Below are 57,671 nucleotides of genomic sequence, written 5' to 3'. Positions count from 1 at the left end.
GGTTTGCACACTCCGCGGAACAGAAATACCATAACCGTCATCCCAGATGGAGATAGCCATCGGGATTTGTAGCACACCTGCCGCATTGATAGATTCCCAGAACTGACCTTCTGATGTGCTGGCATCCCCGATTGTTCCGAAAGCCACTTCATTCCCGTTTTTACTCATAGATTGAAGATGGGAAAGATCCGGATTATTCCTGTATAATTTCGAAGCCTGCGCCAGACCTACTAAACGTGGCATCTGTCCTGCAGTACAGGATACGTCAGCTGAAGAGTTCGGTTGCTTTGTCTGATTTTTCCAGGAACCATCGGCATCAATTATTCTTGACCCGAAGTGGTTGTTCATTCCTCTTCCTCCGGTTGAAGGATTACGGTTTATATCAGTATCACCATATAGCTGAGAGAAAAATTCTTCCGGAGTCAGCATGCCTGTAGCCAACATAAACGTTTGGTCACGGTAATAACCCGATCGCCAGTCACCATTCTTAAATGTTTTTGCCATTGCAATCTGGGCGACCTCCTTACCATCACCAAAAATGCCAAAAAAGGCTTTTCCGGTAAGGACCTCCATTCTGCCTGTAGTACTTAAATTACGGCTGACCCAACCAAGTTTGTAATCGTTTAATACCTCTTTTTTGAAATCTTCAAACGAAAGCTCTTCCATATTCCCAAGTGGTGCAATATTGCTTTTAAGTGCCATGCATTTTAAATTATCACAACTTATAATAAACAGTAATTTTGATCAATGAGTTCACTTTGGGGTTAGCGAACCTGTTTATTCATTGTAATAATCCTTAAAACCTTTCATTGTATTACCAGCAAAGATAAATGCCCGGACCTCTTCGTCCTTTGTCTTCATGATCTCATCGCTGGTTCCTTCCCATGCCTTCTTACCCTGGTTGATGAAAATAATCTTTTCACCCAGCTCCAGAACAGAGTTCATATCGTGGGTATTTATAATGGTAACTATATTGTATTCCTTTGTTATTTCCTGTATCAGCTGATCAATAACGATCGATGTCTTCGGATCAAGTCCGGAATTCGGTTCATCGCAAAACAAATACTTTGGATTTAAGGCAATGGCCCTGGCGATAGCCACCCTTTTCTGCATTCCGCCACTGATTTCTGCCGGCAACAACTTATGAGCCCCCTGAATATTCACCCTGTCAAGACAAAAATCTACCCTGTCCTGTTTCTCCTTTACAGTCATGTTTGTAAACATTTCAAGGGGAAACCGTACATTGTCTTCAACGCTCATGGAATCGAACAGTGCAGATCCCTGAAACAACATCCCCATTTCGCGTCGGACTGCTTTCTTTTCTTTACTCCCGGGTTTTAAAGCTGAAAAACAGCGTCCGTCCATCAGTATTCTACCTTCGTCTATGGCATGAAGTCCTACAATACTTTTCAGCAAAACCGTTTTACCGGAACCACTTTGCCCGATAATCAGGTTGGTTACTCCCGGTTCAAATACCGCCGATACATTTTTCAGTACTTGATTACCGTCAAAGCTTTTTGATACATTCTTTACTTCTATCATCCCAGCAACATTTGAGTGAGTAAAACATTAAAAAGCAACACCGTCACTGTGCTGTGAACAACTGCTTTTGTACTGGACTTTCCAACATCCAGCGCTCCACCGTTGGTGAAATAACCGTAATAAGCTGAAATGGAAACAATGATAAATGCAAAAAAGAGCGATTTTATAAGCGAATAAACAATGTAATACGGAATAAAATAGTATTGGATCCCAAATAAATAATCAGTTGATGTTACTGCACCTGATAGTGTAACACCTCCCAGATAGCCACCTGCAACTCCCAGAACCATGCTTAAAAGTACCAGAAACGGAATGATAATAACAAAAGCAACTAGCTTTGGCAGTATAAGGTAATTGGCAGAATTTATCCCCATAATATCCAGTGCATCAATCTGCTCCGTCACTCGCATGGTTCCAATCTCCGATGCTACGTTAGATCCAACTTTCCCCGCAAGGATCAATGATACAATGGTAGATGAAAATTCGAGTAATAATGTATCCCTTGTAACCAGCCCCACAGAATATCTTGGTAAAAGCGGATTTTCCATGTTATAAGCCGTCTGGATGGCAATAACGGCACCTATAAATACTGATATTATAGCTACAATACCGGCAGACTGAACTCCCAGCTTCTGAAACTCAATGATCGTATTTTTCACAAAGGCTCTGTGTTTGTCGGGCTTGGATAAAACTTTTCCCATTAACGTACCGTATCGGCCAAGGTGTTCGAAAAAATTCATTCTTACTGATTTTGTACAAAAATATAAAAACTATTTGAAGTAGACTGTCGTAATTTCCCACCTAATATTTCCGCCCTACCAAAATTAATTAATAACTTTCGGGTCTCACTTTATAACTTTATGAATATACGATCAATGTTTTACAACAAAAAGAATTTAAACATTTTAATATGAAGAACATAACCATACTGACTTTTTTATTGCTGACATTCACGGTGTCCGCGCAACAAAATGACTGGGAAAATCCTGATGTCATTTCAATTAATGCGGAAAAAGCACACGCTACCTTTCTTGCATATCCGAACTCCGACCTTTCACAGAAGGATTGTCCATCTCTGAATCCGGATTATATCAACCTGAATGGCACCTGGAAATTCAGTTTTGCAGATCGCATTGCTGACAGTCCGGAAGATTTCTACCAGGAAAACTATGATGTTTCAAAATGGGATGACATTCCTGTACCGGGAAACTGGGAGATGTTTGGTTACGGATTTGCCAATTATGTAAATGCAGGATATCCATTTCCAAAAAATCCACCGTTTATCGACAAAAACTACAACCCTACGGGATCGTATGTCAGAGTGTTTGACATCCCTGAGGATTGGGACAGGAAAGAGATATTCCTGACGTTTGGAGCTGTAAGCTCTGCTTACTATGTCTGGATCAACGGTGAAAAAGTGGGCTATGCACAGGATTCCAAGCTTCCTTCTGAGTTTAGAATTACGGATTATGTAAAACCCGGGAAGAATAAACTGGCTGTAAGAGTTTTTAAATGGAGTGATGGCAGCTACCTTGAAGATCAGGATTTCTGGCGCCTTGCGGGCATACAGCGTGATGTTTACCTGACTGCCAGACCACAGGTTTATATCCGTGATTTTTTCGCCAAACCTGGACTCGATGCGCAATATACAAATGGTATATTCTTCCTTGATGTTGACGTTGATAACCTGCAGAGACGTTCGGCTTACCGGTATAAGCTGTCTTATGAAGTTATGGACGCAAATGGGATCAGTGTACTTGAAGGAGAAAAAGACGTTACCGTTAAGCGGAAACAATCAATCACAACAACATTTAACGGCACTGTTAAGAATGTGAAGCAATGGTCCGCAGAAATTCCTAACCTTTATACGTTGAATATTGTTCTTAAAAACCCTAAAAGTGAAGTTCTGGAAGCTGTCAGTACAAAAATCGGCTTCAGAACCAGTGAAATTAAAGGCGGACAACTGCTTGTGAACGGGAAACCTATTCTCCTGAAAGGTGTCAACAGGCATGAGCATGACATGGTCTACGGGCATGTGGTGGATAAAGAAACCATGATAAAAGATATTCAGTTGATGAAGGAAAATAACTTTAATGCTGTCCGTACGTCCCACTACCCTAACGATCCGCTATGGTATAAACTGTGTGATAAATATGGCATTTATTTGTACGATGAGGCAGACCTGGAAACGCATGGTTTTGGCTATGACCCCAAATACACACTTGCTACCAAACCGGAATGGGAAAAGGCTCATATTGCCCGCAACATAAACATGGTGGAACGCGATAAGAACCACCCTTCTGTTATTGTGTGGAGTATGGGAAATGAAGCCGGAACAGGCATGAACTTTTTGAATGCCTACAAAGCCATAAAAAAACGAGATATGTCCCGTCCGGTTCATTATGAAAGAGCAGAAAAACAAACCGACATCAAAGAACGCCATACCGATATTCATGGCGACATGTACGCCGGTATCAGATATGTAAAGGAAAGATATACCGGAAATGATCCGGAACGGCCATTTATCTGGTGTGAATATTCGCATGCCATGGGCAACAGTAATGGAAACTTCCAGGAATACTGGGATCTGGTGGAATCGGAACCACAGATCCAAGGTGGTTTTATCTGGGACTGGGTGGACCAGGGCATTGTTAAAAAAACAGCTACAGGAGAAACATTTTTTGGTTATGGTGGCGATTTTGAGCCGGAAGGAACAAAAAACGATGGTAACTTTTGTCTGAACGGCGTGGTTAATCCCGACAGAATTCCGCATCCTGCACTGCATGAAATTAAAAAAGTGTATCAGAATATTGGATTCAAAGCAGTTAATCTGAAGCAGGGAGAGATAGAGATTACGAATAAGTTTTTCTTCACGTCCCTTGCCCCGTTCGTTTATCACTGGGAACTGAAAGGAAACGGGAAGCTTGTACTTCAGGGAAACCTGGCCGGTTTAAACATCAGGCCCCAGGAGTCGAGAACCGTGAATCTCAATCTAAGTAATTTTAAACCTGAACCGGGCGTGGAATACTTTTTAACCATTGAGGCGATGACCGGTCAGACATCGGATCTTATTCCTCTGATCCATACCGTTGCAACTGAACAGTTCAGGTATCCTGAATACATTGAACCGAAACCGGTGGAAAGGCCGATGCGCAAACTGACAATTACAACAGACGATAAAAAAATCAGTGTTGCAGGTCTTAACTTTTCTGTTGGTTTCTGCAGAACACATGGCGTGATCAGCTCATATATTGTAAATCAGACACAGTTGGTTAAAGAACCGCTCGAGCCTGATTTCTGGCGAGCTCCCACGGATAATGACTTCGGAAACCGAATGCCACGAAGATGCAAAATCTGGAAGGATGTCACCACAGATCTCAAAGCTACCGATGTGTATTCCAAACAGGTTTCTGATGATGAAGTAATTGTATATGCACATTTCCAGCTGGACAGTATCGATGGGTTTATCCATATGGAATATGATATTAAGGGCGATGGTTCAGTTCACGTTTCATACGCCTTTAAAGCACGCAAGGAAAAACTGCCGGAGATTCCGAGAATCGGCATGACCATGCAACTGCCTGCAGAATTTGATAACCTGAGTTATTTTGGACGTGGCCCGTGGGAAAACTATGTCGACCGTAACACTGCAGCCTTTGTGGATCTTTACCATTCAAAAGTGGCTGACCAGTACTGGCCATATATCCGTCCACAGGAAAACGGATATAAAACGGATACGCGCTGGGTGAAACTGATCAACCACGATGGGATTGGCGTATGCATAAAAGGTGATGAGCCTATCGGGTTTAGTGCCCTGAATAATACGGTTGAAGATTTTGATGCCGGAATGCGTAAGGCACAGCGTCATACCACGGACATAAAGCCACAAGACCTGGTGGAACTGAGAATAGATAAATTTCAAATGGGTGTTGGCGGTGACAACAGCTGGGGAGCCAAACCTCATCCGCAATATATGCGGTATGCCGGGGAACAGTACGAATACGGATTTACGATTTATCCGGTAAGATAAGAACATAAAAAAAGCGGGCAGTGCCCGCTTTTTTTACATATCTAAAACATCTAATATATTTATATCCAGTAAACGAGATACCGTAATTATTTCCTTCATGGTCATGTTTCCTGAAACACTGAGAATTAATTGTTCATCATCTTCCAGCGCCATTACAATCAGATCCTTAATGCGATCCGTCTTTTTATCTTCCAGGATATAAACCGTAAGGCTTTCTCCATCATCCACCATTTTAACAATCTGTTCGTAGTTCTTGTCCCTGATCTCATTTTTCAGTTTCTTCATGTCATCATCAGGAATAAGCTTATCATCTTCACCGCCAATCAGGATCATCTCGTTAAAATTATTGATGAGATTTTCCGGATTAAAATCCGAATAATTTTCCTTTAACTTTTGCCCGAACTTCAGTTCAAACATTTTTTTACTCATATACATCATATTCATATCCGAGTTGTCTTCATACTTTTCGTACAGCGTTCTTACAGGAGATTTAAACTGCTGTGCCACTGTGGTCTGGGATAAGAGCAATACTGATATCGTCACCAGTAAAAGTCCAATGTGTTTTGTCTTCATAACTGTTTGTTTTGTTGTTTATACTTTTTCATTTTTGCATTTAACCGGTTTACCATATCATCCTTATTCATTTCTTCAATTTTCTGATTCAGTTTATTAATCTGGTTAATCCTGGTGTCAAACCTGAATGTCTCTGATGGTGGTGTAAACTCCATATTGCTAACCATGGTCTGAAAAGTTTTGAGTTGCCTGTCCTGCTTCCCTGAGGGATTGAAAATCAGAAACATTGCAACAATCGCTGCGGCCACAGATGCATAATATACGATCCGCCTCACCCTCACTGTTTTATCAGATTTCATATTTATCTGAATGCTGTTACCTTGTTCAGTAAGTGCCTGCCTTTCACTTTGGATGGCAGCCTTATATAGTTCGTCAGGATTTTTCTGTGCGCTCATAACTATAAATTTTAGTCAGTTCCTCCTTTATCATGTTCCTGGCCCGACTCAGAATAACGCGAACATTATTTGTTTTCAGACCGGTCAAATCCACAACCTCAGCTGTGTTCATCATACATACATCCACCAGGTAAATCACTTCCCTGTAATTTCCAGGAAGATTATCAATAGCGCTCCTGAAGTGCATGGACAGTTCCTGCTTTTCAAAGGTATTCTCAGAGAACGTTTCATACTCCACGGAAAACTGCAAGTCCATTGTCCGTTTAATTTTTCGAAGGGCATCAATACTTAACGATCTTGCACTGCTGTAGAAATAGTAACGGCATGTCTCCTTTTTAATGGAATCCCTTTTACGCCATAGTTTGAGATAAAGTTCCTGAAGCACATCTTCAGCCTCTTCCCGGTTTTTTATCAATCCGAATATATAGCCAAACAGCGCCGCTTTATGTTCCAGAAAATGTGTATTGAATTCCTTAGTTCTCAAAAAAATCGCTTTTAAATAAGATACGTTCCAGAAAAAAAAACATTACAGTGCAAGGTATTATTTTTTGCAGTTTTTATTCTGCTGTGCAACTTTTTATCTAATTATGCGTCGTTAATACAGCATATACTGATGAATTTAGATGATGAAACACTATCTTTGGGTGTTAATAATCATATTAACCTAATAATAAAACCCTAATGAACAGGATTTTAATATTGCTATTCTTACTCCCACTCCCACTCTTCAGTCAAAAAGTCAATATAGGCGGTACCATCTCTGACAAAAGCTCTGGGGAACAGCTTATACAGGCTAATGTGTACATCCGGGCTTTGCAGCAAGGAACCGTTACAAACTATTACGGGTTTTACAGCATCAGTGTTGAAGCCGGTAAAGATGTGGAAATCGAATATTCTTATATTGGTTATGAACCGGTTAAGCTGAGTTTGAACCTTAAAAAGGATACAATCATTAATATTGAGCTCAGTCAATCTTTAACCCTTAAGGAAATCACCGTAATGGACCGTTCTCCCCAGCAAACGGTGGAGACTTCACAGATGAGTACGGTATCCTTGAATCCCAAACAGGTAAAGTCCATGCCGGTTTTATTCGGAGAGGTAGATGTATTAAAAACATTACAGATGATGCCCGGTGTTGCAGGAGGAACCGAAGGGACTGCAGGGATTTATGTTCGTGGCGGTGGTCCTGATCAAAACCTGTTTTTGCTGGATGGTGTTCCGGTATATAACGTCAGTCATGCCCTTGGAATATTTTCGGTATTCAACGCAGATGCCATAAAAAGCGTGGACCTCGTAAAAGGAGGCTTTCCTGCACGCTATGGCAGCCGTTTATCTTCGGTAGTTGATATAAGAATGAAAGAAGGAGACCTGTATAATTATCACGGAGAAGCGACACTGGGTTTAATCTCTTCCAAAATCTTATTGGAGGGACCAATCAGCAAAGGCAAAACATCCTTCCTCTTTGCTGCCCGGCGAACTTATATTGATGCTGTTGCAGCGCCATTCATTCAACTTTCTAATACAGACCCAAACGTCGATATTAATCTCGATCTTTATTTTTATGACATCAATGCCAAAATCAATCATAAATTCTCTGACCATGACCGTCTGTTTTTAAGTGTCTATAACGGTCGGGATGTGCTGGGTCTTGGGGTCACCGACAAATACAGCTACTCCAATTACGAAGACCGGGACGGAACACAAACCTTAATTACTTACGACAACGAAAACACCATTGGTTTCAGGTTTTTCTGGGGAAACCTTACCTCGGCACTACGCTGGAACCATGTTTTCAACAGTAAGCTGTTCTCTAATACAACACTCACCTATACCAAATACCAGTTTCAGACTAGTCTTGGTTTCGACTATAAAAGTAAAGTAACCGGAGAGGAAGAAGAATCGGAAAGTTTTGATCTGTCCTATTACTCCAACATAAGGGACTTTGGGATCAAACAGGACTTTGATTTTATTCCGACGCGTAAACAGTATATTCGAATGGGAGGATGGTACACTTATCATACCTATACGCCTGGAACATCTGCATTAAATTATAATTCATCCGGTCAAGGTTCACTGCTCGACACCACACTGGGATTTGTCAATATTCCTGCTTTTGAAGTGGCACTGTATGCCGAAGATAACATCGAATTTTCAAACCGGCTAAAAGCTAATATCGGTGTGCATTATTCTGGTTTTAACAAAGGGAAAACCTACTATCAGTCCGTTCAACCCAGAGCATCACTGAGATATAAACTGGATAAAAATATATCAGTTAAAGCCTCGTTTGCGCAAATGACGCAGTACCTTAATCTGTTGGCCAATTCCATCGGTAATTTACCGACTGATTTATGGGTTCCCGCTACAGAAAATATCAAACCACAGGAATCCTGGCAGGCGGCACTGGGAGGAGCTCTGGCTATAAACGATGTGTATGAGATTACACTCGAAGGCTATTATAAAAAGATGGACAACCTGGTTTCCTATAAAGAGGGAGAATCCTTCTTTCTTATAGAAACAAACTGGGAAGACAAAGTGACACAGGGAAGTGGCGAAGCCTATGGCATGGAGCTGTTTTTTCAGAAAACACAGGGCAAACTAACTGGTTGGTTAGGATACACACTGGCATGGAGTGATCGGTATTTTAAGGATCTTAACAACGGGATGCCTTATCCATTCAAGTATGACAGACGCCACGACCTGTCTGTTGTCGGTAATTATAAATTAAACGATAGCTGGGAGATTTCAGCCAATGTGCAGTTGAATTCAGGAAATTCATTTACACTTTATGATCAGAAAATGCCTTTACTTAACAGTCCTGACACCAAACAGTACTGGAATAATTACTATGTATATGGCCCCGATGACGGGAATATCCCGTTTTTTGTGGATGACAATTACTTTTTTGAGTCTAAAAACAGCTACAAAATGCCATTTTACAAACGGGTTGACCTGGGTATAACTTATATAAAAGAAATGACCAGAACCACTCATAAATTCAATCTTAGTGTTTATAATGTAACGGCAGCTAAAAATCCTACTTTTATGTTTCCCGGAACACGGTGGGATCAAAATCTGATGCAGGATTTATTCGTGGTCCGTCAGTTCAGTCTGTTACCCTTCCCTTTGCCAACACTAAGTTATACTATTAAATTTTAGATCATGAAGTCAATATTAAGAATATATCTGGTTTTAGTACTGATCATCATTAGCTCATCATGCAGCAAAGTTGTGGAAGATTTTCCATTACAGGTACATGAACCTCAGATCGTTATCAACGGAATGGCACAGTCTGACTCTGTTTTCAGCTTTATGATTGCCAGAACTGCTATGCGGAATAACCTGAATATGGAATGGTCCAGAGTTACTCCAACAGAACTGGAGCTGCTCCAAAACGGAAGCAATGTAAATGTGAGATACAGTAGTGATTCCAATCTGTTTGTTGCCGATAATATTCACGTTAAACCTTTGGATAAATTTGACATTAATGTATCCGTAAACGGACTGGAAACTGCTCAGGCTGATTTGACTGTTCCTGATTCCACGTCTTTTTCCGTTGAAAATATAAAAATCACAAAAGAAGAATCAGGAACTCCCTGCTATGACTGTCCACCGGATTATGTTGAGACAATCATATACAACATAAGTTTATCCGTACTTCTGGATGATGCTCCGGCAACAGATAATTTCTACAGCATCAAAATAGAAAGAGCTTCATATACTTACATTATGGACGATGGAGAATATAAATACACCAATGATTTCCCTCCGCCTGACCCCGAAAATTATGTTTCAGTAGATAGTATTCTCGTGTTCAACCCGGTAGAGATTAGTTCCTGGGATGGCATATATGAGTTTAAAAACGATTACGGACTTTACACTAATACAGATATCACGGAAGAAACCGGTGGAAATATTCTCTATTTTAAAGATCAGCTGCTGCCGGGACTAAAGAACCAAATTTCCTTCAGTTCAGATAATTTTTATTTCTATACCGATGTTGATATTCTGAATTTAAGAATTACACTGACTTCTTATACCAAAGATATGTTTTATTATCTCAGGTCTCTGGCATCGTATAACAGTTATTATGATTTTCCGCTTTCTGAACCAATATACATTTATACAAACATTAAAAACGGTCGTGGAATTTTTGGTGCTGCCAGCCAGACAAGCCGAAGTTTAACGATAAAACCAGACTAAATAAACAACATAATTCCAGACTACAAAAGCAGATTTCCTGATAGATATTACGCGTGAAACCAGCTGAGAAAGGCTATTCAACAGTCCTTAACAGAAGTAACGGTTTTTTACATTTTTTACATTCAACTTTTTAAATATTTATCCTACCTTTGTTCCCCATTCATGAATATTCAAATATTTAATAACTACATATTTAAATAATAACTATGAGTAACAAAAGAGTTTACACTTTCGGAAACGGCCAGGCTGAAGGAAAGGCCGACATGAAAAACCTCCTGGGAGGAAAAGGTGCCAACCTTGCCGAAATGAACCTCATTGGGGTTCCGGTACCTCCGGGATTTACTATCACAGCAGACGTATGTACTGAATACAATCAACTGGGAGAGGAAAAAGTGGTTGAATTGCTTAAATCAGATGTGGAAGCCGCTATTGCCAACATTGAAAATCTTATGGGCACCAAATTCGGCGACAAAGAAAACCCATGTCTTGTTTCTGTTCGTTCTGGCGCGAGAGTTTCAATGCCAGGTATGATGGATACCGTTTTGAATCTTGGACTGAACGATGCTGCCGTTGAAGGTATTGCAAAAAAATCAGGTAATGAAAGATTTGCATGGGACTCATACCGCAGATTTGTTCAGATGTATGGCGATGTGGTATTAGGCATGAAACCTGAGAGCAAAGAAGATATTGATCCTTTCGAAGCCATCATGGAAGAGGTTAAAGAAGCCAAAGGTGTTGAACTGGATACTGAACTTGAAGTTGCTGATCTGAAAGAGCTGGTTAAGAAATTTAAGGCAGCCGTTAAAAAACAGACAGGCCACGATTTTCCTGAAGATGCATACGATCAGCTTTGGGGAGCTGTGATGGCTGTATTTGACAGCTGGAACAACGAACGTGCCATTTACTACCGTCGTCTGAACCGTATTCCTGATGAGTGGGGAACAGCTGTTAATGTTCAGGCCATGGTATTTGGAAACATGGGTAAAAACTCAGGTACAGGTGTTGCTTTTACGCGTGATGCCGGAACAGGTGAGGACATTTTCAATGGTGAATACCTGATTGATGCTCAGGGTGAAGATGTGGTTGCAGGTGTTCGTACACCTCAGCAAATTACACTCGAAGGTTCACGCCGTTGGGCAAAGTTAGCCAATGTAACTGAAGAAGTTCGTAAAGAGAAATATCCGTCACTGGAAGAGGCTATGCCTGAAGTGGCTCAGGAATTGTTCGATGTGGAAACAAAACTGGAAAACTATTTCAGCGATATGCAGGACCTTGAATTCACCATTCAGGACAGAAAACTCTGGCTGCTCCAAACCCGTAACGGTAAGCGTACAGGTGCTGCCATGGTTAAAATCGCTGTTGACATGCTCGAAAGTGGTATGATTGACGAAAAAACAGCTTTGTTACGTCAGGAACCACAAAAACTTGATGAATTACTGCATCCTGTTTTTGATAAAAAAGCTGAAGCTTCTGCCAGTGTTATGGCAAAAGGTTTACCGGCCTCTCCGGGAGCTGCCACAGGACAGATTGTGTTCTTTGCTGATGAAGCAAAAAAATATGACAATACCATTCTGGTTCGTATTGAAACTTCACCGGAAGACCTTGAAGGAATGAACATTGCCAAAGGAATCTTAACAGCCCGTGGTGGTATGACATCGCATGCAGCTGTAGTTGCTCGTGGAATGGGTAAATGCTGTGTGTCAGGTGCCGGATCAATTAAAATTGATTATAAAAACAGAACCATCACCATGGAAGGTAAAACCTTTAAAGAAGGTGACTGGATTTCATTGAACGGATCAACTGGTGTGGTATACGAAGGACGTGTTGCTACAATGGAACCCGAACTGAGCGGTGATTTTGCTAAAATCATGGACCTTTCTGACAAGTTTACAAGAATGAATGTCAGAACAAATGCTGATTCTCCCAAAGACGCTACTGTAGCTCGCAGGTTTGGTGCTACCGGTATTGGTCTTTGCCGTACAGAACATATGTTCTTCGAAGGTGAACGTATTAAGGCCATGCGCGAAATGATTCTTGCCAACGATGTTGCGGGAAGAGAAAAAGCATTGGAAAAATTACTTCCTATTCAAAGAAGTGACTTCGAAGGAATATTTGAAGCGATGGCCGGTTTTGGAGTAACGGTTCGTCTGCTTGATCCGCCTTTGCATGAATTTGTTCCTCATCAGCTGGCTACGCAAAAAGAACTGGCTCAGGAAATGGGCGTAAGTCTTGATTATGTAAAAAACAAAGTGGCCGAACTGGAAGAATTCAACCCTATGTTAGGTCACCGTGGCTGCCGTCTCGGAAATACCTATCCAGAAATTACTGTAATGCAGGCACGTGCTATTATTGAAGCTGCTGTGAATCTGAAGCAAAAAGGCGTGGATGCGCGTCCTGAAATCATGGTGCCTTTAGTGGGAACACTAAAAGAACTTGAACTGCAGTACGACATTATACATGCAACAGCTGAAAAAGTGTTCGCTGAAAAAGGTACTAAGGTTGACTATTTGGTAGGTACAATGATAGAGGTTCCGAGAGCTGCTGTCACTGCCGACCAGATTGCGACCAAAGCACAGTTCTTCTCATTCGGCACGAATGACTTAACTCAGATGACTTTCGGTTATTCCCGTGATGATGCCGGGAAATTCCTGCCGGTATATATTCAAAAAGGCATCCTGAAAAACGATCCTTTTGAAGTACTTGATCAGGAAGGTGTTGGTCAGCTGGTGAAACTGGGCGTTGAAAAAGGTCGTGGTACCAATCCAAAACTCAAAGTCGGAATTTGTGGTGAACACGGTGGTGAGCCAAGTTCAGTAGAATTCTGCAACTCTGTTGGAATGGATTATGTAAGCTGTTCACCTTACAGGGTACCTATTGCCAGGTTAGCTGCTGCTCAGGCCGCTATAAAACAGGCATAGTTATAAAAATTTATATCATAAAGGGGGTACTTAAAAAAAGTATCCCTTTTATTTTATATCCATATCAAAACAAAACTTAGGTGAATGTTGTTAGAATTAAAAGACCAGATATTTATCCTTACATGCACTTCACCCAATCCAATCAACCTGGATTAAACGTATGTTGTGTTAGTGTTTCACCTTAACCAATAAACACCAGGCATTTATTATTGTAAATTTCATTTAATTATTTTTTATGGCAATACATTTTAGTCCTGGAAAAAATGATCCCATCAAAGATTTCCTTAACGAAAGGAACTCACTGGAAAACTTTGAAAACCTTAAAGATCTTTTAAGCAATTTATCCTATATAATTTTTATTCTTAACGAAAAAAAGGAAATTGTCTTTTCAAATGAAAAACTTCTGTCGAAGTTTAAGGTTATCAATAACCAAAAAATTGTTGATGGCACTCCGGGAGAAATCTTTGCCTGTATTCATGTAAATCAAGGTCCGGCGGGTTGTGGCTCATCAAAATATTGTCGTTACTGTAGTGTTATAAATTCAATCTTAGACACGCACGCAGCAAATGTCCCGAATACAAGAGAAGCAAGAGTTATTGTTAACAATAATGGTATAGAGGAACAACTTGACCTGGAAATTACAGCAATTCCGTTCAGATTTGCCGGACATGATTATACAATTTTTTCAGCTCAGGACATTACAGATAAAAAGAGAAAAGAAATACTGGAACGCACATTCTTTCATGATATCATTAATATGGCAGGCAGTCTTGACGGGATAATGGAATTGATGGAAGAAATGAATTGTCAAGAAAAAGATCGCTTGCTTGTAATAGCGAAGCGCATTAGTAATACTTTAATCGATGAGATTTCAGCTCAATCTGAAATTTCAAAGGCAGAACACAATGAGCTGAAAGTTAATCCTGAAAATGAAAAAATTAATACCCTTATTCAGGAAGCTATTGAAAATATTGGCCATCATCATGTTGCTGATGAAAAAATTATTACATATAAGCCAACATTGCCGGACCAGTTTATAATTACTGATAAAGTTTTGTTTAACCGGGTTCTGATTAACATGATAAAAAATGCCCTTGAGGCAAGCAATTCTAACGAAACTATACGGATAAATCTTTCCAAAAGCAATAATAAATTTAACGTTACTGTTAACAATAAAAAATTCATGCCTATACATATTCAACAACAGGTATTTCAACGTTCTTTTTCCACAAAAGGATCAGGCAGAGGAATTGGAACCTATAGCATGAAGCTACTTGGAGAAAGATATTTAAAGGGCTCTGTAAGTTTTATATCAACTCAGGAAAACGGAACAACCTTTTCTTTCAGTGTTCCTAAATCGATTCAGTAAAGCAAATTCAGATAAAATTAAGTTTAATTCTGTTAATTTTATGTTAATTAATTTTGAATTATGATAATTTTCAGTTAATTTTGTACTAATTAATAGTTAGTATATGACATTTGCTCCTGCAAAATACAACTCCGTGAATGCTTTTTTATCGCAAAATATTACGTTAGAAAACATTAATAAAATTAAGGACCTGCTAAATTCGTTATCGTACGTTGTTTTCATATTAAACGAAAACAGGGAGATAGTTTATGCAAATGAAAGTTTTCTGAATGACCTGAATATCCCTGAGGAGACTTTAAGCAAAGGTATTAAACCAGGAGAAGCTCTTTCCTGCATACATCATACTGAAGGGCCTGACGGATGTGGAACGTCTTTATATTGTAAATACTGCAACCTCCTGTCTGTTATTCTAGATGTAGCGGTTACAAAACTACCAGCCGTCAAAGAGACAAGGATCACGACAAAAAAGAATGGTGTTGAAGAACAACTTGATCTCGAGATCAGCGCATCTGCTTTAGATATTGACGGATCGGAGTTGATTGTTATTTCCGCCAAAGATATCACAGATAAAAAGAGAAAAGAATTACTGGAACGTACCTTCTTTCATGACATCATCAATCTTGCCGGCAGCCTTGAAGGCATCATGGAAACCCTGGAAGAGATGGACGATTTTAACCGTAAAAAGTTCATTCAATCAGCCAAAAGAATCAGCAGTTCACTACTTGAAGAGATTGTATCACAACAGGAGCTTGTAAAAGCTGAGAATAATGAATTATCCGTAAATCCTGAGCCATTTGTCATGCATGAACTACTGGCCGATTCAATTGAAAAGATCAGTCATCATGATGTTGCCAAAGGAAAAGATATAATTTTCACTCCCCCATTTGACGATGAAGGCATAATTACAGACAAGGTTATATTTAACCGCGTCATGCTCAACATGCTAAAAAATGCTTTGGAAGCGAGTCAGGATGGGGATAAAATTACTTTGAATATCTACAAAAAACGGAACAATTTTATGATTGAGGTTCACAACGGTACTGTTATCCCCGAAAAAGCACAAAGTCAGATTTTTCAGCGTTCATTTTCCACGAAAGGTTCAGGAAGAGGTGTAGGTACATACAGTATGAAATTATTGGGTGAAAGGTACCTGAAAGGCAAAATCGGATTTACTTCAGCAGAGAAAAAAGGAACCACTTTTTCCTTTGAGATTCCACAAATTTTAACAGCCTAAAACGCTTAATTCTAATAAATTTTAATACTCAAACTTTTATTTTTTTTGCTCATCTAAAACCGCTATCTTCGCTGCTTAATTTTTAGAAAAGTAAAATGGAGAAATTAAGTTACGCATTAGGACTTAGTGTTGCAGGTAGTCTTTTGGGAAGTGGTGTTAAAGAAATGGATTTTGAAAAATTCAACAAAGGCTTGCGCGACGCAATGGAAGGAAAAATGCCAGAAATTTCAAGTGAGGAAGCACGTCAGGTTTTAAATGATTTTTTTGAATCGGTTCAGAATAAAGCCAGTGAAATAAATAAAAAAGCCGGTGATGATTTTCTGAATGAAAATGCAAAACGTGAAGAAGTAACCGTATTACCCAGCGGTCTACAATATGAAGTTTTAACGGATGGAGAAGGAAATAAACCATCGGCTACTGACAGTGTGAAATGCCATTATCATGGTACATTAATCGACGGTACTGTATTTGACAGCTCTGTTCAGAGAGGAGCGCCTGCCACCTTTGGAGTGAATCAGGTTATTAAAGGCTGGGTAGAAGCATTACAGTTGATGACAGAAGGAAGTAAATGGAAACTTTTCATCCCTTCTGAACTTGCTTACGGCAACCAGGGAGCCGGACAAATGATCGGTCCCGATACTGCGCTGGTATTTGAAGTGGAATTATTAGAAATTGTTTAATTATTATAGAAAACTCATGAAATTAAAAAATTTATTCGTCGTTGTATTGGTAGCCATTACAATAGCATCGTGCTCCAGCAATCAATCTTACAACAATGTTCCTATGAAAACTCAAGCAGACAGTACATTCTATCTGATTGGTTATAATTATGGAAGCGGCCTTTATAAAAACCGTTCCACTGTACCTGGCGATAGTGTAAACCTTGATTTGGTTGCAGCAGGATTTGTTGAAGGTGTCAAAGGGAATGACAGTAAAATAGACGTAGAAGACATCCAGGGCTTTATTAACAATTACTTTATGGCGGCTCAGAAAAAACAAGCTGAGGAAAACCTTGTGAAAGCGGAAGACTTTTTAGCTGAAAACGCTAAACGTCCCGGAGTAACTTCTTTAATGGATGGAAAACTTCAGTACGAAATCCTCAAAGAAGGTGACGGACCAAAACCAACAGCAGATGATCAGGTAGATGTGGATTATGTCGGAACATTAATAGACGGAACAGAATTCGACAGTTCAATCAAACGTGGTCAGCCAGCAACTTTTGGCGTTAAGGGCGTAATTAAAGGATGGACTGAAATTCTACAGCTAATGCCTGTCGGTTCAAAATGGAAGGTATACATTCATCCTGATCTTGCATACGGTGCAAGAGGCAATCAATCAATTCCAGGTAATTCAGCTTTGATCTTTGAAATGGAGTTAATTGATATTAAAAAATAATATTAACAAACGGTTTTAAACCGTTTTTGTAAAAATTTTCTTTTATTGTATCCCGGTTGCTCCCGCAACCGGGTACATTTTTATTATAGAACTTATGTTAACAGCAGAATTTCATACATCAAAAGGCGTAATGGTGGCCGAACTTTACGAAGATGACGCCCCAAACACAGTAGAAAATTTCGTAAAACTTTCAGAAGACGGTTTTTACGACGGACTGGCATTTCATCGTGTAATCCCTGATTTTGTGATTCAGGGCGGATGTCCTTTTTCAAAAGACATGAGTGATCCTAGAGTGGGAACAGGCGGACCCGGTTATAAAATTGATTGTGAACTTGATGGCGAGAAACAATTTCATGACCGTGGTGTTTTATCTATGGCCCATGCCGGAAGAAATACCGGAGGGTCACAATTCTTTATTTGCCACAGTAGACGAAATACAGCTCATCTTGACAGAAAACATACCTGTTTTGGAAAGGTATTTGAAGGAGTAGATGTAATTGACTCAATCAGGCAGGGAGACGTAATAGAAAAAATAATTATTGTAGAAAAAGACTAACATATCTATGAACTTTGAAATTGAAGGAAATCTTATTTTAAAAGAAAACGAACAGCAGATTTCGGATAAATTTAAAAAACGTGAGTTTGTAATTGAAGTAGAAAATGAACGAAATTCTGACTGGAATGATTTTATAAAGTTTCAGTTAACCCAGGATAAGTGCAACCTTATTGATCAGTACAACAACGGCGATAAGATAAAAGTGAGCTTCAATATTCGTGGAAGGAAATGGGAAAAGAACGGGCAGGTTAACTATTTCTCAAATCTTGAGGCGTGGCGCATCGAAGGTGCTATGGCACAGAATTCACCTGTTCCTGCAGATGTTCCTCCACCGGATCTTGATAACATTCCTCCGGAAAACGACGATTTACCATTCTAAAATCAGTTATTATGATACGTAGAGCATTTCTTTTTGTGTTCCTTGCAACACTTGTATTATCAACCACAGCACAGAATTCGATCCGTTCGAAGGCAGATGTGCAACTGTATAAATTATCCGTTGCTGCCAGAACAATCGGGGCATATTACGTTGATACTGTTGATAAGGAAGAAATTGTTGAGGGCGCGATAAAAGCAATGCTCGAGGATCTGGATCCGCATTCGGTTTATATGAACCGAGAAGAGGTTAAACGCATGAATGAACCTTTGCGGGGAAATTTTGAAGGGATCGGGATTCAGTTTAATATTCTGGATGACACCTTAATGGTTGTCAATCCTATTCCCGGGGGACCTTCCGAAAAAGTAGGAATCCTGGCAGGGGACCGGATCATTTATATTGATGATGATATGGTTGCCGGAATCGGAATAACAAATAAGGATGTAACTGACAGGCTCAGGGGAGATAAAGGCACCGAGGTCACGGTAAAAATAAAACGGAATGGAACGAAGAAGTTATTGGAATTTACCATTGTACGTGATAAAATTCCGCTTCACAGTCTTGACGCTGCTTACATGGTTAATGACGATATAGGCTATATTAAACTGAACCGGTTTTCTGGAACAACACTTGACGAATTTTCAACCGCCCTTAATGATCTGAAAAAGGATGGAATGAAAAGTCTCATTCTTGATCTGCAAGGTAATGGAGGTGGATATCTGAATGCAGCAACTGGTCTGGCTGACGAATTCCTTTCAAATAATAAACTTATTGTTTACACAGAAGGTCTTAACAGTCCACGTCAAACCTTTCGCGCTACAAAAGGCGGAAAATTTGAAAAAGGCGAACTGGTGGTATTGATAGATGAATCATCTGCCTCTGCCAGCGAAATATTATCCGGTGCAATACAGGATTGGGACCGGGGACTGATAGTGGGTCGCAGAAGCTTTGGGAAAGGGTTGGTACAAAGACAGTTTAATCTACCTGACGGTTCTGCCATGCGCCTGACCACCGCAAAATATTATACCCCTTCCGGACGGTTGATACAGAAGCCTTACAATCATGGCCGGGCTGAATACCGGAAAGAAATCATTAACCGGTATAATAATGGCGAACTCCTTTCAGAGGACAGCATACATTTCCCCGACTCATTAAAGTATAAAACGCTTGTTCTAAACCGGATAGTATATGGAGGTGGTGGCATTATGCCAGACGTTTTTGTTCCTATTGATACATCTGTTATCACCGATTATCACCGCAGTCTTGTAGCCAAAGGTGTGATGAACAAAACGGTTTTAAACTATGTTGACAAACACAGACAGGAATTAAACAGCCTGTATCCTGACTTTGCCATGTTTGATACTAAATTTTTCGTGACACAGGATATGCTGGATGAGCTGATTGCGAATGGTGAAAAAGCAAAACTGGAATATAACGATGAGCAATTTAAACATTCGCTGCCGCTAATCTCTGCACAGTTTAAAGCTCTGGTTGCCCGCGATATTTTTGATATCAGTGAATACTACCAGGTAATGAATGAACAGGACGATATTTTTCAGAAAGCGGTAGAAATTCTTTCTAACTCAGGCATGCTGGAACAAAAACTATCTGAGAAATAGTTGGTGCTCTGTCAGTAGTTTCCATAATTAATTCCTGCTGATATTCTTGAAAAACATATAAAGTTATACGCATGAAAGTTGCAAATAGTGTTATTGATCTGATTGGTAATACACCACTTGTCAGATTAAATAAACTCACAAAAGGTATAGATGCCAACGTGTTTGTTAAGCTGGAATCTGCAAATCCCGGAGGATCAGTAAAAGACAGACTAGGGCTTGCACTTATTGAAGATGCAGAAAAAAGGGGTGTACTTAAACCGGAAGGAACCATTATAGAACCTTCATCAGGGAATACAGGTATCGGACTTGCAATGGTTAGCGCTGTTAAAGGTTACCATGTTATCATTGTAATGCCTGAATCTGCCAGCATAGAACGTCGAAAGCTCATGGAAGGTTTAGGAGCAAGAGTTGTTCTTACGCCTGCTACCGAAGGGATGAAAGGTGCCATTGCCAAAGCCAATGAATTGCTGGAAGATATCGATGGCTCCTTCATGCCCATGCAGTTTGAAAATCCTGCTAACATAGAATTTCATAAACGTACTACCGCCGTTGAGATATGGAACGACACAGATGGTACCGTAGACTTTTTTGTTTCCGGTGTTGGCACCGGTGGAACATTTTCAGGGGTATCCACAATACTTAAAGAGAAAAAACCATCGGTTACAAATGTGGCGGTTGAACCAAAAGATTCGCCGGTGTTATCAGGAGGGGAGCCTGGATCACATAAAATACAGGGCATCGGTGCCGGATTTATTCCCGGGAACTGTAAAACGGAACTTATTGATGAAATTGTTCCTGTTTCAAACGATAACGCATTTGAAACTGCCAGAAGGCTGATGAGGGAAGAAGGCATCATTTGCGGAATATCTTCAGGAGCTATAGTTTGGGCAGCACTGTCTTTAGCAAGTTTACCCGAAAATAAAGGAAAAACATTTGTCGCAATTGTTTGCGACACAGGAGAACGCTATCTAAGCACGTCCCTGTTTCACGAATAAAAAAAGGCGCTTATTGAGCGCCTTTTTTTGTGAATGATACTATGGATTAATATGTATCAATATTATTAAGATCGTTAAATGCCTGCACTAAACGTGCAACCAACGTCTCCTCACCGGCACGTAACCATTTTCTTGGATCGTAATATTTTTTATTTGGTTTATCATCACCTTCAGGGTTTCCGATCTGTCCCTGCAGATAATCATGGTTTTTAGCTTCAAACTGACGCACACCATCCCAGAATGCCCACTGTGTATCAGTATCAATATTCATTTTAATTACACCATAACCAATGGCTTCACGAATCTCTTCGAGTGATGATCCCGAACCTCCATGGAATACAAAGTTAACTGGCTTGTCAACAGATAATCCATCTTTTTCCTTAATATATTCCTGTGAATTTCCAAGGATGGAAGGTTTCAATACCACATTTCCCGGCTTGTACACACCATGAACATTGCCAAAAGAAGCAGCGATAGTAAAATTAGAAGAAACTTCGCTTAACTCTTTATAAGCATAATATACGTGTTCCGGTTGTGTATACAGTAAGGAGTTATCAACACTTGAGTTATCAACACCATCTTCTTCACCTCCTGTAATTCCTAATTCAATTTCAAGGGTCATACCCATTTTGCTCATGCGTTTCAGGTATTCCTTGCTGATTGCAATATTTTCTTCAAGCGGTTCTTCAGAAAGGTCAAGCATATGCGAAGAAAACAGTGGTTTACCAGTAGCTTTAAAGTTTTCCTCACTGGCATCTAACAAACCGTCAATCCAGGGAAGTAATTTTTTAGCTGCATGGTCAGTATGTAAAATAACAGGAATACCATAAGCTTCAGCCACAGTATGGATGTATTTAGCAGCAGCAATACCACCTAAAATAGCTACTTCCTGGCCTTCACCAGATGCACCTTTACCAGCAAAAAATGATGCACCACCATTTGATAACTGTATAATTACCGGAGAATTAACTTTTTTTGCTGCTTCCATAACTCCATTCACTGAGTTTGAGCCAACAACATTAACTGCAGGAAGTGCAAACTGACCTGCCTTTGCTAATTCAAATACTTTGTTTACATCATCACCGAAAATTACACCCGGTTTAACATAGTCTGAAATTTTACCCATTGTATTTTATTTTTCTGTAATTAATTTTTTGCAAAAATAAGTTTTAAATGTTGAATAACATAAAATGTTTATCTAAAAAGCCTTAATAAGACGAAATTGTCAGGGATGGTCTCAAAAAGTGATCATAATTATAAAATCCTCACAATAAAAAACCCGGATAAATTTTACCCGGGTCTTTTATTTATACTACAAATATTTTTTACTGCTTAATAAAGCTTCCTACAGTAACCTTATCCTGACCAATACCTTTAACAATATATTTACCGGTTGTCAGTTCATTAACATCAAGAGTTACATTATCTTCAATATTGTTGACTGATTTAACCAGCGCACCGGTTAAATTGTAAATCTCGATGGTGTTAAAATCAGAAACTTCCTGTATCGATAATGTATTATTAACAAAAGTTGGTTGAATTTTCAATGCCCCTACAGACAGTTTAGGAGCATTAAAACTGGTAGCTAAATTATTATATAGTTCGGCAACCTCATCAGCTGATAACGCTTTATTCATGATCATAACTTCATCAATAGGTCCCATGGTTACATTGGCACCGGTAACATAATTGCCAATTACCAAATCCTGTCCGGCAATATTCAAATCACCTGTACCATCAACCGATTCACCAATTTGTGCTCCATTAAGATATAGATACAAATTACCTGACTCCCGATCTCTTACACCTACTATATTTACCCATTCTCCTGTGGGATACGGAGTTGCAAGATCAGCAATATTAACACCTAATTGCGTTTTCCCACCAAAATCATCATTATCATCAATTGCAAATCGAATTTCACCTTCTTTCGTTTGAATTGTATACCTGTATCCATTGGCATTATTTACGGCATTCCCCTCAAAATCTGTCGCATCCGGACCATTCGTACCTTTAATTATCTGCGTTTGCTCTGCTGCAGATGGATCAACAATGGCCCATAATGAAATTGAAAACGATTCAGTTGTAAAATTAATCGCATTTAGATTTGAACCATCATCCTTAACCACCACACCGGCAATGTCACCTGTCACGTAACTACTAAAGTCAATAGCTTTGCCCGATATTCCATCTGTGAAAGTCACAGCATCACCTACTATTTCTCCCGTTGCCCCTGTTTTTGAATCCGTTGCCGCTTCGTCATCAAAGGACCAGTGGGAAACAATATTAGCATCAAAGGACAACTGAGCCTTTGTCACTCCTGTACTAAATATCAAAGCAAAAGTAAATGCAAAAAGTAAATGTCTTTTTCCCATAATGTATATTTTATCGTTAGTAAAAATAAAAACTGCATTTATGCAATCGATTACAATATAAAAGTTATAAGTCAGGTTTCAAAATCCTACGAATTAAAATTGTTTTATAAAGTTAACAACAAATAAAGAAAGCCAGAAATTTCAGGCTCACGTTATTTGTAAAAAAGTAATTAATTCTTAACGCATCGCACACTATTCCCGTTCCACTTCCAGGTGCCGGCCCGACGTATCTCCATCCGGTCGAACTGAATATATCTGGACCAAATATTGTCACTTTTCAGACTGGTTGATGTCCACCATGTTCCATATACACCATCGCCATAAAAAATACTCTCATCATCCCAGGTGCGATCTCCGGATGGCAATCCGTTAAACCCTGATTCACCAAACTGTTCATCAGTGATCAATACACCCTTCGTCCAAAGATGACTTTCCCCTGCCAGTTTAGAACCTTCATTCGTACCGTTCCATCCGGTTTCTACGGTCTCTGTGGAGCTCATACCAAGTGACTGTTCCAGTATCTGCCACTCCATGTCGCTGGGTAAATGCCAGCCATCAGGACAGACTCCCTGCACACCGCTGGGGACCTCTGCACTGGTAAAACTCCCATTCATAGCTGCCCCCCAGTTATAAAGAGCGCCATGGCTTACAGCATATGCAGCACTATCGTTATTATACCAGCAAAATGCAAGAGAATCAGTGTAAGCCCATGAAGAATCCGCCACACCATTAAATATTGGCTGACCGTACGGATAATGTGTTACACGCAGATTTTCCGCCATCCATACCTGATTTCCTATCTGAATCGTTTTATACGTATTACCATCAACATCCGACATTTCACCATACACCGTAACACTTCCTAATTCAGATGTATCTGGTAAACAATCATCAACGGTGGAAATTACACGGAAATAAGTGGTTTGATCAGCCACAAATTCCAGTTGACCTGTTACTCCATTGATAACCTCCCATGTAATTTTATCATTCGATTTTTCCCAAACAACAGTTCCCTCTGTTCCTTCCAGTTTTATAATCACTGTCTCATTCTGATTAACTGCCCTGTTTTTATATCCATCTATCTGTGCCACGGAATATATTGTAGCCATAGTTAACAGGAATGTTATTATACTCATTCTTTTCATTTTCCAATGTTTTTATTTGTTACCGGATTATTTTAAAATAACTATTCCTGAGTAATTTTTATGCTCAGAATGTACATTGACCATATATTGCCCTGCACTAAATCCTGACAAATCAATTACGTTATCCATCCTTATTTGGTCCGCACTTAATGCTTCTGAATAAATCCGTTGACCCATAAAATTATAAACCTGAATCAATACAGGCTCCTTATCCGGATATCCCCGAAAACTTAAAGTAAACCTGCTCTCGGCTGGATTTGGAAAAACGGACAAACCATCACTGATTGAAATCTCATCAGTTGCATCATAGCAATCATAAATATTCTGGTTTAAAATAATAGGTCTGATGTCATAAGGTATTTCAAGGCTGATGGTCTGATCATTCTGGATATTTACAGTATAAGCTTTGTGCGTCGCTTTATATTTTGAACTCACGACCACAGTTGCAGCACCCGGAATCTCCTTCGGATAGATGATCCTCACTTCCATATCTGACGAGACAGGAACAGCTTCCAGTACAGGCCATTCCGTTGTTCCTGATGGTAACGTCACCGTTATAGCTTCGTTTGCAGGATCAAATCCCGGCACATCCTCACCATTCAGTTTAAGTGCTGAAAGATCCGCCTTGGTGACATCTTCATCCAGAAATGATTTAAAATACTTTTTAACAGCAATATATAAGGGATCTTCTGCCACATCCGGCGACCATTCTGTTTTAATTAAAGCCGGATAATTATTTGTGCCAAAAACTGTATCCATAACATAAACACTTGCCTCTTCATCGTTTAACCTTTTACTGTAGCTTATCCTGTTATCTGTAGCAGATCCGGGACCATAATTATTATATTCATAAAACTGCACATTGCCGATATCATCAGGATTATACCAGGTATTATCCCAGCCCAGCGGACTGATACAATCGGTCAGATAACAATTCATAAACATCACCTTGGGATAGTCTTTCCAGGGTCGTCCGAAGTAAACATTCTTCACTCCATATTCAGCTGTTACCCAACAATTCTGAAAGACATACCCAAACCTGCTTCTGGAACTGGTGCTGGCTGCAGTTATCCAACTGCGGTCTCTCAGGTTATGGATCTGGCAACTGTCAAAAATAACCGTACTGTTTCCAAAAATATAATCCACTGCTCCTATAATAAGGCAATCTTTAAAATAGTTACGGTAAGGCGTTCCTGAATAGTAGGTATCCTGAAAACCGATAAATCTGCAATGCGCAAACTGTTGCCTGTCTTTTGTGGCTGTAGCCAAGGCTTCCGCCTGGTTTCCAACGCCGTAACTGTTTTCGATAGTCAGATTTAAAGCCAAAAAGTCTTCTGAAGCAATCTTCACAGATGCAGTCCCAAACCCACCATCTCCATGGGTTGGTTGAGCTGTAATAATTGTATGATCGACATCCTGACCAACGATGGTCAGGTTTTTAACTATTGAACTCACAGAAATTTTTCCCTCATATACGCCATTCTTTACATATATTACAGCATCCGGAGTGGCAGCTTTTTTAATGGAGTCTATGGCAGCCTGAACCTGGTCAAAATGACCTGAACCATCCCTGGCAACGATCAGGGTTACCTTATCAGCTATTTCGTTATAAAGCTGATCCTGTGCCTGTACAGCTATGGTAAACAAGAACAGTATCAGAATAAACGTTATATTTTTTTTCATCTAAATGTGTTTTAATATTCACTATTCAAAAAAGTTGATATTTCAGGATTTATTAAAGGTCAGCCTTACATTGCATTTATCAGATTCCGGTTAATGGTTACATCGGAATCGTTCCTTTTAATCCTGATAATACAGAAGAAAACAAAGGCATTCATGATTCTGCAATTAATGCAAAACAGCCCATCACATAACTTTCATTATGCCGATGGGCTGATACATTATCTAACCTTAATAAGATTTTTTCTCAGATTAACGTAATTCCGTATTACTGCTTTACAAATTTAGAAGCAACTACAGAATAATCCGTACGATAAGCTTTCACAATATATGTTCCCTTCGACAAATCAGACACATTCACACTCACACTTGGAGCTATAGAAGTTTTGATGGTTTTAACCACCTGACCTGTCAAACTATAAATTTCAACTTTGGTTAACTTCTCTGCATTGTTTACCAGTAGTATATTGCTGTAGGGATTCATTGTAACTGACAGTTTTTCAATTTTTTTGCTGTCCACACCCACAGTCATGTAAGCATCGTAAATTGATTTTATTTGCGCATCCGTCAAGGCTACATTATATAGTTGTACTTCATCAAGTGATCCTAAATAGTTACTGTCCCAGAAAGGATTTCCAGGATTACTACTACCACCAGGGCCTGCAACCGTTTGTACACCATTAGCAACGCTACCGAATGTTAAATCTTCGTTATTGAGTATACTTACCTGCATTCCATCAGCATCAGAAGAAATCAACTCTCCGTTTAAGTAAACATTCATCAACGCATTGTCTTTATCACGAACAATAGCAATCTGATACCAGGTATTTGCATCCCAGGTCATATCGCTAGGAAGATCTCCTCCGGGAGAAGAAAAATTTTCATCCTGATCCCACAACATAAATCGAATTGCGCCTTCTTTTAAAGACAGATGATACCATCCTCCATCAATATCACCGGTTGTTAAATATGGAACACCTTTACTGATAATTGAATATTCAGTTTGCCCATCTGGTGACATAGGCGTTTTAACCCACATGGTCATTGATAAACTTCCATCAATATTAGCTACACCATCACCTGCAAATCTTGCATACGCTGGATTACCATCTGTCTGAGAAAAATCAAGTGCTTTCCCCATGTATCCATCTGTCCATGTTGCTTCAACAGCATTGACTAATTCACCATTTGTAGTTCCCAATTCATCACTAACGGTAGTACCTGTTCCTTCATCGAACTTCCAGTATCCCACTAATCCTTCCTGCGTTTGAGCTAGTCCAATAGCAGTTGATACCAGAAATAACAACATTAAAAAATGTAAAGGTTTTTTCATAATATTACGTATTTAAATTAACAACTAAACTTCATTACAAATTGAGAAAAAAATAAAAAAGAACAGGTTTTTTGTTTGTTTAATTTAGGGGAAGTTTTCCCAAAAAGCGGGATAAATATCATAAAAGTCAAGTAACTGACGCAATAGATTCCAAGTACTCACATTCCGCACTCTGATATTCATGCCTGACAGTCAGTAATTTACGCAATATTTTTTCAATTTTATTATCCTATAAACGTTTAATGTTAGAGTAATATCTATTATTTTTTGTGAAACTTTTTAATAATTAACACTATGAAATATCTGGTTATTCTTTTAAGCTTTGCTGCTTTTATTTCGTGTAAATCAAAACCAAAACAAGCTGAAGAAACTGCAAAGTACAGTCTTGAAAAAATCTGGGAAACGGACTCACTTCTTACAACTTCTGAGTCTGCCGTATTCGATTCTGTAAATAATGTGATCTATGTTTCCTGTATAAATGGTGACCCGAGGACAAAAGACGGAAATGGTTTTATTGCCAAAGTAAGCCCGGAAGGGGAAATAATTGACCGGTACTGGATCACAACTCTGGATGCCCCAAAAGGTCTGGGACTTTATAAAAGCATACTTTATGCGGCTGACATTGACAATATAGTTGTTGTGAATATAGCTGAAGATAAAATCAAGGAACGGCTTCCAATATTCGATGCAGGAATGTTGAATGACATTACTGTAGCCCCAAATGGCAGAGTCTATGTTTCTGATATGGATTCTGATAATGTATATACTGCGTTGGATGGTGGAGTTGATCTGTTTCTGAATAAAGAGATCAACCGTCCAAATGGATTACTGGATCAAAAAGACGATTTATTGATTCTTTCCATGAGTGACGGAGAACTTTATTCGGTTGATTTTGACAGTATGACAAAATCAAAAGTTTTGGATGGTTTACCAAGCGCAGATGGTATTATTGAGGTTGCAGATCAGACTTATATCGTATCAAACTGGAATGGGGAGTTAACCCTGATTACTCCCGACATGAAAAAGCAATCTCTCTTAAATACTATAGACAAAAAGATCAACACAGCAGACATAGGATTTATCAAGGATAAAAATATTGTTTTGGTGCCAACTTTTGGTCATAATACACTTGCTGCTTACAAACTGGTAAAGAATTAAAATCCTATATACTCACCGGGTGAATATTTACATTTTTTTGAAAATCACCCGGTGAGTACTATGGAGACTAAACCTCTTTAAGCTTCCACTTACCCTTTTTGAAGGCCATATAGGCGAAAAAGGTCATAATACTTTCAGCTGTTATAATGGCAAAATAGACACCATGCTGTTCCCAGCCCACCCAATTAGATAACAACCAGGCCAACGGTATTTCGAACAGCCAGAAACTGATTACATTAATCCTGAAAGGTGTCCGGGTGTCTCCTGCCCCATTCAAAGCAGAAACCATCACCATTCCTAGTCCGTAAGAAAGAAATCCCAGACTGATGATTCTCAGGCCTTCCGATCCATACCTGATAATTGTTTCGCTGGAAGAAAAAAATTCCAGAAATACAGAAGGGAAAATCACCAGGATCAGTCCAAGAATTCCCATCGTAATCATATTGGTTTTGCCAACTATCCATACCGATTTCTCCGCCCTGTCGTGTCGTTCGGCACCCAGGTTTTGCCCCACTAATGTTGATGCAGCATTTGCTATTCCAAAACATGGCAACAACGCAAATACAACAATACGCAGTGCAATTGTATAACCTGCCAACACATCACTGCCATAAATGGCAATTATGCGCACCAGAATAATCCAACTGGAAGTAGCCACAATATACTGGCTTATAGAGCCCCATGACAAATCAAGCAGTCTCTTAATCAGAGCCTTGTCGGGCAACAGTTTTATCCCTTTAAATTTAATGCTCCCTTTGCCCTTTATCAAAAGATAAAGCTGCAGAAGTACTGCAAGACTCCTTCCGATAGTTGTTGCCACAGCAGCACCTTCCACTCCCATTTCGGGAAACGGTCCGATTCCGAATATCAGCAAAGGGTCGAGGATTATATTGATGCCATTGGCAAACCCCAGCACATACATCGACAACACAGGATTTCCGGCACTACGAAATACGCCGTTAATAATAAACAATAGTATTATACTCAGGTTTCCGCCCAGCATAACCGATGTATATCCTGACATCTGATCAATGATTACCTGTTCAGCTCCCATTAACCGCAGAATGTCTTTGGCAAAAATTATTCCAGGTACGGCAATCAGGGCCGAAATAAATACCCCGGTAATGATGGCCTGATAAGCTGATCGTGCAGCAACGCCATATCGTTTCTCTCCAATCCTTCGGCTCACCATGGCTGAAACACCGGTACTTAATCCTATACCAAGCGCATATACAATAGTAATCAACGACTCTGTAATGCCAACAGTGGCTATTGCCTCTGCTCCCAGCTTACTCACGTAAAAAATATCTGCAATGGCAAATACAGATTCCATCAGCATCTCCAGAACCATTGGAACTGCCAGAATAAATATGGCTTTTTTGATGCTTCCGGTAGTAAAATCTTTTTCGTTACCACGCAGGGCATCCATAATGTCATGTTTGATTTCCCTGTAGTTTAAGCGGGTAGTTCTTCTTGTTATATGTTGTTTCAATTTTTCCATTTTTGTTGTCGTAATCGATTTTTATGTCGGTTAATTTTCTCTGAATAAACAGCATTATTCACTCGTTTTGATAAATCCGGTAAGCACCGATATAAGAATTCGATTGTATTCATAACAATTCCTCCTGATTAAATGATTAATAAATAAAAAAATAAATGGTAAATGTGGATGTGGGGTCTACTGTTTAGCAGACCAGATCCGGGGTGATATGAAAGCGATTAATTTTCATGATGCGCAAATTTATGAAAATTGATCTTTAATAACCAAATTTATCTGTGGTATATTTGTAGATGTACACCGCACTTTTTACAAAACATAGGATACATAGAAGAGATGTAGGGATTTAACACCCTCTCCTTCGTTAAACTTCGGATTCACCCAGTTAATACTTTTGACGCATCAAAAGTATTCAAAAATGCTTACTGCAAATAAACTACTATTACTAATCCGTCTAAACAAAAATAAAAGAATGCCATCCCTCCAATCCACACAATTTGCAGCGGCTAACGCTCATTTAAACTAATATGATCGTTAATATTCAACTCAAAGGAAACGTATCAGGGTATTAATTAAAATCAGTCCATTTTTTAATTTCGGTAATAATCTGCTCCATTTTATCATTCACTTCTTTCCCTGTATAACGCAACACCCTGTAACCCAATTCCTGAAGTTTTCTGTCAATGTTTCTATCCCTTTGTGCCTGTTCTTCTGTTCTTTCATGATAAGTATGCCCGTCAGTATAGACACATAATTTTTCTCCCCGTTTTGTAATATAAAAATCTGCTACGGTGAGAACATTCTTAAAATTATTAATCGGATCGGAATAAGACTTATTGCTCACATCAATACTATTTCCATTCCAATCCAATGCATATTGAACCTGAAAATATATCCTGTTTCTTTTTAATTCTTTAAATAATTTTCTTTCCAGTGGACTTTGAAGCTCAAAAAGACATTTTATGCAATCTTTGGATTGTTTCATTTCACAATCCGAACATATTCCATCATTTTGATTATGGTCGTCAATTTTTTTTGCTCGTTCTGCATAAATAGAAAGTACTTCCGAAGTATTCAAAGAATCAAGGATTTCATTTAGTTCATCCCTAAGTCTTTTCAGTTCTTCAATATCCGCAATATAGCTCTTATCCCATTTTTGTCCTTTTTCAGTGATTGTTACCAGGAAATCAACAACTTCAAAAACGTCCTTTGACTGATAGGGATTTTTTTCTCTTTTAATTTTTTCAAAGTTAATGGGTATCATTATTCAATTTTTTTAACGGTTGACTAAGGTAACACATTTTACTGTTTTATTATTTCATTTGAATCATAACTACCATTAAAGGGATTTATTTATAATAGTTCTAATAGATAATTGGAAAGGAATTAACTATATTTCTATTGTTTAATCATGATTAAATTTCATTTTATCCATGATTAATTTGTAATTTTTGCCTGATTAAACACTTAAAACCAAACTTATAAATTATCAAAACTATGGCTCTTAGATATAAAATTGTCTCAACAAATGTGTTAGAAAACGGACAAAAAGGACGCAGAATTTGGTTTCCAAAGCTGACAGGCTCCCAACAGATGAATCTGAACCAAATTGCAAAAGAGTTACAAAAACGGACCACTGCCAGTGGCGCTGATGTTTACCTAGTTATAAAAGGACTGGTTGATCTTATACCTGTTCTACTGGCTGATGGTTACACGCTTAAACTTGACGAATTAGGCACCTTTAGGCTCCATGCAAAAGTAGAACCTTCAGATTATGAAGACGCAGTAACCGTTAGAAACATTAAAGAACTGCATTTAAAATTCAGGGCAGACAATGCACTAAAAACGGAGTTGAAAAAAATTAAGGTTCTGAAGGGATAGTTTATTTACCGGAAGCCTTGGAGTCATCCGATGAATTGCATCTTTCCATTCACCACTAAACCATCCAGCTTCATAATACTGGCTACATTTATTGCATCTGTTTCGGTGTGTACAATGGGCTCACCACGCCGATTAAAAGAGGTATTAATCAAGGCTTTAATGTTATATTTCTGATCCAGTATTTTCAATAATTCGTACATCCATGGATTATCCTCCTTTCGAAACAATGCCTGAATTCTTGCTGTGCCATCCACATGCGTAGCACCTTCAAGCTCAGACTTATGTTGCGTAACCGGAGCATCATAAAGCATATATTTCATTAAAGGGTGTAATGGCTTATTTGTAAAATACGATACATTTTCTGCCAGCATAACAGGTGCTACAGGTCTGTACCATTCACGTTGCTTCATTTCACAACTCACTTTTTGAGCCAGTGATTTGGAATCTGCCCTGGCAATAATACTCCGGTTACCTAAGGCTCGCGGACCGCATTCGCCATAACCATTACATATGCCAAAGACTTTGCCCCGTGCAATACCATCCGCAACATTGCTGACCACTCCAGTATCTATTTCTACTTTATAGTCTTCAATTCCCCATGAATTAATATATGGCGGGATTTTTTCTATTGTATTCCCTTTTTGATATTCCATAAAAGCCGCTGCACCAAGTGCCAGTCCGCTGTCATCCGTACAAGGGGGAATATATATCGAACTAAATAATCCGGAATCTACTAACCTGCTATTCGCAACTATATTCAAAGCTGAACCACCGCTGTAATATAAATGATCAGCTCCTGTTTTTTGTTTCAGCATTCCCATCTTCGCCAGTAATGTTTCCACCCAATACTCATGCATGGTGGCAGCAACATTCTGTATGTATGAATTGTGCTGATCATATTCGTTCAGCTTAATTCCAAATTCTTTCTCTGACGATTTAAAGAAAAATGAGGATTTACCCCAGATATCCTGAAAAAACTTATGCTGTTCTAAAAATGCACGAATCTTTTCATCCGGTTCACCATATCCTGCAAATCCCATAAATTTTCCCGGAACACTGTGTTGATCTGTAAATGTTGCTCCTATAATATTAAACGTAAGCGCATTTGCATTAAAAAGTGAACTTAACTGTTTCAGTTCCCAGTGGGCTTCAACAGGAATCAGTTTTTTATTTTTAAAATACCAGGCAGAAAAGTTGCTTTTACTGGCTCCACCGTCAAAATGAATTAACAGGCTGTTTTCCTTAAACCCTCCATAAAAGGGCAGATTAGAAAAAATGTGTGCCAGTTCATGGTTCAAGACATAAGCCTGCTTCAGACCATCAAGAAACCAACAACCTGCCTCTTCCAACCCGGCAGATAATTCTTTTACAGGACCAGCCTCTAACCGGATTTTACCATCATTTGTAATAAAGCTTCTACCCTGCACGGAATCAACAGAGACCAGGTCGAAATCTTTTTTCAATAATCCGGCATCTTTCAGTAAATCATATAAATGATCCTGCAGACGGTTATCGCGCTTTATCCTTGTTTTGCGTTCAAGGTGCAGATATTTCATTAGCTTACCATCCTGCATGACGGCGATAGCATGATCGTGCGCATACGCAATTGTGCCGGCAGAATAGCATTCCGGAATGGCATATACGGCAACAGTTGGTTTTCCCATCCGGATCAGAATTTAACGATGAAACTGATCAGCAACATGATAAGATAGGTGTAGTACATCAGTCGTTTTGCCCTTACGCTGATGCGGATCCAAAGGCCTGAGAGAATTATTCCGGCTGACAGTGAGCCATAAACGAGACTGGCCTGCAACGGCAGAATCCCAATAATAAATAACAGAAAATTAGCCAGCATGAACACGATAAAAATTTCCATGCTGCGCCGCGAAATGGTATTCAAACGTTCCCGGTATCTCAAAAATGAAAAAAAACCAATAATCACAAACAGTGCTACACCCAAAAACATGGGCCAGAAACCATCAGGGATGCTCTGCATATCCCAGCCTTTAAACTGCATGGTTTCTTTAATCGGGATAAGGATTGTATCAACTGATCCGAACACATAAAATGCCCCTAGAACTATCATGTAAGGCAGAATCACCCCCAGTAAAGATGCCTGAAAAGCCCTGAAATTAAAACTTTTCTGCATTGATGCAGCAATCCATAACACCGGAAGAAAAAACAAGACCTGGAACTGTATAAAACTGCCTATCGAAAGGATTAATGAAGCATTAATAATGTTATATCTGTTATCGCTACCTTCTTTGATGGATAAAATCTCATACAGTGAAAAAAATACAAATAAAAAGCTGAAATGCGTTGCACATAATGTTTGCATATACGGTCCGGCTACGATCAGTGTTCCGGCAATAAAATAAGGGAAATAACTTCGTTGCGTAAGAATGATAAACCTGTCGTTGATTATATAGGAAAAAAATGCAATGATATTGGCAATCACAAACAGAGTAACCGCATTCACATATTTATTTTCAGAAAATCTGCTGACCAGAGAATCTGCCAAAGGCAAAAACTTAATTGTTGGATGATAATCATAAGGGACATACAGATTCAGTACAATAAGTGCTATGGTTAATAACACTGTAGTTAAAATGGATACTGATTTTAAATAGTGACTGATTATCATAATGTCTCAATCGTTTGGCTCAGCCAGGCCTCAATATCCTGGATGACTTTTTTTTGTGAACATGTAAATTTATTCACCATTATCGAAAATGCAAATGTCTTCCCGTCTTTTTTAATATATCCTGCATAACAGCGGGTATTGTCCATTGATCCGGATTTGGCAAGAACTATCGCACTTTTTAAATCCCTGAGAAAATAACTGACCGATCCTTCTCTGCCTGCCTGTGGAATGGTTTCCATAAATGGTTTACCCGCTCTGCCGGTTGTAGCCATATAGACCAGAAGATCTGTCATAAACTTTGCAGACACTGCATCGGAAGGCGACAAGCCTGATCCATCATACATAAAACATGATGTCGTAGGGATACCTCTTCTCTCCCAGAATGTTTTCAGATCATTGGTAATGTGATGAATATCTCCGTCGGGCTGTAATGCTCTGAACAGATGTTCAGCAAAAAGATTGTTACTAATAAAATTGACATTTTCAGCAATTTCATGTAAAGACGGAGAAAGGGTTTCTGTAATTTTTAGTCCGGCCTGAACCGGATTGTAAGAGAGTACCACATCTCCACTCACCTTGACTCCTGAAGTCAATAGCTTTTCTTTCAGCATTTCCAGTAAAACCTTCGGGGGATCAGGAATTGAACCCTTTATGGAAAAGTCAATTTTATTGGCAGGAACTGAACCTCTAACGACCCTTTGCAGCTCAAATGGTCCTCCATAAATATAAGCGCTGTCCCTATTCAATGAACTTCCGACTGCCTCTATATTAAACGTCATGTCTTTGATTTTAGGATCAACAGAAGCAACCCTTGCTTTAGCACCAATCTTTGCAGGATAAAACGTTAATGTGTAATAGTTATCAAAACAACTTAAAGGATATACACCCGCACCATAGTAATTCCCAATATCCTCCCAAATCCACCTCGATGGGATGGGTTCAGGGTAAAATAATGAAAGGTCAGCAACAATATCCTCTTTTATTTCTGTAATTCCTTTATTTTTAATTGCTGTGACCCAGTCTTCTAAAAAGCTGTAAATATTGTTGTTAAAATATCGGGATCCCAAAGTTGGATCACCACCTCCTTTTATGATCAGATCACCCTTCAGGACTCCTTTTACTGGCATAGCTGAAGCCAAAACCTCAGTTTTAAACCGGTAATCCTTCCCGAGCTTTTCCAAAGCTGTGGCTGTCGTAATCAGTTTTAATGTTGAAGCCGGGACCAAACTTTTATCCTGGTTTAATGATTTAACCGATTCACCGGTTGCAACATCAACCACAGAAAATCCTAAAGATGCATGTTGATATTCCTCAGTTTGAAATTGCGAATGGCATTTAAATGCAAAAAATATTAGACTAATTATGATAAAACCGGATTTTCCCATTCAGAGTTTTTTGTAAAAATATTCAATATAATGCAAGCAGGAAAATAAAAAGCAGAGAGTATCGGTATATTGACGAAAATTACAGGGCTATAAACTTTTCCAAAGTTTTAAAACTTAGGAAAAGTTACGCAACAGAGATTATCCGGTTCGTTTTCTTTTAAAACTGTAATGGAATAAAACCACTTCTATTGCTTTCAGGATCGCTTTATTTATGGGTAACATAGGAACGCATAGCGATCTGTCAATATCCATTAACCGGTAATAAAATTCCGACATTACTGGTGGATTAACAGGTGCGGCAGCTATTTTATTGCCTTGTCCCTCCTTAATTATTTTACAGGTAGACAATTGAATCTCACCATTTTTATTCGAAAACCCTGAATACCCAAACATGCGGCATATCAGTCCACGGTATTTATAATTAGAACAACCCTTAATTTCACCTCCATTTACCGCAAAGGGAACAAGTAGTTTACAAATAGTATTGAACCCATTGTTCTGAAGCTCATCATAAAACGTTTCCGCTTCACCCTTTTTATAAAGGTCATATGCTAATGGCAAAAACTCAAGAACGGTCGCCTGAATATCAGGTTTTGTACAACAGGAATAACAATTCAGCTCACAGAATATATGAGAACTTTTACGGTATGATACAACAACCTTATCGGCTTCCGCAAATACTTTGCGCACTGCCAGAACTTTATGGTACATTCAGAATTAAAAATCATTCTGACGCCAAAATTATACATAAAACAATTTCCATATTCAGGTGATAGAAAATATTTTTTAAACCAACTAATGCACACATTTTAAGATAATTACATGTTTATTTTTATTTCCGTATATTCGTAAAATGAGTAGAATAACACAAGTCGCCATCGAGTTTAGCAATTTTGTATGGGGAACACCCCTTTTGATCCTTTTACTTGGTGGCGGTTTATTTTTCCTGATCTACTCCCGTTTAATTCCTGTACGTTACATTGGCCATGCCATAAAAATCCTTTCCGGGAAATATGACGATAAAAACGAAAAGGGCCAGATCAACCACTATCAGGCCTTATCTACTGCATTGGCAGCAACCATCGGAATGGGAAATATCAGCGGTGTTGCAGTAGCAATAACAATTGGCGGCCCCGGAGCCATTTTCTGGATGTGGATCAGTGCTTTGCTCGGCGTATCCACAAAATTTTTCACCTGCACACTGGCTGTCATGTACCGCGGGAAAGACTCCAGGGGTGAAATTCAGGGTGGCCCCATGTATTATATCACTGAAGGGCTAGGGAAAAAATGGAAACCTATGGCTGTGTTTTTTGCATTCGTCGCATCTATTGCTGTCTTCCCTATATTTCAGGCGAACCAACTTACGCAGGTTATCCGCGATGTGGTTTTGATCCCAAATAATTTAGGCGGAAACTTTACGACAGACCTGATTACAGGCATTGCCATTGCTGCGTTGATGGCTGTGGTTATTTTCGGAGGTATTAAGCGAATCGGAAAGGTTACCGGTAAATTAGTTCCGCTAATGGTTGTCATCTATGTTGCACTGGTATTGTTTATAATCTTTTCTTCACCGGATAAAATTTTGCCCGCATTTAAACTGATTTTCGAAGATGCGTTCAGCGGTGATGCCGTTTTGGGTGGCGCTATTGGAGCGATAATCATAACCGGTGTTAAACGGGCAGCATTCAGCAACGAAGCAGGCATGGGAACAGCCCCACTTGCTCATGGAGCAGCCAAAACAAACGAACCGGTTCGCGAAGGACTCGTCGCCATGCTGGGACCCATTATTGATACACTGATTGTATGTACCATGACTGCCCTCGCGATCATCGTTACCGGCGTATGGCATTCTACCGATGTGGACGGGATTACGTTAACAGCCATGGCTTTTGACGCGGCACTTCCCGTCTGGGGACCTTATATTCTGATTGTTTGTGTATCATTTTTTGCTTTATCCACATTATTTGCATTTCCCTATTACGGATCCAAATGTGTATCATTTATGTTCGGACACAGGTATACAAATCTGTATAACGGATTAAGCGCTGCTTCATCAATTGTAGCTGCGGTAATATCTATTGACCTGGTTGTTGCACTTATTGACTCGGCGTACGCCCTAATGGCATTCCCGAATATGATAGCTGCCTTGCTTCTGGCTCCTAAAGTGAAACATGCCTCAAAGGTGTATTTTAAAAAGCTGAAAATGGGCGAATATAATTCTAATATTTGATACAATGTTTGACCCTTAACAGGGTCATGGATTTCCTTCATTATTGGAACTACAAATGTTGGACTCCTACGGAGTCATAATTATTGGAATACTTTTATACCGTAAACATATTGAACATTGAAGGAAAACATATTTAAAGCAAAAACTGACAACGACATAAGGTAAATAGGAAAAATATACAGGTATAAACTTTTCATTTTTGAACGATGTATGTTTGTTATAGAAGAATACAAAAATTCAAAGTGAGATAATACATAGAATGACCTCGTTAGAGGTCAAACATTTGTAAAATGAATTGAATGAAAATAAAAAGGACTCCTGCGGAGTCCTACATATACTTTAATAATCCCTTCCTTTTTTATTGCTCACAATCCTTCAAAACCCTCAATAGCTGAACGCCATTTGTCTGCCAGCTGCAAAGACTGGCTGGTTTTGGGATCAAAGCCTACCATCACCGATTTGCAGGTAGCTTTAATTTCACCAGTCTCTTTATCTGTAAGGTGTTGCATCATTTTCAGACTTTTATTACCCAGCTTATAAACCTTAGACAGCACCTCAATTTTCTCATCCAGAAAAATAGGACGCAAAAACTCAATATGAGTAGATGCAATTATCAACCGTGCCTCGTGCCAGTCCACAGGCTGACTGTCGTTTAGTATGTTGAAATAATGCATCCTTCCCTGATCGAAATACTGGGAATACACCGAATTATTCACGTGTCCAAGTCCGTCAATATCGTTAAAACGGATCTGAACCTCAGTATTTACTTTAAAATCACTTCTTTGAAGCTCCATGGTCTGAAAAGTCAAATTTTACCGGATGATCCACTTTTTGTTTTAAAAGTGCCAGATCAAGTACTTCTTTTACATTTGAAACAAAGTGGAACTTAACTCCCTTTATATAAATATCTTTTATCTCATCCAGATCCTTACGGTTCTCTTCACACAAAATAATTTCAGTAATACCAGACCGTTTTGCAGCCAGAATTTTCTCCTTAATTCCTCCAACCGGCAACACTTTACCTCGCAGTGTTATCTCGCCCGTCATTGCCAGTCCCTTTTTCACTTTCCGTTGTGTAAAAGATGAAACCAAAGACGTCAGCATGGTTACACCTGCCGAAGGACCGTCCTTGGGAATTGCACCTTCAGGCACATGCAAGTGCACATTATAGTGTTCAAAAATACGCTGATCCAAACCAAGTTCCTCGTTATGAGATTTAATGTATTCAAGAGCCAACATTGCTGATTCCTTCATCACATCGCCAAGGTTACCGGTTATTGACAAACGACCTCCCGAGCCTCTGCTCAGGCTGGATTCCACAAATAAAATTTCTCCCCCAACGGCAGTCCATGCCAGACCGGTTACTACACCCGCATATTCATTTCCCTGGTATTCTTCTTTTGAAAACCGTGATGTGCCAAGATATTCTTTAATATGCTCAGGGTTAAGCGTTTTCTCAACCGCCTCTTCATTTGCAACCTTTCGTGCCAAACGACGCATTAAGGTAGCCAGTTTTTTATCCAGTTCACGCACACCCGATTCACGTGTATACCCTTCAACAATAGCTTGTAACGTTTTATTCGGAATCTTAACCACACCTTTCTGAAGCCCATGGTTTTCCATCTGACGCGGAACAAGGTGCCGTTTGGCAATCTCCACCTTTTCCTGCATGATATAGCCACTCACGTCAATGACTTCCATACGATCAAGTAACGGTTGCGAAATTGATGCAACCGTGTTAGCGGTTGCAATAAACATAACCTTACTCAGATCATATTCCACTTCAAGGTAGTTATCGTGGAAGGTATTATTTTGTTCCGGGTCAAGCACCTCTAGCAATGCAGATGCCGGATCACCTCTAAAATCCGAACTTACCTTATCAATCTCATCCAGAATAAACACCGGATTTGAAGTGCCTGCTTTTTTGATATTTTGAATAATGCGGCCCGGTAATGCCCCTATGTAGGTTTTACGGTGACCACGAATCTCTGCTTCATCGTGTAAACCACCAAGCGACATCCGTACATATTTCCTGTCCAGTGCTTTAGCTATAGATTTCCCCAGCGATGTTTTACCAACTCCGGGAGGGCCTACTAAACACAAGATAGGCGATTTCATATCATTTTTCAGCTTCAGAACAGCCAGATATTCCAGAATTCTGTCCTTCACTTTTTCAAGTCCGTAATGATCCTTATCCAATATTTTCTGAGCCCTGTTCAGATTGAAATTATCTTTGGAATACTCATCCCACGGCAATTCAACCAAAGTAGAAACATAGTTTGACTGAACCGAATAATCTGCTGCTGCCGGATTCATCCGTTCCAGCTTGGCAACCTCTTTATCGTATACATCACGGATTGCCTTACTCCACTTTTTCTTTGCTGCCTTAGCATTCAGTTCGCGTATCTCAGCTTCAATCGGATTACCACCCAGCTCATCCTGTATGGTTTTCATCTGCTGATGCAGGTAATATTCGCGCTGCTGCTGATCGATATCAACCCGTGCTTTAGCCTGAATATCGTTTTTAATTTCCTGTAACTGTGCCTCACGCGCCAGAACTTCAAGCAACTGGTAAGAACGGTCCTTGATTTTATCGCGTTCAAGCAGCTTTTGCTTATCCTTAATTTTAAAGGGAAGATTAGAGCTGATAAAATTGGTCAGAAACGGCAGTCCGTCGATATTTTTGATGGCAAATGTTGCTTCATTCGGCAAGTTATTAGAACCGGAAACAACCTTAACGGCCAAATCCTTTATGGCAGCAACCAAAGCTTCATTTACGTCACCTTCATCTACATTCAAAACATCTTCCCGGTGAGTAATTTTAGCAACAATAAACGGATCTGTTTTTACAAATTCCACCAGATTAAACCGTGCCCTGCCCTGAAGGATAACAGATGTTGATCCATCAGGCATTTCCAGAATTTTAGCAACCTGTGCAACTGTTCCAACAGCGTAGAGATTTTCTGCCTTTGGATTATCAGTGTTCACTTCGCGTTGGGTAATCACACCAATGTAGGTCCCGTTGTTAAAAGCTTCGCGAACCAGTCGCAGCGATTTTTTTCTTCCCACAGAGACCGGCATAACGACTCCCGGAAACAATACCATGTTTCGTAGCGGCAATATTGGCAGGGTGTCAGGCAATTCCGACACTTCAAAGATCTCCGGATTATTCTCGTCAACCAAAGGGATAAACCCTGCTTCACCATCCAACATATCCGTTAAAAATATATTATCTAAGCGCATGTAAATTATTTTTCAATAAATTGTGACAAACTGTCACGCCCGATCCGTTAAATACAGGCGTCGTGTAATTGTTCAAGAATTGTGCCAAGCCCCTAAAGTCTTGATCTGAATTGCTCCGTTTCGTCAAATACTGCTTTTAAAATGGATTTATCCATATCTGTAAGCGTAATATTTCTCCTGCTCATCACACGTTCAGCAATCTGAAATACAGTTTCAAGCTTTACCTTCTCTACACCTTTCGCTGTGGTCAACGTAAACGAAGGCACAAAATTCCTTGGAAATCCACTTACCGCAACATTTGCTGCAACTCCGGCAACTGTTCCTGTGTTGAACATCGTATTAATACCGCATTTGGTATGGTCGCCCATTATAAGTCCGCAAAACTGGCGACCGGTTTTTAAAAAGCGCTGTGTGGCATAATCCCACAGTTTTACTTCCCTGTAATCATTTTTAAGATTTGAATTATTGGAATCGGCCCCGATATTACACCATTCCCCGATTATTGAATCTCCCAGGAAACCTTCATGCCCTTTATTGGAGTAACCTGTAAAAATAACGTTGCTCAACTCTCCTCCAACTTTACACCATGGTCCAATAGTTGAACTACTGTAAATCCGGGTTCCCATATTTACGGTGGCATGATCGCATATGGCAACCGGTCCCCTTAAATGGCTTCCTTCCATAACCTCTGCATCCTTACCGATATAAACAGGCCCTTTTTTAAGATTCACCGTAATATATTCAGCAACAGCACCCTCTTCCATAAAAAACTGAGGATTGCCTTCCTTGTCATACTGCTCGCCAATGAACCGCACAGAATCGCTGACAACAGCACTTTTTCTGTTTGCGGTTAACCGCTTAAAATCAGCTTTAATTTCATTTTGGTTCCATCCCAAAAGCTGGTACGGATATTTCAGAACATGCGGTTCACCATCCAGCAACAAGCGTTTCCCTTTAGTCTGACCCGATTTTTTAAAGTCCAGCCACTCAAACGGATTTCCAAACAGTGCGATCAACTGATCATCGTGCCATATGGAATCTCCCGGATTCAATGCCTCTATTTGCGCGATGAGTTCCGGTGTCGGAAGGCAACCGCCATACAAATAAAGTGTTTCCGGTTCAGACTGATCCGGAAATTTATCTTTCAGGTATTCATGCGCATCCCACGAAGTATTGACGTCGAATATCAACTCCCATTTTTCGCGGATAGTTTGAATGCCTGCGCGAATTTCGGATACCGGCCTTGTAAAGGTGAGTGGTTTCAGCGTATTCCTGAATCCTGCATCAAAGAAAGTAATGATTTTAAACATGACATGAGGAGTGGAATGGTTCGAAAAAAGAAACGGATAAAAAAAGAGCCCCGTCGTACGGAGCTCCAGGAGAATTATTTTTTAGTTTGATTTGCGTAATGTTGTTTGTACCTGTTACGGAATTTATCAACACGCCCTGCAGTATCAACCAACTTCATTTTACCGGTATAAAACGGATGTGAAGTGTTTGAAATTTCAATTTTCACCAAAGGATATTCAACGCCGTCAATTTCGATTGTATCCTTTGTTTTCACAGTTGATTTTGTAAGAAAAGTCTCTTCGTTAGACATGTCTTTAAATGCAACCAACCGATATCCTTCTGGATGAATGTCTTTTTTCATTGCTCTATAATTTTATTTTCTATTTCCTCTTTTCGAATGGCTTGCAAAATTATAACTGATTTTTATAATTACAAAATAATACCACAAAAAATTTAAATGTTAAAATGTTGGTTTTCAAACAGAATAGAAAATAAAAAAATAAATACTATTTTACTTTAAAAAGTTTAACTTTAAAATTTATCAAAAAAATTGTCTTTTAACTAAAACGCTTAATGAATACAAATTTTAATATTTTTAGAATTAATTGTTGGCTTGATGATATTGATGGTAATAATTTTACAAATTCTATTACATCATTAATTTACGACTTTTTATTTTCCAATGAAAATAAAGAAACCTTGGCAAGTGACATTTTTATCAATATAAAGGATAATTTATCAATTAATTTAGACGAAGATTTTTTTAATAATATAATTGACAAAAATAAAAAATTAGAAAAATACCCAACAGATAACGATGTATTAGTTAAGTTATCCCAAGAAAAATATGATGAAATCAATGAAAATATATCAAACAATTCGTTAGAATATCATATTGAAAAGTTCATTATTAAAAAAGGTTATGATTCGCACATCAGTGAAAAAATAATTCAACTTTTAGCAAATACATTATATGAGAATATTCTAGTCTTTTCTACAGAAAAAATTAAAACTTTTCTTTCAAATTCATATACTAATAATTTTACTCAAAATGAAGTTGATGCTTATAATGAATTTATTGATTATGATAATAGAGAAAAAAATAATGCAATATTTTCGACTTTTTTAAAAGCTGTAGAATTTGCAATTTTGACTTCGGGAAGAGGGGTAAAAAATATTTCAAAGGACATTTTTAAAAATAAAACGTATTACCTAGATACAAACGTAATTATAAGAATCTTAGGAGTTGGAGGAAAAGAAAGACAAAAAACCGTTGAAAAGTTATTGGATTCCTGCACTCATGAAGGCATTAAATTTGAAGTATCTCACTCCACGGAAAAAGAATTAAATAATAAAATAGAAGAAAGATGTGAAAATTTAAGAAAAAAAAGTGATCTCCATTCAATTACCATTTTACAAAAACTAACAGAAGAGATCGGTCTAAATCAAGATTTCGAATCTCATTACGCCAAATTAAGAGTAAACGGTGACGTAAAAAGTGTAAATAGCTATGAATTATATCTTAAATCTAAATATCAACAATTAAAGGCTAATTATAATCTTAAAGGTGAATCTTTATTGTCTAAATTAGAAGGTATTGAAATTAATGAACTTACACATAAGTTGTTTTCAGCAAAAAAAGATGATTTCAGCGTACGATACACTAAAACCGCAGCCAAAATTGATGCAATTAATGTACTCTATGTAAGAAAATTACGTGGACGTAATGATTACAACTACAATGACATAAGATCATTTTATTTAACAACAGATAGAACTTTAAATAAAGTTTTATCAATGCAGAATAATAAAAAAATACCCGAAACAATTTTGCCTTCCCAACTTTTTTTACTTCACAATTCAGCAATTGAAACAGATGAAAATGACATCAAACAGTTTGTTAAGTTCATCAAAAAAAGAACTACTGAATTTAAGCTTAATGGAACCGAAGTACTAAAGTTTGCTTCTGAGATAAGGGATATAACGTCCAATGTAGAGGATCTAACTTCAATTTTAAAAGCTTATTCAGACACAAAATACAAATCAACAGTTCAAGAAGTCAAAAAATTTAGCAAAATTTCAACATTCAATGATTTTGCAAAAACCCAAGTTGATAAAGAACTGTGGGAAACTAGAAAAGGTAATAAAAAGTATTCAGATGCATTAGAAAGTGCTATTACATCTTTGAATAATAAATTAAAAAGATCCAAAAGTATTGCTTATATATTGGAATATACGATTTATTTATTGTTTAGTATAATTACGTATTATATAACAAATCAAGAAAAAATGGGTATTTTATCGTTCCTGTTTCTTTCTGTCATAAGTCTTAGTGTAAATTTCATATTTAAAGATTCTTTTGGAATTCATAAATTTCTCAAAAACAAAATATATTTCTGGTATATAAAAAATTCACATTTTTATAAATTATTTGGCAACGATGACCAATACATTTTAAAAGCAAAAGAATTAATTGAAAACAATACAAAATGAGCAAGCGCACATCATTCCCAAAAGTATTCTGGACAGCCAACTCCATTGAAGTACTGGAACGTTTCGCCTATTACGGCATATATATGAGTTTTGGCATCTATTTGCAACAACTTGGTTTTTCCAAAGGTGATCTTGGCATCATACAAAGTATTTTCCTCTTATTATCTTATATTACGCCTCTTTTTTCAGGGACCATAGCCGATAAGTTCGGATTCAAGAAAGTGCTTATTGTCTCGTACATAGCCTATCTGCCTTCCATATTATTACTTATAGTCACAAAATCGTTTTCAGGAATAGCACTAACAATGTTGTCCATAGGTTTTGCTGCAGGTATTTTTAAACCTTTAATATCAGCCACTGTTAGGGCTACAACAGATTCAACAAACAAGACACTGGGTTTTGGAATTTTTTATGCCATGGTGAACCTGGGTGCGTCATTAGGCCCTGTTGTTATGGGAAATCTAAGAGCCATGTCCTGGGATTATGTGTTTTATACTGCTGCCGGAACCATTGGATTAATGCTTATTGTAACCCTTCTCTTTTACAAAGAACCACCACGCGAAATTGAAGGTGTATCACTTAAAAAGAAATTTCAGGATATGGGTGAAGCTTTATCTGACATAAAATTCCTGGTTTTTCTTATTCTTTTAGGCGTATTTTTCTGGTTGCCGTTTTGGGCTTTTTTCAATGTCCTTCCTGTTTACATTGACGATTACATCAATACTGCCAGTCTGTATGAATCTGTACGATCTGTTCTTGGCACAACCTTTACCAATATTATCTCAAGTCAAAAAGATGGAGTATGGCACATTAATGCTGAATCCATATCGCACACGGGTTACATCATCATTGTTTTTCAGCTGTTAATATCCAGCCTGTTTGAGAAGCGACCAGCAATCCCTTCTTTTTTACTCGGATTATTCATTGCTGCTGCAGGGTTCGTTGTGCTGGGCTATTCAGTAACTTCAGTCCCTTCGCTTGTATTTGTTGGTGTATTCTTATTTGCTATCGGCGAAATGATTTCGTCTCCGCGTATCCAGGAATATATTATGTGGATAGCTCCTAAAGAAAAAGCCGGCCTTTACATGGGAACCAATTTTCTTGCTACTGCAATCGGTGCTCTTTTAAGCGGGCTTTATACCGGATTACTTGGGAGATTTGAGGAAGCAGGAGATCCGCAAATGATTATGTACACACTGGCCGTTCATGCCATAATCGGAATTATTGCTATCTGGATCTTTACAAAAACACTGGGAGAATTTAAAGAAAGAACCGAATAAATAATAATAAGGGTTCAACCTTTGACTGCCCCTCTGTTATTATTATACAGCTATAAATAATATACCGGTATGGTTGATGACATAATTCACTCAATTTATCCTTTATCGCAACAAAATATTGCAAAGATCAAAGCTCTGGTTGAGTATCAATCAATTCCTAAAGGGGAAGTCTTTATTAAGCTTAACCAAATAAATCGCAGCGAATACTTCCTGATAGAGGGAATTTGCAAAAGCTTTCTTCATAATCCTGATGGAGAAGAAATTACCATATCTTTTTTTGATGACAACTCTGTTTTATCGCCATATACAACACGTACATCAGGTGAACGATCTATTTTAAATTTCAAAGCACTTACAGATATTGAACTTGGCGTTCTTAAAGCTGAAGATTTTGAAGCCTTAATGATTGAAAATCTGGAAATCAGAAGCTTTGGAAACCAGACCCTGAGAAATGAACTTATGCATAAAATTCAGAAAGAAACCGGACTGGCTACTTTGACTGCCAAGCAGCGATTAATCAATTTCAGACAACGGTTCCCTTTACTCGAAAATATGATACCGCATACCGATATAGCCACATTCCTGGGAATTACCAACATATCGCTAAGCAGGCTTAGGAAAGAGCTTATCTGACTTTTGGCTCTTTTTATCAATTGTTAATGGAATCGGATATTATCCACCATAATTTTGTTGTAATACAATCATTTAAAACTTTTCATGATGAACAACAAAATAAATCCTTACTGGTATTTAGTGGCAGGAATCCTCCTTCAAACAATAACTCATATGACCTTTAGTCTGAGCTTAGCCGCCTGGATTGCATATGCTCCCTTCATCGTATTTCTGTATCAAACCTCGGGTATCAAATCCCGTGTTTGGTTTGTTACGGCATTGATGGTTTCCTGGTCTTTAGTAACCGCAAAAATTATTACACCTCCACTTAAATTCTATTTCGTGTTCATGTATTCTATTCCTATGACCCTGGTTCAAATTCCTGGATATCTGATCTGGGACAGATTTAAAGCCAGAAGATTCGGCTACCTTCTTTTCCCTTCTGTAATGACAATAATGGAATGGATACAATACACTTTTACGCCACTGGCCAGTTGGGGAACTGCAGCCTATACCCAAAATGACAATCTTGCAATTCTCCAAACGGTATCGTTATTTGGCATGCCAGGCTTAGGCTTTTTAATTTACTGGATCAATATTTCATTTGCCAAAGCTTACTTAAAAAAATCTAATACCCTATTTACATTATCCGTACCATTCGCAACTCTTGCAGTACTGATTATTTTCGGAGCTATCCGTTTAAATATCTATCATTCCAAATCTCATGATACAATTTTAGTAGCGGCAGTTGGAACAACCAGTACAGTAAATGGACTGCCACTCCCATCCGATCAAACAGAAATAAAGGTCCGAAACACATTGTTTGATGATACAAAAAAAGCAGCGAAAACAGGTGCAAAACTTATTGTTTGGAACGAAGCAGCAACTTATGTGTTACCCGATAATGAACCACACTGGAAAAATGATCTTAAGCAATTGGCCAAAGGGTGTCAAGCTTCTCTCTATGCATCTTATATTGTGCCAATATCCACAGATCCTTTAACATATGAAAATAAATATCTCTTTATTAATACAGACGGAAGAATTAAAGCCGAGTATCATAAACATGAACCTGTTCCGGGAGAACCAGCAATAAAGGGAAAAGAAGATTTTACAACAAATACTGTGAATCATACCGCAACGGGAGGTGCAATATGTTATGATTATGATTTCCCTTACATCGCAAAACAACTGCGAAAATCAGGAGCAGACTTAGTTGCTCTACCATCTTCTGACTGGCGTGGTATTGATCCGGTTCATACAAAAATGGCTGCATACCGGGCAATTGAACAAGGCCATTCCATATTGCGATCAACCAGGTTTGGCCTTTCAGCCGCTATTAATCCATTGGGTGAAATGGTGGGGATGATGAGTAGCTTTGATACAAATGAAAGGTTACTGTTGGCATCATTACCCGCAAAGAAAATCACATCGATGTATTCAGTAATAGGAGATTCTTTTATCTATATCCTTTTTATAACCATTCTTCTGGTTTTTATGTCCTTTACTAAATAACATAACAGGATATCTTGAAATTTAAATATTTGCATTTTTTGCCAGTCGTAATTGATAAGTTGGCTAAATTGCTGAACTCCCTGATTTTTCTCTCACAATTGACATTTTGTAAGTTGTTAATCCCTTTTTCAGCCCTTATTATAGATATCAAGTACTATTTAGACTAATTATTTATTTTTAAAACTTTACAGTCTTCTTTTTGTATAAAGTTGCTAAATTTGCAACTTCTTTTAAGATTAAGTGTTATACTTGAAAATAACAGGTAATATGGCTGAAGATCAAAATCAATTAATAGACAATATAACTCAGAAAGAATATGCTTATGGATTTCATTCCAACATTGAAACTGAGGATATTGGGAAGGGCTTGAACGAGGAGGTAATTCGCATCATTTCTGCCAAAAAAAATGAACCGGAATGGATGACAGAATTCCGGCTAACCGCATACCGGAACTGGTTAAATATGAAGATGCCGGAATGGGCTCATCTGAAGATTCCGTCCATCGACTATCAGGATATTATATACTATGCTGCTCCGAAGCAAAAAGCCAAGTTGGAAAGTCTGGATGACGTAGATCCGGATCTGCTGGAGACATTCAATAAACTTGGAATTCCTTTGGAAGAACAGAAAGTTTTATCAGGTGTAGCCGTTGACGCAGTACTGGACAGTGTTTCGGTAAAAACAACGTTCAAAGAAACGCTGGCAGATCTGGGCATTATCTTTTGTTCGTTCAGCGAGGCAGTTCAGGAACATCCTGATCTGGTGAAAAAATATATGGGATCGGTTGTCCCTGCAAATGATAACTATTTTGCCGCATTAAATTCTGCAGTGTTCAGCGATGGTTCGTTCGTTTACATTCCTAAAGGCGTACGTTGCCCAATGGAACTGTCAACCTATTTCAGGATCAACGCAATGAATACCGGACAGTTTGAACGGACGCTTATTGTGGCCGATGATGAAAGCTATGTGAGCTATCTGGAGGGCTGTACCGCGCCGATGCGGGATGAAAATCAGCTTCATGCGGCTATCGTTGAAATTGTAGTAATGAATGATGCCGAGGTGAAATACAGCACCGTTCAAAACTGGTATCCCGGAGATAAAAACGGCAAAGGTGGTGTTTACAACTTTGTGACCAAACGAGGCATGTGTAAAGGGGATAATTCCAAATTGACCTGGACACAGGTGGAAACAGGGTCTGCAATCACATGGAAATACCCGAGTACTATTTTAATGGGAAACAACACTAAAGGAGAATTCTATTCCGTGGCAGTCACCAATAACCATCAACAGGCCGATACAGGGACCAAGATGGTTCATCTTGGCAAAAACACCAGCAGTATCATTGTTTCCAAGGGAATTTCTGCAGGAGTGAGTGAAAACAGCTATCGGGGTTTGGTAAGAGTAGGGAAACGTGCTGACAACGCCCGTAACTTTTCACAATGTGATTCTCTGTTACTGGGGGATAAATGTGGCGCTCACACATTTCCGTACATTGATGTTAAAAACAATACAGCGGTGGTGGAACACGAAGCCACAACCTCGAAAATCAGTGAAGACCAGATATTTTATTGTAACCAAAGAGGTATTTCTACCGAGGATGCCATCGGGCTGATCGTTAACGGATATGCCAAAGAAGTTTTAAATAAACTGCCTATGGAATTTGCAGTTGAAGCGCAGAAATTGCTGCAGATTAGTCTTGAAGGAAGCGTTGGTTAATGATATTGAAGAAAAATAGATTAAAATGTTAAAGATAAAAGATTTACATGCCTCAATCAACGGCAAAGAGATATTAAAAGGGATCAACCTGGAAGTTAAGGCAGGCGAAGTACATGCCATAATGGGACCCAACGGTTCGGGCAAGAGTACCTTGTCGGCAGTACTTACAGGTAATGAAGCATTTGAGGTAACCAAAGGCGAAATTACCTTTAACGGACGGGACATTATGGAGATGTCTCCTGAAGACCGTTCGAGAGAGGGAATGTTTCTGAGTTTTCAGTATCCGGTTGAGATTCCGGGTGTAAGCATGGTTAACTTTTTAAGGACAGCCATCAATGAACACCGTAAATACAGAAATGAGGAACCTCTTTCTGCATCTGACTTCTTACGGTTAATGCGTGAGAAAAAAGAAATGGTGGAAATGGACTCTAACCTGGCCAACCGTTCGGTAAACGAGGGCTTTTCGGGTGGAGAAAAAAAGAAAAACGAAATTTTCCAGATGGCGATGCTGAACCCGAAACTGGCCATTTTGGATGAAACTGATTCCGGACTGGATATCGATGCATTAAGAATCGTGGCGAACGGCGTGAACAAACTAAAAACAAAAGACAACGCTACCATTGTTATTACACATTACCAGCGTTTACTGGATCATATCGTACCTGATTATGTTCATATTCTTTACCAGGGGAAAATTGTAAAAACTGCCGGAAAAGAACTGGCTCTGGAACTGGAAGAAAAAGGATATGACTGGATTAAAAAAGCCGTGATTTAAACGGGTAAATTTAATGGATAATGATTGAAACCGTTAAGATAGAAGACGAATATATTGACTTGTGGAAAGAAAACCTGCAACAGATTTCCGCACCTTGTCCTGAAGTGCTGAATGCACCACGGGATGAAGCTGCTGTAAAATTTGCAGAGAAAGGATTTCCGGATACAAGTTTTGAAAATTACGAGAATACAGATATCAAACGTATTTTTAAACATGAATACGGCATTGATATTACCCCGAGAAATGAATTTGGGTTCAACCTGCATGATGTATTTAAGTGCGATGTGCCGAACCTGAATGCGCACCTTATTTTTACGGTGAACGGCTGGTATTACAAAAAGAATATTCTGCCGGAAAATCTGCCGGAAGGCGTGATAATTACAAGCATTCTAAAGGCCTCGAAGGAGTACCCTGAACTGTTTGAGAAGTATTACAATAAACAGGCAATGTTGTCTGATGATTCGATGGTGAACCTGAATACCATGTATGCCCAGGACGGGTTGTTCATTTATGTTCCCAGAGGTGTGGTCATTGAAAAACCAATCCAGATCATCAATATTCTCAACAGTAATCAGGATCTGTTTGTCAGTCAGAGAGGGCTTATTATTGCCGAAGAAAATTCTGAAGCCAAAATTCTGGTTTGTGATCATACCATGACAGACCAGCGGTATGTAGCTAATCATGTGCGTGAGTTATTTGTAGCTGAAAATGCAAGGTTGGATTATTACCTGATTGAAAATCAGCACAATTTTGTAAATCAGATCATTTCCTCTTTCATTGATCAAAAGGCAAATTCAAATGTGGTAAGTAATTTTATTACGCTGCATAACGGATTGACCCGGAATAACACATTCGTAAATCTTGCGGGAGAACATTGCGAAAACCATCTGTATGGTATGGCGCTGACCGACAAACGGCAGCACGTGGATAATTTTACAAATGTGGTTCATGCCGTTCCTAATTGTGTAAGCGATGAGTTTTTCAAATATGTACTGGATGATTCATCATCAGGTGCTTTCAGAGGAAGGATATATGTGGCAAAAGATGCCCAGAAGACAGAAGCATATCAGACCAATAAAAATATCTGTCTGACGAAGGATGCCAAGATGCACACCAAGCCGCAACTTGAGATTTATGCGGATGATGTAAAGTGTAGCCATGGCGCAACCGTTGGACAATTGAATGAAGAGGCGCTGTTTTATTTGCGTTCACGCGGGATACCGGAAGCAGAAGCACGCTTACTGCTGATGTTTGCCTTTACCCACGACGTTATAGAAAGTATCAGACTTGAACCTTTGAAAGAGAGGATTCACGACCTGGTAGAAAAACGTTTCAGAGGTGAGTTGAGTAAATGTGTTGGCTGTGCCATTTGTAATTCGGTGGATACAGATACCTATCACACGCACTAATATATGGAAACATCGAAACCGGAGGTCAGAAAAAAAATAAGGGAAATAACTGCCAGTTTTACCAGGGAAGAAAAGCTTTCCATGTCTGACCGTACAACATACTTACTTGAAAACGATCCGCTGTTTCAAAAAGCGGAAATTGTCGCCTTGTACTGGTCACTGGATGACGAAGTGAACACTCACCGTTTTATTGAAAAATGGAACGACAAAAAAACGATACTTCTTCCGGTTATTGAAGGTGACAATATATATTTTGCCACTTACGATGGCATGAAAGACATGGTGAAGGAAGACAGGTTTGGTGTATTGCAACCGGGAAACAACAATATTTACAATATAAAAACCATTGATCTTATTGTAGTTCCGGGTGTGGCATTCGATCAAAAAAACAACCGGCTGGGACGAGGCAAAGGATACTACGACAGGGCTCTGAGTTACAGCAAATGTCCCAAAATAGGCATTTGTTTCCCACATCAGTACATTGAACAGCTCCCGGTAGATATTCACGATGTGAAAGTTGATAAAGTGTTGTTTGCCTGATATCTTCCCTTTTTATTCAGATTATTTACCTTTGCAAACTCAGTATTATGGCTTTAGATGTACAGAACATACGACAGGATTTTCCAATCCTGAAAGAACTGGTTCATGGTAAACCACTGGTTTATCTTGATAATGCGGCTACATCGCAACGTCCGGTTCAGGTACTGAAAGAAATTGAGGATGCGTATCTGAAGTACAACAGCAACATTCACCGTGGCGTACATCATTTAAGTCAGAAAGCTACTGAGGCGCATGAAAATTCGCGCGAGGTGATCCGTAAATTTATCAATGCAAAAAGTACAAAAGAGATCATCTTCACCCGAGGGACAACAGAATCTATCAACCTTATCGCATGGTCTTTTGGCGAACGTTTCTGCGAAAAAGGTGACGAAATCATTATTTCTGCGATGGAACACCACTCAAACATTGTTCCGTGGCAAATGCTGTGTGACCGCAAAGAATTAAAGCTTAAAGTTATACCGTTTGATGATTCCGGAACTCTGGATATGGATGCGTTTCAACACCTGATCTCTCCTAAAACAAAACTGGTTTCTGTGGCGCATGTTTCCAATACGCTGGGAACGGTGAATCCGATAGAGAAAATTATCAGTATAGCTCACGAAAACAATATTAAAGTATTAATTGACGGTGCACAGTCAGCACCACACTTCAAACTGGATATGCAGGCTCTGGATGCCGACTTTTTTGTGTTTTCTAGCCATAAAATGTACGGCCCAACCGGAATGGGAGTTTTATACGGAAAGGAAGACCTCCTGAATGAACTTCCGCCTTATCAGGGTGGTGGCGAAATGATAGAAACAGTTACGTTCGAGAAGACAACATATAACGAGCTGCCTTTCAAATTTGAAGCAGGCACACCGGACTTTACAGGATCTGTAGGTTTTGCAGCCGGAATTAAATATATTGAAACGCTCGGTATTGACAATATTCATGCATACGAGGACGAACTTTTGAAGTATGCAACTGAACAACTGAAAAGCATTCCGGGTTTGAAGATATATGGTGAAGCAAAAATGAAAAGCAGTGTGATATCGTTTATGGTAAATGGTATTCATCCGTTTGACATGGGAACATTGCTGGACCAGATGGGTATTGCCGTGAGAACCGGGCACCATTGTGCTCAACCCGTTATGGACCGGTTTGGTATTTCAGGAACGGTCAGAGCCTCGTTCGCTATCTATAATACTAAAGAAGAGGTCGATACCCTGTTGAACGGAATTAACAGGATTGCAGCCATGTTTTAATAATTATTATCTTTGAACCACAAAAGAGGAGAAAAGATGACAATCAACGAAATACAGGATCAGATAATCGAGGAATTCAGCATTTTTGATGATTGGATGGATAAATATGCCTATCTCATCGAAATAGGGAATGGTCTGGATCCGATTGATGATTCCAAAAAGAAAGAACAGAATCTGATTAAAGGCTGTCAGTCCAAAGTATGGATTGATGCACGTTTCAGGGATGGAAAGATATTTTTCGATGCCGACAGCGATGCCATTATAGTGAAAGGAATTGTAGCGCTTTTGTTACGCACACTTTCAGGCCAGAGCCCGAAAGATATTATGGATTCTGATCTTTATTTCATTGAAAAGATAGGATTAAATAACCATCTTTCACCAACGCGAAGCAATGGTTTGGTGGCTATGGTTAAACAAATGAAGCTTTACGGATTGGCTTTTAATGCTAAAAACGCTTAACAAGTTGATTATGGAAAATGAATTTTTGAATATAGAGGAGGAGATTGTAAAGCAACTCAAAACGGTTTTCGATCCGGAAATTCCGGTAAACATATATGACCTTGGACTCATCTACAGCATTGATGTTAAGGATGATAACAGTGTGGAAATTGAGATGACACTGACTGCTCCGGCATGTCCGGCAGCGGATTTCATTATGGATGAAGTAAATGATAAAGTCAACGCTGTAGATGGCATAAAAGGCGCAACTGTAAACCTTGTTTTCGATCCGCCATGGGATAAAGATATGATGAGTGAGGAAGCAAGACTAGAACTAGGATTTTTGTAATAACATCAGCCCGCATTGAACACCAAAAAGATATATTTTGCTTCAGATCTCCATTTGGGTGCACCCTACATCACCGATCCGAAACTGCACGAAAAACGGTTTGTGGATTGGCTGACGTCCATTCAACCAACGGCAAAAGAACTCTTCCTTTTAGGTGATATTTTCGATTTCTGGTGGGAATACAAACGTGTGGTTCCGAGAGGTTTTGTGCGCTTGCTGGGCAAACTGGCAGAATTTTCTGACAGCGGCATTCCGGTTCATTTTTTTATCGGAAACCATGATATATGGCTCAAAGATTATCTGGAGAAAGAAATCGGTATGAGCATCCACAGAGAACCAACAGTGTTTGAGCGAAACGGGCTGAAACTGTTCCTGGCGCATGGTGACGGACTGAACGACACATCTCTGGGATTCAGAGTTGTACGGGGAGCATTTCACAGTAAGTTTCTGCAAAAAATGTTCGAAACATTTGTGCATCCGGATCTGGCTATAAAAATCGGACAAACCTGGTCCAACAGCAGCCGTAAAAGTCATGACCAGAAACATACAGCAACCTATCTTGGCGAAGATAAAGAACACCTGGTTCAGTATGCAAAAAAACATTTAAAGGAGAACGACATAAACTTTTATGTTTTCGGGCACAGGCATATCACACTCGACCTGATGCTGACGAAAAATTCAAGAGTTATAATTCTGGGTGACTGGATCACTCACTTTTCGTTCGGATCTCTGGAAGACAAAACATTTAAGCTCGAATTTTTCGGGCATTGATCGTACCCCCATTACTTTCTCTCCTCATGAAAGGTATTAATATTTTAAAGCAAACAAAAATGAGCGAACAGAAGGTAATAGCATACCCCGATTTCGGACCTGTTACATTTAGAAAAAATAAAAACGCCAAACATATTTCCATTCGTATTAAGCCTGGGCCACTGGTCTTTGTCACCCTGCCATACAGAGCAAGCATTAAAGAAGGGCAATCCGTTTTGGTACAGAAGAAAGCCTGGGTCATTAAAAAAATGTATGAACTGGAGGAAACCGAAACGATTTACAGAACCGGTAAGGAGGTTCCTTTTAAATACCATACATTCAACATAATTGCGTCGGATACAACAAAAATTTATTCCGAAACCAAAGAAAAGGATGTAACACTTTACTATCCTGATGGTATTCCCGTTGAAGCAGAAGAAGTGCAGGAAGTTGCCAAAGAAGTGATTAGGGAAATATGGCGCAATGAGGCCAAAATATATATCCCGCAACGCATCACCTGGTTATCACACAGCTTCGGATTTATGTATCAGAATGTTAGTATCAGGGATGCACGCACGCGCTGGGGTAGCTGCACGGGATTAAAGAATATTAGTATCTCACTTTACATCATGAGATTGCCGCATCATTTAATAGATTATGTACTTTTACATGAATTATGCCACACGGTGGTACCGAATCATGGCAAAAATTTTTATGCCTTAATGGATAAGGTTACCAAAGGCAGAACCACTGAGTATCAGAAAGAAATGCGTGCTTATAAACCCTGGTTATGATGAACTGGAACTCACTGCTCTCCACAAAACGACTTGGTCTTGAAGACTATTTTAAAACCGATAAACAAAACCGTACGGAATACCAGCGCGATTACGACCGGATCATTTTTTCATCTTCGTTCCGCAGGTTGCAGAACAAAACACAGGTATTTCCACTCCCGGGACGGATTTTTGTCCATAACCGGTTAACCCACAGTCTTGAGGTTGCCAGTGTAGGAAGATCCCTGGGGAATAATGTGGCCATACAGATTGTAGAAAAAGACAATACTGTATCCGAAACACTTCATGAAATCGGGAGCATTGTATCGGCGGCCTGTTTGGTTCACGATTTGGGGAATCCTCCCTTTGGTCATTCAGGTGAGAATGTACTGAGCAGCTATTTTACAGAAGGGAAAGGCATTAAATACAAAACGGATGTAAGCAATGAGGAATGGAGCGATCTTACCAATTTTGAAGGTAATGCCAATGCATTCAGGCTACTCACCCATCAGTTTAAAGGCCGCAGAGAAGGTGGTTTTGTCCTCACCTATCCAACTTTGGCTTCAACCATAAAATATCCATGGGCATCGTATAAATTCAATAAAAAGAAATACGGATTTTTTCAAAGCGAGGAGTCGCAATTTATGCGGATTGCTAAAGAATTAGGTCTTGAAAATCCCGAACAACCGGGA

At 39.0% G+C, this 57,671-nt stretch carries 50 protein-coding genes (2 of these 50 cut by a window edge); 29 read left to right on the top strand and 21 right to left on the bottom strand.

Features of this window, described 5'->3' with window-relative positions:
- The 3 genes from ACE01N_RS03295 to ACE01N_RS03285 all read right to left on the bottom strand — a co-directional run.
- Window positions 1–702 carry the 5' portion of an alpha-ketoacid dehydrogenase subunit alpha/beta gene (locus ACE01N_RS03295; RefSeq protein WP_380584778.1) on the bottom strand. Its footprint begins 1,740 nt before the window's first position, so only the first 702 of its 2,442 coding nucleotides appear in the window; the start codon lies at window positions 700–702; its stop codon lies beyond the left edge, outside the window.
- A 75-nt stretch (window positions 703–777) separates the two neighbouring features.
- Window positions 778–1,542 (bottom strand): ABC transporter ATP-binding protein, encoded by a 765-nt coding sequence (locus tag ACE01N_RS03290; RefSeq protein ID WP_380584776.1) that lies wholly within the window; start codon window positions 1,540–1,542, stop codon window positions 778–780.
- Window positions 1,539–2,282 (bottom strand): MlaE family ABC transporter permease, encoded by a 744-nt coding sequence (locus tag ACE01N_RS03285; RefSeq protein ID WP_375727538.1) that lies wholly within the window; start codon window positions 2,280–2,282, stop codon window positions 1,539–1,541. The genes ACE01N_RS03290 and ACE01N_RS03285 overlap by 4 nt, the downstream gene beginning before the upstream one ends.
- Before the next feature lie 170 nt (window positions 2,283–2,452).
- Here ACE01N_RS03285 and lacZ point away from each other — a divergent pair, with 170 nt between their 5' ends.
- Complete coding sequence (gene lacZ, locus ACE01N_RS03280) at window positions 2,453–5,572, top strand: beta-galactosidase, LacZ type (protein WP_380584773.1); 3,120 nt, start codon at window positions 2,453–2,455, stop codon at window positions 5,570–5,572.
- Between the two features lie 33 nt (window positions 5,573–5,605).
- On the opposite strand, the gene ACE01N_RS03275 is transcribed toward lacZ, so the two are convergent.
- The 3 genes from ACE01N_RS03275 to ACE01N_RS03265 are packed head-to-tail and all read right to left on the bottom strand — an operon-like array spanning window position 5,606 to window position 7,024.
- A complete protein-coding gene (locus ACE01N_RS03275) occupies window positions 5,606–6,145 on the bottom strand; it encodes a DUF4252 domain-containing protein (protein WP_380584771.1) in 540 nt (179 codons plus the stop codon).
- Window positions 6,142–6,540, bottom strand: coding sequence for a hypothetical protein (locus ACE01N_RS03270; protein ID WP_380584769.1), 399 nt, complete (start codon window positions 6,538–6,540; stop codon window positions 6,142–6,144). Before ACE01N_RS03270 ends, ACE01N_RS03275 begins: the two co-directional genes overlap by 4 nt.
- Window positions 6,518–7,024: an RNA polymerase sigma factor gene (locus ACE01N_RS03265; RefSeq protein ID WP_380584767.1), complete on the bottom strand. Its 507-nt coding sequence runs from the start codon at window positions 7,022–7,024 to the stop codon at window positions 6,518–6,520. The genes ACE01N_RS03270 and ACE01N_RS03265 overlap by 23 nt, the downstream gene beginning before the upstream one ends.
- A 197-nt stretch (window positions 7,025–7,221) precedes the next feature.
- On the opposite strand from ACE01N_RS03265, the gene ACE01N_RS03260 reads away from it, so the two are divergent.
- The 11 genes from ACE01N_RS03260 to cysK all read left to right on the top strand — a co-directional run bounded on the left by ACE01N_RS03260 (window position 7,222) and on the right by cysK (window position 21,202).
- On the top strand, window positions 7,222–9,696 hold the full coding sequence (locus ACE01N_RS03260; RefSeq protein ID WP_380584764.1) for a TonB-dependent receptor: 2,475 nt from the start codon (window positions 7,222–7,224) through the stop codon (window positions 9,694–9,696).
- 3 nt (window positions 9,697–9,699) lie between these two features.
- The gene (locus ACE01N_RS03255) at window positions 9,700–10,740 is read left to right on the top strand and encodes a DUF4249 domain-containing protein (RefSeq protein ID WP_380584762.1); all 1,041 of its coding nucleotides are present in this window, start codon (window positions 9,700–9,702) and stop codon (window positions 10,738–10,740) included.
- A 206-nt stretch (window positions 10,741–10,946) separates the two neighbouring features.
- On the top strand, window positions 10,947–13,658 hold the full coding sequence (ppdK, locus tag ACE01N_RS03250) for a pyruvate, phosphate dikinase (protein WP_380584760.1): 2,712 nt from the start codon (window positions 10,947–10,949) through the stop codon (window positions 13,656–13,658).
- A gap of 235 nt (window positions 13,659–13,893) precedes the next feature.
- Window positions 13,894–15,027 (top strand): sensor histidine kinase, encoded by a 1,134-nt coding sequence (locus ACE01N_RS03245; RefSeq protein WP_380584758.1) that lies wholly within the window; start codon window positions 13,894–13,896, stop codon window positions 15,025–15,027.
- A 103-nt stretch (window positions 15,028–15,130) separates the two neighbouring features.
- Entirely contained in the window at window positions 15,131–16,261 is a 1,131-nt protein-coding gene (locus tag ACE01N_RS03240) for a sensor histidine kinase (protein ID WP_380584756.1), read from the top strand.
- Window positions 16,262–16,356: 95 nt separating this feature from the next.
- Entirely contained in the window at window positions 16,357–16,941 is a 585-nt protein-coding gene (locus tag ACE01N_RS03235) for a BamJ family beta-barrel-assembly machinery protein (protein WP_380584754.1), read from the top strand.
- A gap of 103 nt (window positions 16,942–17,044) precedes the next feature.
- A complete protein-coding gene (locus tag ACE01N_RS03230) occupies window positions 17,045–17,656 on the top strand; it encodes a BamJ family beta-barrel-assembly machinery protein (RefSeq protein WP_380584752.1) in 612 nt (203 codons plus the stop codon).
- Window positions 17,657–17,750: 94 nt separating this feature from the next.
- Window positions 17,751–18,212 (top strand): peptidylprolyl isomerase, encoded by a 462-nt coding sequence (locus tag ACE01N_RS03225; RefSeq protein ID WP_375727551.1) that lies wholly within the window; start codon window positions 17,751–17,753, stop codon window positions 18,210–18,212.
- A 7-nt stretch (window positions 18,213–18,219) separates the two neighbouring features.
- Window positions 18,220–18,591, top strand: a complete 372-nt coding sequence (locus tag ACE01N_RS03220) for a DUF3127 domain-containing protein (RefSeq protein ID WP_380584749.1) — start codon at window positions 18,220–18,222, stop codon at window positions 18,589–18,591.
- 11 nt (window positions 18,592–18,602) lie between these two features.
- Complete coding sequence (locus ACE01N_RS03215) at window positions 18,603–20,207, top strand: S41 family peptidase (protein WP_380584747.1); 1,605 nt, start codon at window positions 18,603–18,605, stop codon at window positions 20,205–20,207.
- Between the two features lie 71 nt (window positions 20,208–20,278).
- Window positions 20,279–21,202 carry a cysteine synthase A gene (gene cysK / locus ACE01N_RS03210; RefSeq protein ID WP_380584745.1) on the top strand — a complete coding sequence of 308 codons (924 nt, stop codon included), beginning with the start codon at window positions 20,279–20,281 and terminating at the stop codon, window positions 21,200–21,202.
- A gap of 46 nt (window positions 21,203–21,248) precedes the next feature.
- Here cysK and fbaA read toward each other — a convergent pair whose 3' ends face one another.
- The 5 genes from fbaA to ACE01N_RS03185 all read right to left on the bottom strand — a co-directional run bounded on the left by fbaA (window position 21,249) and on the right by ACE01N_RS03185 (window position 27,735).
- Entirely contained in the window at window positions 21,249–22,328 is a 1,080-nt protein-coding gene (gene fbaA / locus ACE01N_RS03205) for a class II fructose-bisphosphate aldolase (RefSeq protein WP_380584743.1), read from the bottom strand.
- Window positions 22,329–22,527: 199 nt separating this feature from the next.
- Window positions 22,528–23,577: a LamG-like jellyroll fold domain-containing protein gene (locus tag ACE01N_RS03200; protein ID WP_380584741.1), complete on the bottom strand. Its 1,050-nt coding sequence runs from the start codon at window positions 23,575–23,577 to the stop codon at window positions 22,528–22,530.
- A gap of 170 nt (window positions 23,578–23,747) precedes the next feature.
- Window positions 23,748–24,722, bottom strand: coding sequence for a fibrobacter succinogenes major paralogous domain-containing protein (locus tag ACE01N_RS03195; protein WP_380584739.1), 975 nt, complete (start codon window positions 24,720–24,722; stop codon window positions 23,748–23,750).
- A 27-nt stretch (window positions 24,723–24,749) separates the two neighbouring features.
- Entirely contained in the window at window positions 24,750–26,405 is a 1,656-nt protein-coding gene (locus ACE01N_RS03190; RefSeq protein ID WP_380584737.1) for a pectinesterase family protein, read from the bottom strand.
- Between the two features lie 265 nt (window positions 26,406–26,670).
- On the bottom strand, window positions 26,671–27,735 hold the full coding sequence (locus ACE01N_RS03185; protein WP_380584735.1) for a LamG-like jellyroll fold domain-containing protein: 1,065 nt from the start codon (window positions 27,733–27,735) through the stop codon (window positions 26,671–26,673).
- Window positions 27,736–28,029: 294 nt separating this feature from the next.
- Between ACE01N_RS03185 and ACE01N_RS03180 the strand changes: the two genes are divergently transcribed.
- Window positions 28,030–28,893 carry an SMP-30/gluconolactonase/LRE family protein gene (locus ACE01N_RS03180; protein WP_380584733.1) on the top strand — a complete coding sequence of 288 codons (864 nt, stop codon included), beginning with the start codon at window positions 28,030–28,032 and terminating at the stop codon, window positions 28,891–28,893.
- Window positions 28,894–28,960: 67 nt separating this feature from the next.
- On the opposite strand, the gene ACE01N_RS03175 is transcribed toward ACE01N_RS03180, so the two are convergent.
- Complete coding sequence (locus tag ACE01N_RS03175) at window positions 28,961–30,385, bottom strand: MATE family efflux transporter (RefSeq protein WP_380584731.1); 1,425 nt, start codon at window positions 30,383–30,385, stop codon at window positions 28,961–28,963.
- A gap of 574 nt (window positions 30,386–30,959) precedes the next feature.
- Window positions 30,960–31,655, bottom strand: coding sequence for an endonuclease domain-containing protein (locus ACE01N_RS03170; protein ID WP_380584728.1), 696 nt, complete (start codon window positions 31,653–31,655; stop codon window positions 30,960–30,962).
- A 233-nt stretch (window positions 31,656–31,888) separates the two neighbouring features.
- Here ACE01N_RS03170 and ACE01N_RS03165 point away from each other — a divergent pair, with 233 nt between their 5' ends.
- A complete protein-coding gene (locus ACE01N_RS03165; protein WP_380584726.1) occupies window positions 31,889–32,272 on the top strand; it encodes an HU family DNA-binding protein in 384 nt (127 codons plus the stop codon).
- A gap of 23 nt (window positions 32,273–32,295) precedes the next feature.
- Here the strand turns inward: ACE01N_RS03165 and ACE01N_RS03160 are convergent, their stop codons facing one another.
- The 4 genes from ACE01N_RS03160 to ACE01N_RS03145 all read right to left on the bottom strand — a co-directional run bounded on the left by ACE01N_RS03160 (window position 32,296) and on the right by ACE01N_RS03145 (window position 37,012).
- On the bottom strand, window positions 32,296–33,936 hold the full coding sequence (locus ACE01N_RS03160; RefSeq protein ID WP_380584724.1) for a carbamoyltransferase C-terminal domain-containing protein: 1,641 nt from the start codon (window positions 33,934–33,936) through the stop codon (window positions 32,296–32,298).
- A 5-nt stretch (window positions 33,937–33,941) separates the two neighbouring features.
- The gene (locus tag ACE01N_RS03155; RefSeq protein WP_380584722.1) at window positions 33,942–34,916 is read right to left on the bottom strand and encodes a hypothetical protein; all 975 of its coding nucleotides are present in this window, start codon (window positions 34,914–34,916) and stop codon (window positions 33,942–33,944) included.
- Entirely contained in the window at window positions 34,913–36,301 is a 1,389-nt protein-coding gene (gene dacB, locus ACE01N_RS03150) for a D-alanyl-D-alanine carboxypeptidase/D-alanyl-D-alanine endopeptidase (RefSeq protein ID WP_380584720.1), read from the bottom strand. Before dacB ends, ACE01N_RS03155 begins: the two co-directional genes overlap by 4 nt.
- Window positions 36,302–36,439: 138 nt before the next feature.
- On the bottom strand, window positions 36,440–37,012 hold the full coding sequence (locus ACE01N_RS03145; RefSeq protein ID WP_380584718.1) for a hypothetical protein: 573 nt from the start codon (window positions 37,010–37,012) through the stop codon (window positions 36,440–36,442).
- A 142-nt stretch (window positions 37,013–37,154) separates the two neighbouring features.
- Between ACE01N_RS03145 and ACE01N_RS03140 the strand changes: the two genes are divergently transcribed.
- Window positions 37,155–38,531, top strand: a complete 1,377-nt coding sequence (locus ACE01N_RS03140) for an alanine/glycine:cation symporter family protein (RefSeq protein ID WP_380584716.1) — start codon at window positions 37,155–37,157, stop codon at window positions 38,529–38,531.
- Between the two features lie 365 nt (window positions 38,532–38,896).
- Here the strand turns inward: ACE01N_RS03140 and ACE01N_RS03135 are convergent, their stop codons facing one another.
- The 4 genes from ACE01N_RS03135 to ACE01N_RS03120 form a co-directional block, all read right to left on the bottom strand.
- Window positions 38,897–39,325: an acyl-CoA thioesterase gene (locus ACE01N_RS03135; protein WP_380584714.1), complete on the bottom strand. Its 429-nt coding sequence runs from the start codon at window positions 39,323–39,325 to the stop codon at window positions 38,897–38,899.
- The gene (lon, locus tag ACE01N_RS03130) at window positions 39,306–41,774 is read right to left on the bottom strand and encodes an endopeptidase La (protein WP_380584712.1); all 2,469 of its coding nucleotides are present in this window, start codon (window positions 41,772–41,774) and stop codon (window positions 39,306–39,308) included. Before lon ends, ACE01N_RS03135 begins: the two co-directional genes overlap by 20 nt.
- A gap of 92 nt (window positions 41,775–41,866) precedes the next feature.
- Window positions 41,867–43,084, bottom strand: a complete 1,218-nt coding sequence (locus tag ACE01N_RS03125) for a putative sugar nucleotidyl transferase (protein WP_380584710.1) — start codon at window positions 43,082–43,084, stop codon at window positions 41,867–41,869.
- Between the two features lie 74 nt (window positions 43,085–43,158).
- Window positions 43,159–43,425 (bottom strand): type B 50S ribosomal protein L31, encoded by a 267-nt coding sequence (locus ACE01N_RS03120; RefSeq protein WP_375727572.1) that lies wholly within the window; start codon window positions 43,423–43,425, stop codon window positions 43,159–43,161.
- 212 nt (window positions 43,426–43,637) lie between these two features.
- Between ACE01N_RS03120 and ACE01N_RS03115 the strand changes: the two genes are divergently transcribed.
- The 14 genes from ACE01N_RS03115 to ACE01N_RS03050 all read left to right on the top strand — a co-directional run.
- Complete coding sequence (locus ACE01N_RS03115) at window positions 43,638–45,557, top strand: hypothetical protein (RefSeq protein WP_380584707.1); 1,920 nt, start codon at window positions 43,638–43,640, stop codon at window positions 45,555–45,557.
- Entirely contained in the window at window positions 45,554–46,837 is a 1,284-nt protein-coding gene (locus ACE01N_RS03110) for an MFS transporter (RefSeq protein WP_380584705.1), read from the top strand. The genes ACE01N_RS03115 and ACE01N_RS03110 overlap by 4 nt, the downstream gene beginning before the upstream one ends.
- 69 nt (window positions 46,838–46,906) lie before the next feature.
- On the top strand, window positions 46,907–47,470 hold the full coding sequence (locus ACE01N_RS03105) for a Crp/Fnr family transcriptional regulator (protein ID WP_380584703.1): 564 nt from the start codon (window positions 46,907–46,909) through the stop codon (window positions 47,468–47,470).
- An 87-nt stretch (window positions 47,471–47,557) separates the two neighbouring features.
- Complete coding sequence (locus ACE01N_RS03100; RefSeq protein ID WP_380584701.1) at window positions 47,558–48,964, top strand: nitrilase-related carbon-nitrogen hydrolase; 1,407 nt, start codon at window positions 47,558–47,560, stop codon at window positions 48,962–48,964.
- A gap of 267 nt (window positions 48,965–49,231) precedes the next feature.
- The gene (sufB, locus tag ACE01N_RS03095) at window positions 49,232–50,680 is read left to right on the top strand and encodes a Fe-S cluster assembly protein SufB (protein WP_380584699.1); all 1,449 of its coding nucleotides are present in this window, start codon (window positions 49,232–49,234) and stop codon (window positions 50,678–50,680) included.
- 25 nt (window positions 50,681–50,705) lie between these two features.
- On the top strand, window positions 50,706–51,455 hold the full coding sequence (gene sufC, locus ACE01N_RS03090; RefSeq protein WP_375727577.1) for a Fe-S cluster assembly ATPase SufC: 750 nt from the start codon (window positions 50,706–50,708) through the stop codon (window positions 51,453–51,455).
- Window positions 51,456–51,475: 20 nt separating this feature from the next.
- Complete coding sequence (gene sufD, locus ACE01N_RS03085; RefSeq protein ID WP_380584697.1) at window positions 51,476–52,864, top strand: Fe-S cluster assembly protein SufD; 1,389 nt, start codon at window positions 51,476–51,478, stop codon at window positions 52,862–52,864.
- A 3-nt stretch (window positions 52,865–52,867) separates the two neighbouring features.
- Window positions 52,868–53,404 (top strand): 5-formyltetrahydrofolate cyclo-ligase, encoded by a 537-nt coding sequence (locus tag ACE01N_RS03080; RefSeq protein ID WP_380584695.1) that lies wholly within the window; start codon window positions 52,868–52,870, stop codon window positions 53,402–53,404.
- A 47-nt stretch (window positions 53,405–53,451) separates the two neighbouring features.
- The gene (locus tag ACE01N_RS03075; RefSeq protein ID WP_380584693.1) at window positions 53,452–54,669 is read left to right on the top strand and encodes an aminotransferase class V-fold PLP-dependent enzyme; all 1,218 of its coding nucleotides are present in this window, start codon (window positions 53,452–53,454) and stop codon (window positions 54,667–54,669) included.
- A gap of 12 nt (window positions 54,670–54,681) precedes the next feature.
- Entirely contained in the window at window positions 54,682–55,128 is a 447-nt protein-coding gene (locus tag ACE01N_RS03070) for a SufE family protein (RefSeq protein ID WP_380584691.1), read from the top strand.
- A gap of 10 nt (window positions 55,129–55,138) precedes the next feature.
- Complete coding sequence (locus tag ACE01N_RS03065; RefSeq protein WP_375727582.1) at window positions 55,139–55,456, top strand: SUF system Fe-S cluster assembly protein; 318 nt, start codon at window positions 55,139–55,141, stop codon at window positions 55,454–55,456.
- A gap of 15 nt (window positions 55,457–55,471) precedes the next feature.
- Window positions 55,472–56,227, top strand: a complete 756-nt coding sequence (locus ACE01N_RS03060) for a UDP-2,3-diacylglucosamine diphosphatase (protein WP_380584689.1) — start codon at window positions 55,472–55,474, stop codon at window positions 56,225–56,227.
- Window positions 56,228–56,286: 59 nt separating this feature from the next.
- Window positions 56,287–57,000, top strand: a complete 714-nt coding sequence (locus ACE01N_RS03055; protein WP_375727584.1) for a M48 family metallopeptidase — start codon at window positions 56,287–56,289, stop codon at window positions 56,998–57,000.
- Window positions 56,997–57,671, top strand: partial view of a deoxyguanosinetriphosphate triphosphohydrolase gene (locus ACE01N_RS03050; protein WP_380584686.1) — the 5' portion only. The gene runs 669 nt beyond the window's last position; only the first 675 of its 1,344 coding nucleotides appear in the window; its start codon is at window positions 56,997–56,999; the stop codon falls past the right edge of the window. The genes ACE01N_RS03055 and ACE01N_RS03050 overlap by 4 nt, the downstream gene beginning before the upstream one ends.

Origin of the sequence: Quyinboa ferrireducens, assembly GCF_042436675.1 — a bacterium.
Classification (GTDB): Bacteria; Bacteroidota; Bacteroidia; order Bacteroidales; family UBA5342; genus JBHJHP01.
This window is presented reverse-complemented; position numbering and strand designations above follow the sequence as displayed.

Bases quoted from the DNA above. Each gene is read 5' to 3' on its own strand.
- ACE01N_RS03220 (WP_380584749.1), top strand. From the start codon at position 18,220: ATGAACTTTGAAATTGAAGGAAATCTTATTTTAAAAGAAAACGAACAG.
- ACE01N_RS03110 (WP_380584705.1), top strand. From the start codon at position 45,554: ATGAGCAAGCGCACATCATTCCCAAAAGTATTCTGGACAGCCAACTCC.
- ACE01N_RS03230 (WP_380584752.1), top strand. From the start codon at position 17,045: ATGAAAACTCAAGCAGACAGTACATTCTATCTGATTGGTTATAATTAT.
- ACE01N_RS03195 (WP_380584739.1), bottom strand. From the start codon at position 24,722: ATGAAAAGAATGAGTATAATAACATTCCTGTTAACTATGGCTACAATA.
- ACE01N_RS03125 (WP_380584710.1), bottom strand. From the start codon at position 43,084: ATGTTTAAAATCATTACTTTCTTTGATGCAGGATTCAGGAATACGCTG.
- ACE01N_RS03100 (WP_380584701.1), top strand. From the start codon at position 47,558: ATGAACAACAAAATAAATCCTTACTGGTATTTAGTGGCAGGAATCCTC.
- lon (WP_380584712.1), bottom strand. From the start codon at position 41,774: ATGCGCTTAGATAATATATTTTTAACGGATATGTTGGATGGTGAAGCA.
- ACE01N_RS03270 (WP_380584769.1), bottom strand. From the start codon at position 6,540: ATGAGCGCACAGAAAAATCCTGACGAACTATATAAGGCTGCCATCCAA.
- ACE01N_RS03275 (WP_380584771.1), bottom strand. From the start codon at position 6,145: ATGAAGACAAAACACATTGGACTTTTACTGGTGACGATATCAGTATTG.
- ACE01N_RS03140 (WP_380584716.1), top strand. From the start codon at position 37,155: ATGAGTAGAATAACACAAGTCGCCATCGAGTTTAGCAATTTTGTATGG.
- lacZ (WP_380584773.1), top strand. From the start codon at position 2,453: ATGAAGAACATAACCATACTGACTTTTTTATTGCTGACATTCACGGTG.
- ACE01N_RS03155 (WP_380584722.1), bottom strand. From the start codon at position 34,916: ATGATAATCAGTCACTATTTAAAATCAGTATCCATTTTAACTACAGTG.
- ACE01N_RS03285 (WP_375727538.1), bottom strand. From the start codon at position 2,282: ATGAATTTTTTCGAACACCTTGGCCGATACGGTACGTTAATGGGAAAA.
- cysK (WP_380584745.1), top strand. From the start codon at position 20,279: ATGAAAGTTGCAAATAGTGTTATTGATCTGATTGGTAATACACCACTT.
- ACE01N_RS03170 (WP_380584728.1), bottom strand. From the start codon at position 31,655: ATGATACCCATTAACTTTGAAAAAATTAAAAGAGAAAAAAATCCCTAT.
- ACE01N_RS03135 (WP_380584714.1), bottom strand. From the start codon at position 39,325: ATGGAGCTTCAAAGAAGTGATTTTAAAGTAAATACTGAGGTTCAGATC.
- ACE01N_RS03200 (WP_380584741.1), bottom strand. From the start codon at position 23,577: ATGGGAAAAAGACATTTACTTTTTGCATTTACTTTTGCTTTGATATTT.
- ACE01N_RS03185 (WP_380584735.1), bottom strand. From the start codon at position 27,735: ATGAAAAAACCTTTACATTTTTTAATGTTGTTATTTCTGGTATCAACT.
- sufD (WP_380584697.1), top strand. From the start codon at position 51,476: ATGATTGAAACCGTTAAGATAGAAGACGAATATATTGACTTGTGGAAA.
- sufC (WP_375727577.1), top strand. From the start codon at position 50,706: ATGTTAAAGATAAAAGATTTACATGCCTCAATCAACGGCAAAGAGATA.
- ACE01N_RS03190 (WP_380584737.1), bottom strand. From the start codon at position 26,405: ATGAAAAAAAATATAACGTTTATTCTGATACTGTTCTTGTTTACCATA.
- ACE01N_RS03055 (WP_375727584.1), top strand. From the start codon at position 56,287: ATGAGCGAACAGAAGGTAATAGCATACCCCGATTTCGGACCTGTTACA.
- ppdK (WP_380584760.1), top strand. From the start codon at position 10,947: ATGAGTAACAAAAGAGTTTACACTTTCGGAAACGGCCAGGCTGAAGGA.
- ACE01N_RS03105 (WP_380584703.1), top strand. From the start codon at position 46,907: ATGGTTGATGACATAATTCACTCAATTTATCCTTTATCGCAACAAAAT.
- ACE01N_RS03160 (WP_380584724.1), bottom strand. From the start codon at position 33,936: ATGGGAAAACCAACTGTTGCCGTATATGCCATTCCGGAATGCTATTCT.
- ACE01N_RS03290 (WP_380584776.1), bottom strand. From the start codon at position 1,542: ATGATAGAAGTAAAGAATGTATCAAAAAGCTTTGACGGTAATCAAGTA.
- ACE01N_RS03225 (WP_375727551.1), top strand. From the start codon at position 17,751: ATGTTAACAGCAGAATTTCATACATCAAAAGGCGTAATGGTGGCCGAA.
- ACE01N_RS03180 (WP_380584733.1), top strand. From the start codon at position 28,030: ATGAAATATCTGGTTATTCTTTTAAGCTTTGCTGCTTTTATTTCGTGT.
- sufB (WP_380584699.1), top strand. From the start codon at position 49,232: ATGGCTGAAGATCAAAATCAATTAATAGACAATATAACTCAGAAAGAA.
- ACE01N_RS03260 (WP_380584764.1), top strand. From the start codon at position 7,222: ATGAACAGGATTTTAATATTGCTATTCTTACTCCCACTCCCACTCTTC.
- ACE01N_RS03115 (WP_380584707.1), top strand. From the start codon at position 43,638: ATGAATACAAATTTTAATATTTTTAGAATTAATTGTTGGCTTGATGAT.
- ACE01N_RS03235 (WP_380584754.1), top strand. From the start codon at position 16,357: ATGGAGAAATTAAGTTACGCATTAGGACTTAGTGTTGCAGGTAGTCTT.
- ACE01N_RS03165 (WP_380584726.1), top strand. From the start codon at position 31,889: ATGGCTCTTAGATATAAAATTGTCTCAACAAATGTGTTAGAAAACGGA.
- ACE01N_RS03255 (WP_380584762.1), top strand. From the start codon at position 9,700: ATGAAGTCAATATTAAGAATATATCTGGTTTTAGTACTGATCATCATT.
- dacB (WP_380584720.1), bottom strand. From the start codon at position 36,301: ATGGGAAAATCCGGTTTTATCATAATTAGTCTAATATTTTTTGCATTT.
- fbaA (WP_380584743.1), bottom strand. From the start codon at position 22,328: ATGGGTAAAATTTCAGACTATGTTAAACCGGGTGTAATTTTCGGTGAT.
- ACE01N_RS03215 (WP_380584747.1), top strand. From the start codon at position 18,603: ATGATACGTAGAGCATTTCTTTTTGTGTTCCTTGCAACACTTGTATTA.
- ACE01N_RS03075 (WP_380584693.1), top strand. From the start codon at position 53,452: ATGGCTTTAGATGTACAGAACATACGACAGGATTTTCCAATCCTGAAA.
- ACE01N_RS03245 (WP_380584758.1), top strand. From the start codon at position 13,894: ATGGCAATACATTTTAGTCCTGGAAAAAATGATCCCATCAAAGATTTC.
- ACE01N_RS03065 (WP_375727582.1), top strand. From the start codon at position 55,139: ATGGAAAATGAATTTTTGAATATAGAGGAGGAGATTGTAAAGCAACTC.
- ACE01N_RS03120 (WP_375727572.1), bottom strand. From the start codon at position 43,425: ATGAAAAAAGACATTCATCCAGAAGGATATCGGTTGGTTGCATTTAAA.
- ACE01N_RS03080 (WP_380584695.1), top strand. From the start codon at position 52,868: ATGGAAACATCGAAACCGGAGGTCAGAAAAAAAATAAGGGAAATAACT.
- ACE01N_RS03145 (WP_380584718.1), bottom strand. From the start codon at position 37,012: ATGTACCATAAAGTTCTGGCAGTGCGCAAAGTATTTGCGGAAGCCGAT.
- ACE01N_RS03240 (WP_380584756.1), top strand. From the start codon at position 15,131: ATGACATTTGCTCCTGCAAAATACAACTCCGTGAATGCTTTTTTATCG.